At 73.0% G+C, this 56,027-nt stretch carries 53 protein-coding genes (1 of these 53 only partly in view); 21 read left to right on the forward strand and 32 right to left on the reverse strand.

Translation table 11 applies throughout. The features are described from left to right. Window positions 1-468: 468 nt before the first annotated feature. The 10 genes from ACYQ77_RS12730 to ACYQ77_RS12775 all read right to left on the reverse strand — a co-directional run bounded on the left by ACYQ77_RS12730 (window position 469) and on the right by ACYQ77_RS12775 (window position 10,616). Window positions 469-771 (reverse strand): DUF1540 domain-containing protein, encoded by a 303-nt coding sequence (locus ACYQ77_RS12730; protein WP_459710626.1) that lies wholly within the window; start codon window positions 769-771, stop codon window positions 469-471. 124 nt (window positions 772-895) lie between these two features. Next, entirely contained in the window at window positions 896-1,618 is a 723-nt protein-coding gene (locus ACYQ77_RS12735; protein ID WP_459710627.1) for an enoyl-CoA hydratase, read from the reverse strand. A 2-nt stretch (window positions 1,619-1,620) separates the two neighbouring features. Continuing rightward, window positions 1,621-3,579, reverse strand: a complete 1,959-nt coding sequence (locus ACYQ77_RS12740) for an acyl-CoA dehydrogenase family protein (protein WP_459710629.1) — start codon at window positions 3,577-3,579, stop codon at window positions 1,621-1,623. Further along, a complete protein-coding gene (locus ACYQ77_RS12745; protein WP_459710630.1) occupies window positions 3,572-4,279 on the reverse strand; it encodes a hypothetical protein in 708 nt (235 codons plus the stop codon). The genes ACYQ77_RS12740 and ACYQ77_RS12745 overlap by 8 nt, the downstream gene beginning before the upstream one ends. A 175-nt stretch (window positions 4,280-4,454) precedes the next feature. Beyond that, a complete protein-coding gene (locus ACYQ77_RS12750) occupies window positions 4,455-5,180 on the reverse strand; it encodes a CoA-transferase (RefSeq protein ID WP_459710632.1) in 726 nt (241 codons plus the stop codon). After that, window positions 5,177-6,613 carry a 3-hydroxyacyl-CoA dehydrogenase NAD-binding domain-containing protein gene (locus tag ACYQ77_RS12755; protein WP_459710634.1) on the reverse strand — a complete coding sequence of 479 codons (1,437 nt, stop codon included), beginning with the start codon at window positions 6,611-6,613 and terminating at the stop codon, window positions 5,177-5,179. Before ACYQ77_RS12755 ends, ACYQ77_RS12750 begins: the two co-directional genes overlap by 4 nt. Next, window positions 6,613-7,791: a thiolase family protein gene (locus ACYQ77_RS12760; protein WP_459710636.1), complete on the reverse strand. Its 1,179-nt coding sequence runs from the start codon at window positions 7,789-7,791 to the stop codon at window positions 6,613-6,615. Before ACYQ77_RS12760 ends, ACYQ77_RS12755 begins: the two co-directional genes overlap by 1 nt. Further along, window positions 7,781-9,115: a phenylacetate--CoA ligase family protein gene (locus ACYQ77_RS12765; RefSeq protein ID WP_459710638.1), complete on the reverse strand. Its 1,335-nt coding sequence runs from the start codon at window positions 9,113-9,115 to the stop codon at window positions 7,781-7,783. The genes ACYQ77_RS12760 and ACYQ77_RS12765 overlap by 11 nt, the downstream gene beginning before the upstream one ends. A 2-nt stretch (window positions 9,116-9,117) precedes the next feature. Then, window positions 9,118-9,462, reverse strand: coding sequence for a Rossmann fold domain-containing protein (locus tag ACYQ77_RS12770; protein WP_459710640.1), 345 nt, complete (start codon window positions 9,460-9,462; stop codon window positions 9,118-9,120). Next, on the reverse strand, window positions 9,459-10,616 hold the full coding sequence (locus ACYQ77_RS12775; RefSeq protein WP_459710642.1) for an acyl-CoA dehydrogenase family protein: 1,158 nt from the start codon (window positions 10,614-10,616) through the stop codon (window positions 9,459-9,461). The genes ACYQ77_RS12770 and ACYQ77_RS12775 overlap by 4 nt, the downstream gene beginning before the upstream one ends. Window positions 10,617-10,712: 96 nt before the next feature. Between ACYQ77_RS12775 and ACYQ77_RS12780 the strand changes: the two genes are divergently transcribed. From ACYQ77_RS12780 to ACYQ77_RS12790, 3 genes are read left to right on the forward strand one after another with little or no spacing between them, the layout of a single operon-like run. Further along, entirely contained in the window at window positions 10,713-11,480 is a 768-nt protein-coding gene (locus tag ACYQ77_RS12780; RefSeq protein WP_459710643.1) for an enoyl-CoA hydratase-related protein, read from the forward strand. An 8-nt stretch (window positions 11,481-11,488) separates the two neighbouring features. Beyond that, window positions 11,489-11,998 carry a hypothetical protein gene (locus ACYQ77_RS12785; RefSeq protein WP_459710645.1) on the forward strand — a complete coding sequence of 170 codons (510 nt, stop codon included), beginning with the start codon at window positions 11,489-11,491 and terminating at the stop codon, window positions 11,996-11,998. Continuing rightward, entirely contained in the window at window positions 11,995-12,867 is an 873-nt protein-coding gene (locus ACYQ77_RS12790) for an aldo/keto reductase (RefSeq protein ID WP_459710646.1), read from the forward strand. Before ACYQ77_RS12785 ends, ACYQ77_RS12790 begins: the two co-directional genes overlap by 4 nt. On the opposite strand, the gene ACYQ77_RS12795 is transcribed toward ACYQ77_RS12790, so the two are convergent. The 11 genes from ACYQ77_RS12795 to ribB are packed head-to-tail and all read right to left on the reverse strand — an operon-like array spanning window position 12,852 to window position 23,186. Next, window positions 12,852-13,631 (reverse strand): LLM class flavin-dependent oxidoreductase, encoded by a 780-nt coding sequence (locus ACYQ77_RS12795; protein WP_459710648.1) that lies wholly within the window; start codon window positions 13,629-13,631, stop codon window positions 12,852-12,854. The genes ACYQ77_RS12790 and ACYQ77_RS12795 overlap by 16 nt on opposite strands. Further along, window positions 13,628-14,518 (reverse strand): hydroxymethylglutaryl-CoA lyase, encoded by an 891-nt coding sequence (locus ACYQ77_RS12800; RefSeq protein WP_459710650.1) that lies wholly within the window; start codon window positions 14,516-14,518, stop codon window positions 13,628-13,630. Before ACYQ77_RS12800 ends, ACYQ77_RS12795 begins: the two co-directional genes overlap by 4 nt. Before the next feature lie 10 nt (window positions 14,519-14,528). Beyond that, window positions 14,529-15,302 carry an SDR family NAD(P)-dependent oxidoreductase gene (locus ACYQ77_RS12805; protein WP_459710652.1) on the reverse strand — a complete coding sequence of 258 codons (774 nt, stop codon included), beginning with the start codon at window positions 15,300-15,302 and terminating at the stop codon, window positions 14,529-14,531. Next, a complete protein-coding gene (locus ACYQ77_RS12810; protein WP_459710654.1) occupies window positions 15,299-16,027 on the reverse strand; it encodes an SDR family NAD(P)-dependent oxidoreductase in 729 nt (242 codons plus the stop codon). Before ACYQ77_RS12810 ends, ACYQ77_RS12805 begins: the two co-directional genes overlap by 4 nt. 49 nt (window positions 16,028-16,076) lie before the next feature. Next, a complete protein-coding gene (locus ACYQ77_RS12815) occupies window positions 16,077-16,754 on the reverse strand; it encodes a TetR/AcrR family transcriptional regulator (RefSeq protein WP_459710656.1) in 678 nt (225 codons plus the stop codon). A gap of 47 nt (window positions 16,755-16,801) precedes the next feature. Then, on the reverse strand, window positions 16,802-18,334 hold the full coding sequence (locus ACYQ77_RS12820; RefSeq protein ID WP_459710658.1) for a class I adenylate-forming enzyme family protein: 1,533 nt from the start codon (window positions 18,332-18,334) through the stop codon (window positions 16,802-16,804). 27 nt (window positions 18,335-18,361) lie between these two features. Further along, window positions 18,362-19,447 carry an LLM class flavin-dependent oxidoreductase gene (locus ACYQ77_RS12825; protein ID WP_459710660.1) on the reverse strand — a complete coding sequence of 362 codons (1,086 nt, stop codon included), beginning with the start codon at window positions 19,445-19,447 and terminating at the stop codon, window positions 18,362-18,364. After that, window positions 19,444-20,325: an SMP-30/gluconolactonase/LRE family protein gene (locus ACYQ77_RS12830; protein WP_459710662.1), complete on the reverse strand. Its 882-nt coding sequence runs from the start codon at window positions 20,323-20,325 to the stop codon at window positions 19,444-19,446. The genes ACYQ77_RS12825 and ACYQ77_RS12830 overlap by 4 nt, the downstream gene beginning before the upstream one ends. After that, complete coding sequence (locus tag ACYQ77_RS12835; RefSeq protein ID WP_459710664.1) at window positions 20,322-21,428, reverse strand: LLM class flavin-dependent oxidoreductase; 1,107 nt, start codon at window positions 21,426-21,428, stop codon at window positions 20,322-20,324. Before ACYQ77_RS12835 ends, ACYQ77_RS12830 begins: the two co-directional genes overlap by 4 nt. Before the next feature lie 7 nt (window positions 21,429-21,435). Next, entirely contained in the window at window positions 21,436-21,963 is a 528-nt protein-coding gene (locus tag ACYQ77_RS12840; protein WP_459710770.1) for a flavin reductase family protein, read from the reverse strand. Between the two features lie 5 nt (window positions 21,964-21,968). Further along, window positions 21,969-23,186 (reverse strand): 3,4-dihydroxy-2-butanone-4-phosphate synthase, encoded by a 1,218-nt coding sequence (gene ribB / locus ACYQ77_RS12845; protein WP_459710666.1) that lies wholly within the window; start codon window positions 23,184-23,186, stop codon window positions 21,969-21,971. A gap of 167 nt (window positions 23,187-23,353) precedes the next feature. On the opposite strand from ribB, the gene ACYQ77_RS12850 reads away from it, so the two are divergent. The 3 genes from ACYQ77_RS12850 to ACYQ77_RS12860 are packed head-to-tail and all read left to right on the forward strand — an operon-like array spanning window position 23,354 to window position 25,613. Then, window positions 23,354-24,367, forward strand: a complete 1,014-nt coding sequence (locus ACYQ77_RS12850; RefSeq protein WP_459710668.1) for a thiamine pyrophosphate-dependent dehydrogenase E1 component subunit alpha — start codon at window positions 23,354-23,356, stop codon at window positions 24,365-24,367. After that, on the forward strand, window positions 24,364-25,359 hold the full coding sequence (locus ACYQ77_RS12855; RefSeq protein WP_459710670.1) for an alpha-ketoacid dehydrogenase subunit beta: 996 nt from the start codon (window positions 24,364-24,366) through the stop codon (window positions 25,357-25,359). The genes ACYQ77_RS12850 and ACYQ77_RS12855 overlap by 4 nt, the downstream gene beginning before the upstream one ends. An 11-nt stretch (window positions 25,360-25,370) precedes the next feature. Beyond that, entirely contained in the window at window positions 25,371-25,613 is a 243-nt protein-coding gene (locus ACYQ77_RS12860; protein ID WP_459710672.1) for a lipoyl domain-containing protein, read from the forward strand. On the opposite strand, the gene ACYQ77_RS12865 is transcribed toward ACYQ77_RS12860, so the two are convergent. Then, window positions 25,597-26,400: a maleylpyruvate isomerase family mycothiol-dependent enzyme gene (locus tag ACYQ77_RS12865; RefSeq protein WP_459710674.1), complete on the reverse strand. Its 804-nt coding sequence runs from the start codon at window positions 26,398-26,400 to the stop codon at window positions 25,597-25,599. The genes ACYQ77_RS12860 and ACYQ77_RS12865 overlap by 17 nt on opposite strands. Before the next feature lie 362 nt (window positions 26,401-26,762). Here ACYQ77_RS12865 and ACYQ77_RS12870 point away from each other — a divergent pair, with 362 nt between their 5' ends. Further along, window positions 26,763-28,454 carry a TIGR03767 family metallophosphoesterase gene (locus ACYQ77_RS12870; RefSeq protein ID WP_459710676.1) on the forward strand — a complete coding sequence of 564 codons (1,692 nt, stop codon included), beginning with the start codon at window positions 26,763-26,765 and terminating at the stop codon, window positions 28,452-28,454. Here ACYQ77_RS12870 and ACYQ77_RS12875 read toward each other — a convergent pair. Genes ACYQ77_RS12875 through ACYQ77_RS12890 form a run of 4 tightly spaced genes read right to left on the reverse strand, consistent with a single transcriptional unit; the run spans window position 28,449 to window position 31,805 of the window. Continuing rightward, a complete protein-coding gene (locus ACYQ77_RS12875; protein ID WP_459710678.1) occupies window positions 28,449-29,375 on the reverse strand; it encodes a phosphotransferase family protein in 927 nt (308 codons plus the stop codon). The two genes, ACYQ77_RS12870 and ACYQ77_RS12875, sit on opposite strands and share 6 nt — an antisense overlap. 9 nt (window positions 29,376-29,384) lie before the next feature. Continuing rightward, the gene (locus tag ACYQ77_RS12880) at window positions 29,385-30,305 is read right to left on the reverse strand and encodes an SDR family NAD(P)-dependent oxidoreductase (RefSeq protein WP_459710680.1); all 921 of its coding nucleotides are present in this window, start codon (window positions 30,303-30,305) and stop codon (window positions 29,385-29,387) included. A gap of 10 nt (window positions 30,306-30,315) precedes the next feature. After that, complete coding sequence (locus tag ACYQ77_RS12885; RefSeq protein ID WP_459710682.1) at window positions 30,316-31,050, reverse strand: enoyl-CoA hydratase/isomerase family protein; 735 nt, start codon at window positions 31,048-31,050, stop codon at window positions 30,316-30,318. A 35-nt stretch (window positions 31,051-31,085) separates the two neighbouring features. After that, on the reverse strand, window positions 31,086-31,805 hold the full coding sequence (locus tag ACYQ77_RS12890) for a GntR family transcriptional regulator (protein WP_459710684.1): 720 nt from the start codon (window positions 31,803-31,805) through the stop codon (window positions 31,086-31,088). 204 nt (window positions 31,806-32,009) lie between these two features. Here ACYQ77_RS12890 and ACYQ77_RS12895 point away from each other — a divergent pair, with 204 nt between their 5' ends. Genes ACYQ77_RS12895 through ACYQ77_RS12925 form a run of 7 tightly spaced genes read left to right on the forward strand, consistent with a single transcriptional unit; the run spans window position 32,010 to window position 39,687 of the window. Beyond that, window positions 32,010-33,197 (forward strand): CaiB/BaiF CoA transferase family protein, encoded by a 1,188-nt coding sequence (locus ACYQ77_RS12895; protein ID WP_459710686.1) that lies wholly within the window; start codon window positions 32,010-32,012, stop codon window positions 33,195-33,197. Next, window positions 33,194-33,991: an ABC transporter ATP-binding protein gene (locus tag ACYQ77_RS12900; protein WP_459710688.1), complete on the forward strand. Its 798-nt coding sequence runs from the start codon at window positions 33,194-33,196 to the stop codon at window positions 33,989-33,991. Before ACYQ77_RS12895 ends, ACYQ77_RS12900 begins: the two co-directional genes overlap by 4 nt. Further along, window positions 33,988-34,698, forward strand: coding sequence for an ABC transporter ATP-binding protein (locus ACYQ77_RS12905; RefSeq protein WP_459710690.1), 711 nt, complete (start codon window positions 33,988-33,990; stop codon window positions 34,696-34,698). The genes ACYQ77_RS12900 and ACYQ77_RS12905 overlap by 4 nt, the downstream gene beginning before the upstream one ends. A gap of 18 nt (window positions 34,699-34,716) precedes the next feature. Beyond that, window positions 34,717-35,772, forward strand: a complete 1,056-nt coding sequence (locus ACYQ77_RS12910; protein WP_459710691.1) for a branched-chain amino acid ABC transporter permease — start codon at window positions 34,717-34,719, stop codon at window positions 35,770-35,772. Beyond that, window positions 35,772-36,890: a branched-chain amino acid ABC transporter permease gene (locus ACYQ77_RS12915; protein WP_459710693.1), complete on the forward strand. Its 1,119-nt coding sequence runs from the start codon at window positions 35,772-35,774 to the stop codon at window positions 36,888-36,890. Before ACYQ77_RS12910 ends, ACYQ77_RS12915 begins: the two co-directional genes overlap by 1 nt. Before the next feature lie 3 nt (window positions 36,891-36,893). Continuing rightward, complete coding sequence (locus ACYQ77_RS12920; RefSeq protein WP_459710695.1) at window positions 36,894-38,375, forward strand: ABC transporter substrate-binding protein; 1,482 nt, start codon at window positions 36,894-36,896, stop codon at window positions 38,373-38,375. Then, window positions 38,365-39,687, forward strand: coding sequence for an amidase family protein (locus ACYQ77_RS12925; protein ID WP_459710697.1), 1,323 nt, complete (start codon window positions 38,365-38,367; stop codon window positions 39,685-39,687). Before ACYQ77_RS12920 ends, ACYQ77_RS12925 begins: the two co-directional genes overlap by 11 nt. Window positions 39,688-40,213: 526 nt before the next feature. Here ACYQ77_RS12925 and ACYQ77_RS12930 read toward each other — a convergent pair. From ACYQ77_RS12930 to ACYQ77_RS12940, 3 genes are read right to left on the reverse strand one after another with little or no spacing between them, the layout of a single operon-like run. Further along, on the reverse strand, window positions 40,214-40,831 hold the full coding sequence (locus ACYQ77_RS12930; RefSeq protein WP_459710699.1) for an acetoacetate decarboxylase family protein: 618 nt from the start codon (window positions 40,829-40,831) through the stop codon (window positions 40,214-40,216). Then, the gene (locus ACYQ77_RS12935; protein WP_459710701.1) at window positions 40,828-42,507 is read right to left on the reverse strand and encodes a GMC oxidoreductase; all 1,680 of its coding nucleotides are present in this window, start codon (window positions 42,505-42,507) and stop codon (window positions 40,828-40,830) included. The genes ACYQ77_RS12930 and ACYQ77_RS12935 overlap by 4 nt, the downstream gene beginning before the upstream one ends. Then, window positions 42,497-43,990, reverse strand: a complete 1,494-nt coding sequence (locus ACYQ77_RS12940; RefSeq protein WP_459710703.1) for a flavin-containing monooxygenase — start codon at window positions 43,988-43,990, stop codon at window positions 42,497-42,499. Before ACYQ77_RS12940 ends, ACYQ77_RS12935 begins: the two co-directional genes overlap by 11 nt. 70 nt (window positions 43,991-44,060) lie before the next feature. Here ACYQ77_RS12940 and ACYQ77_RS12945 point away from each other — a divergent pair, with 70 nt between their 5' ends. After that, window positions 44,061-45,092, forward strand: a complete 1,032-nt coding sequence (locus ACYQ77_RS12945) for an AraC family transcriptional regulator (RefSeq protein ID WP_459710705.1) — start codon at window positions 44,061-44,063, stop codon at window positions 45,090-45,092. Between the two features lies 1 nt (window position 45,093). Here the strand turns inward: ACYQ77_RS12945 and ACYQ77_RS12950 are convergent, their stop codons facing one another. Further along, entirely contained in the window at window positions 45,094-45,783 is a 690-nt protein-coding gene (locus tag ACYQ77_RS12950; protein WP_459710707.1) for a hypothetical protein, read from the reverse strand. 92 nt (window positions 45,784-45,875) lie between these two features. Here ACYQ77_RS12950 and ACYQ77_RS12955 point away from each other — a divergent pair, with 92 nt between their 5' ends. The 5 genes from ACYQ77_RS12955 to ACYQ77_RS12975 all read left to right on the forward strand — a co-directional run bounded on the left by ACYQ77_RS12955 (window position 45,876) and on the right by ACYQ77_RS12975 (window position 54,810). Then, window positions 45,876-48,041 carry a helix-turn-helix transcriptional regulator gene (locus ACYQ77_RS12955; protein WP_459710709.1) on the forward strand — a complete coding sequence of 722 codons (2,166 nt, stop codon included), beginning with the start codon at window positions 45,876-45,878 and terminating at the stop codon, window positions 48,039-48,041. Window positions 48,042-48,221: 180 nt separating this feature from the next. Continuing rightward, window positions 48,222-49,154, forward strand: coding sequence for a hypothetical protein (locus ACYQ77_RS12960; RefSeq protein ID WP_459710710.1), 933 nt, complete (start codon window positions 48,222-48,224; stop codon window positions 49,152-49,154). Between the two features lie 108 nt (window positions 49,155-49,262). Then, window positions 49,263-51,077 carry a dynamin family protein gene (locus ACYQ77_RS12965; protein WP_459710712.1) on the forward strand — a complete coding sequence of 605 codons (1,815 nt, stop codon included), beginning with the start codon at window positions 49,263-49,265 and terminating at the stop codon, window positions 51,075-51,077. Beyond that, on the forward strand, window positions 51,074-52,540 hold the full coding sequence (locus ACYQ77_RS12970; RefSeq protein WP_459710714.1) for a dynamin family protein: 1,467 nt from the start codon (window positions 51,074-51,076) through the stop codon (window positions 52,538-52,540). Before ACYQ77_RS12965 ends, ACYQ77_RS12970 begins: the two co-directional genes overlap by 4 nt. Window positions 52,541-52,551: 11 nt before the next feature. Beyond that, window positions 52,552-54,810, forward strand: coding sequence for an Hsp70 family protein (locus tag ACYQ77_RS12975; protein WP_459710716.1), 2,259 nt, complete (start codon window positions 52,552-52,554; stop codon window positions 54,808-54,810). A gap of 54 nt (window positions 54,811-54,864) precedes the next feature. Here ACYQ77_RS12975 and ACYQ77_RS12980 read toward each other — a convergent pair whose 3' ends face one another. After that, window positions 54,865-55,422, reverse strand: coding sequence for a hypothetical protein (locus ACYQ77_RS12980; RefSeq protein WP_459710718.1), 558 nt, complete (start codon window positions 55,420-55,422; stop codon window positions 54,865-54,867). A 114-nt stretch (window positions 55,423-55,536) separates the two neighbouring features. After that, complete coding sequence (locus tag ACYQ77_RS12985; RefSeq protein ID WP_459710720.1) at window positions 55,537-55,827, reverse strand: helix-turn-helix transcriptional regulator; 291 nt, start codon at window positions 55,825-55,827, stop codon at window positions 55,537-55,539. A gap of 199 nt (window positions 55,828-56,026) precedes the next feature. On the opposite strand from ACYQ77_RS12985, the gene ACYQ77_RS12990 reads away from it, so the two are divergent. Further along, window position 56,027, forward strand: a 1-nt sliver of a protein-coding gene (locus ACYQ77_RS12990; RefSeq protein ID WP_459710721.1) for a sensor histidine kinase. Its footprint extends 620 nt past the window's final position; only 1 of the gene's 621 nt is visible here; the start codon is cut by the window's right edge — 1 of its three bases falls inside, at window position 56,027; the stop codon falls past the right edge of the window.

The following is a 56,027-nucleotide window of genomic DNA, read 5'->3' on the forward strand; positions in this document are numbered from 1 at the left end:
AGCGAAGCGCAACCGACCCGGGTGACTCCGGGCAGACCGCGCGGAAGACCCACTCAACCACGCGGAACCCGAGGAACAGACCCTTACCGAACGAAGGGGTCCTTCACCACGCCCAACCTGAGGAAGGACCCCTCATCACAACGGCATCCGCCCCGCGGCCCGCGCAGCGGACCGAACAATCAGAAGCGAAGCGCAACCAACCCGGGTGGCCCCAGACAGGCGGCGCGGAAGGGCCCCGTCACCACCCCGAGCGGGACGAAGGGGCCCTTCATCGCAACAGCGTCCCCGCAGTGGGCCGAACAATCAGAAGCGAAGCGCAACCGACCCGAGTGGCCACCGACAGACCTCGCGGAAGACCCACTCAACCACCCGGAACCCGAGGAACCGGGCCCATACCGAACGAAGGGGTCCTTCCCCACGCCCAACCTGAGGAAGGACCCCTTCGTGGCAACGGCTTCGCCGGGCTTGTCAGTGGGTCGTGTAGGTGAGGCAGTTCGCCGCGTGGTCGCCCTCGCCCGGGCCTACGCGGACTGCGGACGCGGTGCACTCCAGGTTCTTGTTGTGGACGCAGTCGGCCCTCGTGCAGGCGCCTACCTGGGACACGATCTTCGGCAGGCCGCCCTTCGCGGACAGCGGGATGAAGGTGCCGCAGTCCGCCGCGCCGTTCGAGCCGCTCACCGTGATGGCGAACGCGTGGCAGCCCTGGTGGTCGTTGTACGAACACGCGGTGACGGTGCACTCGCTCACAGCGGGCATTTCCGTGGTGGTCATCTTCGCAACTCCTCCGGGAACAGTTCGGCGCATAAAACGTTGCCACCACTTTTATGCGTCCGCAACACGAAGGGTTAGGCCATCCTTACCTTATCTGCCTGCGGAAACGTGCCGAACAGAAAAGTCAGGAACGATTTCGGACCGAGGACGCCTGGGCCCACGACTCGAAATCGAGCACCGCGTCGAAAGTGCCGCCCGCGGCGATCGCCACCGTTCGTTTTATGTCCGCGACCAGGGCCGGGTCCAGCGCCGCGTAACGGGTCGCCGTCGCCACCGCCGTGGCCACCGGGTCGTCCACAACCTCCAGCACCAACCCGGCCGCGGCGGCCGTCGGCGCGTCCAGCGTGGCACCGTCCAGCAGCACCGCCATCGCGCGTTGCGGGCCCAGCGCACGCACGAGGAAGTGCGTGCACCCACCACCCGGGTGCAGCCCCAACCGGGTGAACGTGAACCCGAATCGCGCCCGCGGCCCCGCCACCCGCAGGTCACAGCACAGCGCCAGGTTGGCACCGGCGCCGACGGCCGCGCCCTGCACCGCCGCGATCGTCGGGATCGGCAGGCGGCGGACCCGCAGGAAGCTCTCGTACGTGGCACGCAACCGGTCCCGCACCGCGTGTACCGGCAGACCGGGCGGGCCGAACGTCGCGTCCAGGTCGGCGCCCGCGCAGAACGCCGTGCCGTTGCCCGTCACCACCAGCGCCCGGGCGTCCGCGTCGGCCGCCACCGTGTCGACGGCCGACACCAGCGCCTCCTGCAGCGCGGGCGAGATCGCGTTCCGCTTGCCGGGGTCGTCGAGCCGCAGCAGCCGCACGCCGGGAGCCGGTTCTTCCAGCAGCACAAGGGACATCGTCACGCTCCCGGTCGGGTGGTCACGGCCGTCCACAACGTCTCCTCGTCGGTGGCCACGAGGTCGTGCAGGCGGCTCGCCCACCGGTGACCGGTCTCGTCGCGGAGCGCCCACAGCAACGTCGTGTAGCGGTGCAACGAATGCTCGTGGGTGATGCCCATGGCGCCGTGCAGCTGGTGGGCCAGCCGCGCGACCGTCGTCGCCACCGGTTCCAGCAGCGTGGCCGCCGCGGCGACCCGCGACGGTGTGCGGTCGAGCGCGGCGGACGCGGCGACCTCCAGCAGCACCCGCGCGCACTCCATCTCCGCCATGCGGTGCGCGACGGCCTGCATGCGCGCGAGCGGCCGGCCGAACTGGACCCGGGCGGCGACGTGCTCACGCGTCAGCCGGCACACCGCCTCGACCGCGCCGAGCGCCGCGTGCACCCGGAGCACGGTGAGCCCGGCCGCCTCCGCCGCCACCTCCTCGGCCGGCACGTCGACGCAGGTCACGCGCATGCGTGGCCGCCCGGCGACGTCCCGCCACGGCCGGGCGGTCACGCCGTCGGCGGCCAGGTCGACCCGCGCGGCGGCCGAGTCGCCGAGCAGCAGCACCGCGTCCGACGGCATGTCCCCCGCGACGTCCGCGGTGGCCGTGACCCGGCCGTCCCGGACGACGAGGTCCGCCGCCACCGCCGCGCACCCGGTGGCGACCTCGGCCAGCGGGAGCGGCAGCGCGTGCCGGCCGGTCGCCCGGACGAGGGCGGCGAGGTCGGCGAACGTGCCGCCGGAGCCGCCGTCGGCCTCGTCGACGCCGACGGTCGTCCAGCCCAGGTCGACCATCGTCGGCCACGGGTCGGCGGCCGAACCCAGCACCTCGTCGGCCATGCGGCCCACGTCGTCGACGTCCGGTGGGGGCGCCTCGCGGGACACGATCGTCAGCAGCATCTCGTCGGTGCCGCCGCGGATCGAGAAGCCGGGCGCGGCGAGCTGGGCCTGCGCGAGCAGCCCGGCGAGCCCGTCCCCGCCCAGCTCCGGCACGACGCCGGTCGCGGTGCGGGCCACGTCGACGAGGTCGCGTTCGAACGTGGTGCCGAGGTACTTGAGCACGGCGGCGGCCGCGGCCGGGGCCTGCCCGGCGTCCATCCGCTCCGCCACCCGGCACGCCAGCTCCCGCAGCGTCATCAGCCGCGCCACGACCACGCCGACCGCGGCGGGGTCGTGCGGCCGGTCGAGCAGCGCCGCGAGCAGCGGGTACGTGGACAGCACGCGTTCCATGCCGCCGCGTTCGAACGACAGCTGCTCGGTCACCTGCCGCCAGCCCGCGCCCTCGGCACCGATCACGTGGTCGGCCCGGACGTGCTCAAACAGGACCTCGTTGAAGTGGTGCTCGCCGGACAGGTCGAGGATCGGGCGGACCGTCACGCCCGGCGCGCTCATGTCCACGACGAACTCGGTGAGGCCCTCGTGCTTGCCGCCGCTGTCGTCGGTGCGGGCCAGGACGTACGCGTGGGTGGCGCGGTGCGCGTAGGTGGTCCAGATCTTGCTGCCGCTGATGTGCCACCCGGAGCCGTCACGCACCGCCTTCGTGCGCACGGACGCGAGGTCCGACCCGGACTCGGTCTCGCTCATGCCGAGGCAGAACGTCACCTCACCGGCGGCGATGCCCGGCAGGACGGCCGCCCGCAGTTCGGGCGAGCCGTTGCGGAGGATGGCCGGGCCGATCTGGCGGTCGGCGATCCAGTGCGCGGCCACGGGTGCGCCTGCCCGCAGCAGTTCCTCGGTCACGACGAGCCGGGCCAGGTTGGACCGGCCGGCGCCGAAGGGCGCCGGCCAGGTGATCCCGATCAGCCCGCGCCGCGCCAGCTCACGGGTGAACGCGGCGTCGTGCCCGCGCATCCACCCGTCGCAGCGCGGCGGGACGTCGTGTTCCGCCACCAGTTCGCGGACGGTGCGGCGCAGCTCGTCCAGTTCGTCACCCATTCACGGCCTCCCGCGCCACCACGTAACCCCGCTTCGCCGCCTCGGTCAGCACCTCGGCGGCCACCGACATCTCCCGCTCCGACGGCGGCGCCTCCGGCACCGCGCCGGACGTGTCGACGCCCAGCTCCCGCAGCCGGTCCGCGAGCACGTCGCCCGTCGTCGTGAGCAGCCGCGGCTCGGCACCGAGCCGCACGGTCCCCCAGCGGGTGCGCAGCCGCACCGGCCCGCCGGGCGCGGCGGTGACGTGCTCGACCCGCGCGACGATCCGCCCGGGGTCCGCGCCGCCGTACAGCAGCAGCAGGTCACGGGCAGCCGCGGCGGCGTCCGGCGCGCCACCACCGCCGGGCATCCGCACCCGCGGCGCCCGGTAGTCGCCGACCGCGGTCGAGTTGACGCGGCCCGCCAGGTCGACGTTCGCCGCGTCCAGGACCACCAGGTCGGCGCGGCGCACGAGCGTGCCGAGCACGTCCCCGCGCCACACGACCGCGTCCCCGAACGCGGCGAAGTCCGTGGTGGAGGTCGGCAGCTCGGCGGCGGGGCCCTCGGTGGCGAACCCGGCCTCGAACAGCTGGCGGAACTTCCGGTCGTTCAGGCGCGCGGCCACCTCACCCGCCAGCACCGGCCAGTGGAACCCGGTGAACACCCAGCCCCGGAACTCCCTCGCCGCCAACGCAAGGAACGAGACGACCTCCCCGTTCACGCCATCCCCCCGGCGTAAGCCACGCAACCCTCCGTCGCCAACCAAGCCCCGAACAACCGCCGGAACGGCCGATCACCCAGGCACTCGGCCACCTCAACCACCCACACCAGCCAGCCGAACACCCAGCCCCGGAAATCCCTCGCCGCCAACGCCAAGAACGACACAACCTCCCCGTTCACGCCATCCCCCCGGTGTAGGCGGCGACGTCCCTCGGGTACCGGCCCGGTACGCCGTCGGGAGCGGCCGCGCCGGGTGACAGCACGACCGTGTCGACGAGCAGGCCCGGCAGGTCCGCGCGCACGCCGTCGGGCAGGCCGAGTTCCTCCGCGACCACCACCACCCGGCTCGCCGCCTGGGCCGCCGCCATCGCCTCGCCGGGTGGGGCGCTGAACACGCTGTTGCCGTCCGCGTCGGCGCGGTCGGCGTGGACGAACGCCACGTCGACCGGCAGCGCGCTGACCACGGTCGCCTCCCCGAACGGGCTGCTCACCCGCGCCAGCATGCCGCCGGACCAGTCGTCGGTCGCGTAGCCGGTGCCGGGGTGCACGTGGACCGGCGCGAACGGCAGGCCCTGGGCCGCGGCGCCGAGTGCCGCGGCGAGCACACCCATCGGCAGCTCGTGCCACCGGATGTCACTCCCGTCCTGCCAGGCGCGGCGGAAGTGCCAGGTGGGCGCGGGGCCGACCGCGTTCCAGCAGTGCGCGAACGTCGCCTCGGCCACCACCCCGGCGCCGATCAGCCGGTCCAGCAGCAACCCGCCCGACGCGAGGACGACGTGGAGCCCGCGGACCTCCTGCCGCACCAGCTCCTCCCCCACCGCGAACAGCTGGGTCCCGAAGTTGCCGAGCCACACGGTGTCGCCGGGGCGCACGGTGGCGACGGCGTCGGCGAGCGCGGTCACCGGCGGCTCCCGGCGGCCTGCCGCACCAGGAGCTGCGCGGGCCGGTACCGCGGATCGCCGAACCGGGCCAGCAATCCCCGCAATCCCGCCAGCACCTCGGCGGGGCCGGTCTGCGCCAGGTACTCCCACGGGCCGACCGGGTGGTTCATGCCGAGCCGCAGCGCGAGGTCCACGTCGGCGGCGTCGGCGGTGCCTTCCTCGACGAGCGTGACCGCCTCGTTGACCATCGTGTGCGCCAGCCGGTCGACCACGAGCCCCGGCAACGCGAGCACGGGCACCGACGCGGCGCCGAGCGCGTCCGCGACGTCGAACGCCGGCGCGATCCTCGCGACCTCGTCGGTCACCACCTCGGCGAAGAACCCGTCCTCGACCCGGTGCAGCCGCACCCAGCCGACGCCGTCCGGCAGCACGGACACCCAGCCACCGTGCGAGGAGTCCACGACGACCCGGCCGTGCCTCGCCAGCGACGTCACCACCGCCACGTCGGCGTCCGCGCACGTCGACGTCCGGTACACCACGATGTCACCGTCCCCGTCGGACGGCAGCGGGAGCTGCGGCGCGCCGGGCCCGGTGATCCGCACCCGCGAGGACGACGGCGACGGCTGCCGGGTGACCTCCGCCTGCGCCGCCTTCGGTTTACCCTCGGCGTAGTCGTAGTAGCCGCGGCCCGCCGCCCGGCCGGTCGTGCCCGCCCGCACCAGTTGCCGGGTCAGCGGGATCGGCCGGTACCGGGGGTCGCCGAACTCGCGCAACGCGGTCTCCGACGAGCCGAGGTGCGTGTGCAGTCCGGTGAAGTCCAGCAGTTCCAACGGACCCATGCGGTGCCCGAGCGCACCGCGCACGGCCGCGTCGACCACCGGCGCGGCCACGCCTTGGGTGACGAGGAGCTGCGACTCGTAGTACAGCGGGCGGCAGACCCGGTTCACGATGAAGTTCGGCGAGTCAGCGCACAGCACGGCCGTCTTCCCGAGCGCGGCGACCCACTCGCGCGCCCGCGCCACCACCTCCGGGTCGGTGCGGGCGCCGCGGATGATCTCGACGAGCCGCATCTTCACGGGCGGGTTGAAGAAGTGCATGCCGACGACCCGCGCCGGGTCGCCGTACGCCACCCCGAGCTCGCCGATCGACAGCGACGACGTGTTGGACGCGACGACGAGCTTCTCGTTGCCGGCCGACCGCACCTCGTCGAGCAGGGATCGCTTGGCGTCCATGCGTTCCACGATCGCCTCGACGAACAGGTCCGCGTCCCGCACGGCCTCGGCGACGCTCGCCGCCGTGGTCACCTCGACCGGGCCGTCCGCCAGCATCAGCGCGTGCCCGCGGGCGGTCGCCTCCGGGTCGGCGTCCACCACGGTCACGGTCGCGCCCGTCTCCGCGAACACCCGTGCGATCCCGCGTCCCATCGGGCCGAGCCCGGCCACCACGACCCGCATCACGCCACCCGCTCGATCACCGCGGCGACACCCTGGCCGCCGCCGACGCACAGGCTCGCGACACCCAGCGCGGCGTCGCGGCGGGCCAGTTCGTGCAGCAACGCGACGACGAGGCGGCAGCCGCTCTGCCCGGTCGGGTGCCCGAGCGCGATGCCGCCGCCGTTGACGTTGACGCGCTCCTCGTCGAGTTTCAGCTCGCGGACGTTCTGCACGACCTGCGCGGCGAACGCCTCGTTGATCTCGACCAGGTCGAGGTCCGATGTGGACACCCCGGCCCGGTCGAGCGCCCTCGGGATCGCGGCGGTCGGCCCGATGCCCATGACCGTCGGGTCGACGCCGACCGCGCTGAACGACCGCATCCTGCCCTGCGGGGTGAGGCCGTGCGCGGCGACCGCGTCCGCACTGGCCAGCACCACGGCCGCGGCGCCGTCGGCCATCTGGCTCGCGTTGCCCGCGGTCACGGTGCCGCCGTCGGCGAAGGACGGCGTGAGCCGGGCGAGGCGCTCGGCGGTGGTGTCGGTGCGGAAACCCTCGTCGCGGTCGAGCACGTCGCCGTCCGGCAGCGGCACGTCGACGACCTGGTCCGCGAAGTACCCGTGCGCCCACGCGGCGGCGACCCGCTGGTGGCAGCGCAGTGCCCACGCGTCCTGGTCCGCGCGCGACACCCCGTACCGGGCCGCGATGTTCTCCGCGGTCTGCCCCATGTTCAGCCCGCACACGGGGTCGGTGCCACCGTCGCGCCAGCCGTCGGCGAGCACGATGTCGCCGCGCTTCACCCCGCCCCACCGCAGCGCGCCCGGCGCGAGGTAGGGCATCGTGCTCATCGACTCGGCCGCCACCGCGACCGCGATGTCGGCTTCGCCGGACGCGATCGACCGCCACGCCAGCTGCACGGCCTTGAGCCCGGACGCGCAGGCCATGTTGATGGTCTGGGACGGTGCGGTCTCGGGGAACCCGGCCCGCAGCGCGACCTGGCGGCCGGGGTTGGGCCCGTTGCCCGCCTGCCTGCAGTTGGCGAGCACGACCTCCTCGACCAGCTCCGGCCCGATGCCCGCCCGCGCCACCGCCTCGCGGGCGGCGAGTGTCGCCAGCTCGACCACCGGGGTGTCACGCAGGGAACCGCCGTACCGCCCGTTGGGCGTGCGGACGGCGCCGAGCAACAGCACGTCACGGGACACGGTGCACCTCCGAGTGTTCCGCGCGGACCACCCGCCGCGCCTTGTGGGTCGTGCGGGGCAGCGCGCCCGGCGCGACGATGTCGATCACGGCCCGCACCTGCAGCTCCGTGCGGAGCGCGGCGGCGAGCCTGCCACGCAGCTCGCGGTCCTCGACGGCTTCGACCTGCACGCGCAGCGCCGTCGGGTAACCGGTGACGGGGTCGGCGAGCGCGGGGTCGAGGACGACGCGGAACTCCGCGAGGTCGCCGACGGTGTGGCGGACGACGTTCTCGACCGCCGACGGAAACACGTTCACGCCACGCACCACCAGCATGTCGTCGGCGCGCCCGCGGACACCGCCGACGAGCCGCGCGTGGGTGCGGCCGCAGTCGCACCGGGCGCTGTCGCGGACCACGACGTCCCCGGTCCACCACCGCACCAGCGGGCAGGCCTCCTTGTCGAGGTGCGTGAGCACGAGGACGCCCGGTTCGCCGTCGGGCACGGGCGCGCGGGTGACCGGGTCGACCACCTCGGCGTACGCGAAGTCCTCCGCCAGGTGCCCGCCGGCCTGCGCGGCGCACTCCCACGCGGTCGGCTGGAACTCGAGGCAGCCGTAGCCGTCGTGGCAGCGGGCACCCCACTCGCGTTCGATCAGCGCGCGGGTGGCGGGGACCTGGCCACCCGGTTCGCCGCCGACCATCACGTGCCGGACCGCGGACTCGGCGAGGGGCCTGCCGAGGCCGCGGGCGCGGTCGGCGAGGTGCAGCAGGAACGACGGCGTGCCGCCGACGGCCGTGGTGCCGTAGCGGAAGATCGTCTCGATCTGCCGTTCGGTGTCGCCGGAACCGCCGGGGATGACGGTCGCGCCGAGCCGCGTGTAGCCGAGGGTGCCGCCGAGCCCGCCGACGAACCACGCGAACGAGAACAGGCACTGGTACACGTCGCCGGGCCGCACGCCCTGGCTGTATGCGGCGCGGGCGTACAGGTCGGCCCAGCGGTCGAGGTCCCGGCGGGTCCAGCCGACCGGGGTGGGCACGCCGGTGGTGCCGGACGAGAAGTGCAGCCGCGCGAGGTCTTCCCGCCCTACCGCGAGGAAGTCGCCGTAGGGCGGGTGCTCGTCGATGGACCGCTGGTAGCCGGCCTTGTCGGTGAACGGGAGCGCGGCGAGGTCGTCGAGGCCGGTCAGGTCGGCGGGGTGCCAGCCGAGGTCGTCCCACTGGCGGCGGTAGTGGCGGCTGGTCTCGTGGAGGCGGGTGAGCTGGGCGCGCAGCCGCTCCAGTTGGTGGTCGCGGAGCCGTTCCCGCGGCCACGTCTCGCAGTCGTGCAGGGTGTGCCGCGTCGCCATGGTCAGACCGCCTCGAGCACGTTGCCGGTGCACATGGTGCCCGCGGGGCCGCCGAGGAACGCGACCAGCGCGGCGGTGTCCGCGTGCGGGGTCGCGATGATCGCGTTGACGCGGACGCCGCGGGGCGCGGCCTCGCGGGCGAGACTGCGGCACAGGGACGTCACCGCGCCGGTGAGCGCCGGACTGTCCACTGTGGTGCACCGGAGGAGCACGCCGTCGCCGGGCGCGGCGGCCACGACCGCGTCCCTGGCGGCGACGAACGCGTCGGCGAGCGCCGCGGCGACCGCGCCGGACGCGGTCTCCGCGAGCCCGAACTCGCCCGTGACCTCGACGACCCGCTGGCTCACGCCACGGCCTCCGCGGCGATCGCACGCGACAGCACCAGGCGCTGGATCTCCGACGAGCCCTCGTAGATCTCCAGCACGCGCTGGTCGCGGTAGAGCCGTTCGGCCGGGCACGGCTTGCAGAAACCGTCACCGCCGTACACCTGGACCGCGAGGTCGACGGCCCGGTGCGCGACCTCGCTCGTGTGCAGCTTCGCCATCGCCCCCGGCAGTGACACCGGCTGGCCGGTGTCGTACGCCTTCGCCGCCTCGTAGGTCAGCATGCGCGCGGCGGACAGGTCGACGGCGAGATCGGCGAGCCGGAACCCGATGCCCTGGTTCTCGATGACGGGCTTGCCGAACGTGTGCCTGCGCGCGGCTTCCCGCGCGGCGAGCCGGTACGCGGCGTACGCGATGCCGAGTCCTTGCGCCGCAACGCTCACACGGCCGAGGTCGAGCGTCCGCAACGCCAGTTTCAGGCCGCGGCCGACCTGACCGAGCACGTCGCCCGCCGTGACGCGCACGCCGTCCAGCTTGAGGTTGCTGGTGCGGGTGCCGCGGATGCCCATCTTGTCCTCGATGCGGTCGATCGTCACCCCGGGCGCGCCTGCGGGCACGACGAACGCGGTGATGCCGCGCGCACCCGCGCCGGGGTCGGTCTTCGCGAACACCACGTACCGGGTCGAGACGCCGCCGTTGCCGATGTAGATCTTCTCGCCGGTGAGCCGCCACCCGTCGCCGTCGGGTTCCGCGCGGGTGCGGATGGCGGCCGCGTCGCTGCCCGCGCCCTCCTCGGTGAGCGCGAAGCTGATCGCCTCGCCCGCACGCAGCGGGCCGAGCAGGTCACGCTTCTGGTCGTCGGTGCCCGCGAGGCGGACCGGCACCGCACCCAGCGCGTGCGCGGCGAGGATGGCGCCGGTCGACGCGCACGCGGCGGAGACTTCCTCGACCACGGCGGCGATCGCGGTCATCGACAGGCCCGCGCCGCCGTACTCGGCGGGCACGAGCATGCCCGACAGTCCGGTTTCGACGAACGTCTCGACGTGCTCGAACGGGTACCGCTGCGCGCGGTCGAGCTCCTCGGCCAGCGGCGCGAACCGTTCCGTCGCGACCTTGCGCGCCAGGTCCCGCCACCTCGTGGCGTCGGCGTCCAACGTCGGTTCCCAGAGCACCGTCACGGCCGCGCCTCCTTGCCAATCCTTGCCAAAATCAACGTCGACGTAGATGCTGACAACGGTACACAGGGGACCTATGAAGTCAAGGGGCTGCCGAGCATGGGCAAGGTCACCGTCAGCACGGACGATCCGGTCGCGGTCGTCACGCTGGACTCGCCGGAGAACCGCAACGCGCTGTCGACCGACCTGCTGGTCGAGCTGGCCGGCGCGCTCGACGACCTGGACGCCGATCCCGCTGTGCGCGCGATCGTCGTGACCGGCGGCGGCACGTTGTTCGCGTCGGGCGCGGACGTGCGGCTGTTGCGGGACGTCGCGCCGGTCGAGTACGCGGGGTCGGCGCGCGGCGCGTGCTGGCGGCGGATCGGCGCGGTGGAGACGGTGCTGGTCGCGGCGGTCGCCGGGGTCGCGCTGGGCGGCGGCTGCGAGCTGGCGCTGGCGGCGGACCTCGTGGTGGCGGCCGACACCGCGGTGTTCGGACAGCCGGAGGTGAAGCTGGGGCTGGTGCCCGGCGCCGGCGGCACGCAGCGGTGGGCGCGGGTGGCCGGGCGGTACGCCGCGGCCGGCGTTGTCCTCACAGGACGGACGGTGGACGCGTTCGAGGCACGGGACCTCGGCCTGGTGCACCGGATCGTGCCCGCGGAACGGCTGGTGCCCGCGGCGGTCGCGGTGGCGTCGGAGGTCGCGGCGAACGGACCGCTGGCCGTGACGGCGGCGAAGGCGGCCGTGCGGCGGGCGGAGGAGGTGCCGTTGTCGGCGGCGCTGGAGTACGAGCGGCAGCAGTTGCTGCTGATGCTGACGAGTGAGGACCACGTCGAGGGGATCACGGCGCTGCTGGAGGAGCGGGCGCCGCGGTTCACCGGGCAGTGAGGAGCGGCATGGACATCGCACGGATCTCCCCTTCCGAGGCGGAGTTGCGGGCCGCGGCGCGTGCCGGCACGCCAGTGCTGGTGACGGCGGCCGGGCTGCGCTGCTCACCGGAGGTCGTGGCGTTCCTGCGCCGGCTGGAATCGGCGGCGCTCCCGACCGCGGCGGTCGTGAGTGGACGGTGCGACGCGAGCGCGCTGGCCGTGCTCGCGACGGTGACGCTCGGGTTCGTGACCGACGACGTGGTGGTGGACGTGGACGCCGCGACCGTGCTCGCGCTCGGCCTCACGTCGTCCCTGCCGGCCGCGCTGGGCGGTGCACGGGCACGGGGCCTGTTGTTCGCGGAGTCGGTGAACGCCCACACGTTGCGCGCGTCCGGGTTGGCCCGGTTCGGCGACCCGTCGGCGGCGGTCAGGCGGCTGGCGGAGCCGTCGGCCGCGCTGCTGGCGCGGTCGTTGTGGTTCGCCGGGCGGTCCACACCCGCGCAGGCGCGGGACTACGACCGCGAGTTGCTCGCATGAGCGCGCTGGTGTTCGGGTGCGGGCCGATCGGCGCACGGGGCGACGCCGGGCGGGCCGAGTCGCTGGCCGCGCTCAGTGCGGCGTGGGCGGGCGGCGTCCGCGACTTCGACACGGCGCCCAGCTATGGGGACGGCGCGGGCGAACGCCTGCTCGGCGAGGCGCTGCGGAGGTGGCCGCGGGAGTCGGTGCGCGTGTCGACGAAGGTGGGCCGCGTGCGGATGGCTCTCGCGGATCCGTACGGCACGGCGTCGGTGCGACGGGAGCCCTTGTTCGACTTCACCGCGACGGCCGTGCGGCGGGGGGTGGCCGAGAGCCTCGACCGCCTGGGGCTGGACCGCCTCGACACGGTGTACGTCCACGACCCGGACGACCACCTGGAGGTGGCGCTGGCGGAGACGGTCCCCGCGCTGCGGGAACTGCCGGAGGTGGGCGCGGTGGGGGTGGGCACGACGTCGGTGGCGACGGCGCGGGCGCTGCTGGGGGTGGTGGACGTGGTGATGATCGCGAACCGGTGGAGCCTCACCCGCCGGGACGCGGCCGGGCTGCTGGACGCCTGCGGCGCGGCGGGCGTGACGGCGCTGGCGGCGGCCCCGTTCGACTCGGGCTTGCTGGCCGATCCGGGCGGGAGGTACCTCTACCGGGACGCACCCGCCGAGGTGCTGGCGCGGGTACGGGTGATGACGGCGATGTGCGAGGCACACGGGGTGCGGCTGCCACAGGCGGCGCTGGGGTTCCCCCTGCGGCATCCGGCGGTGAGCGGGGTGGTCGCGGGCATGCGCTCGGCGGCCGAGGTGCGGGAGAACCTCGCGTTGCTCCGGGAACCGGTCCCGGAGACACTGTGGACGGCGCTGGATCAGCTCGTCACATAGGCCTCGAAGACCCGGTCCGCCTTCTCGTCGTGCCACATCGGACCGGGCGGGTAGTAGAACGCGAACTCGTCGATGCCCGCCTCGCGGTAGCGGCCGGTGAAGTCCGCCACCGCGGCCACCGAACGCCAGATCGGCTGCTCGGTGACCGCCGGGCTCCCCGCCAGCAGCATCTTCCTGATCGGGCGGTCGCCCAGCGCTTCGGCGCGGCGCCTCGTCACCGCCAGGTGGTCGGCCTCGCTCAGGCCGAAACCCCCGTAGGAGACCCAGCGGTCCGCGTACTCCGCCGCCAGCCGCAGCGACCTCCGACCGTGTGCGGCGATCGTCAGCGGGATGCGGCTGACGGGTGCCAGTGCGGGGAAGGACGTCAGGACCGGGTCTCCGCGCAGTGCCGCCGACACCGTCGACACCACCTCCGCGAACGGCACCTCCCGGCCGGCCGCGCGGTCGGCCGCCGCGTACCCCGCGCCCAGGCCGAGTTCGAGGCGCCCACCCGAGATGTGGTCCACCGACAGCGCGTGCCGCGCCAGTACCGCGGGCGGCCGCAGAACCCCGTTGGCCACCAGCGAACCCAGCCGGACCCGGGACGTCGCCGCCGCGAGTGCGGGCAGCACGCTCCACGCGTCCAGCCACGGCTGCTCCGGGCGCGCGGGGTTGAGCAGGTGGTCGTCCACCCACACCGCGGCGACGCCCATGTCCTCCAGGCGCCGCGCGTGGACGAGCAGCTCCCGCCAGCTCACGCCGGGGATGAGCAGTGCGTGGATCATCGTGGGAAGCCACCCACCTTCGCGACCCGGCCCGGCACGGGCACACCCAGCTTCCCGGTCACCCAGCGGGCGTGCGCGATGGTCTCGTCGAGGTCCAGGCCGGTGTCGTAACCCATGCGGTGCAACGTGTAGACCACGTCCTCCGTGGCGACGTTGCCCGACGCGCCCGGCGCGAACGGGCACCCGCCGATGCCGCCGAGCGACGCGTCCAGCGCCCGCACCCCGCTGCGCACGGCCGCCACCGCGTTCGCCACGCCGGTGCCGCGGGTGTCGTGCAGGTGGATGCGCATCGGCACCGTCGGCGACAGCTCGCGCAGGATCCCGAACCGGGTCTCCACATCGGACGGCACCGCCACGCCGATGGTGTCGGCGAGGCACACCTCGTCGGCGTCGATGTCGGCGACCGCGGCGGCCACCGACGTGAACCGGTCCTCGGCGACCTCGCCCTCGAACGGGCACCCGAACGCGGCGCCGATCGTGACGGCCACCCGCACCCCGTCGACGCGGCCCCGGCCGCGGATCTCCCGCACCACGTCGAGGGCGTCGAGGGTGCCCATGCCCTGGTTCCTCCGGCTGAACGTGTCGCCGGCGAGCACGACCGTCGTCACCTCGCGGATGCCGCAGGCGACCGCGCGTTCGTAGCCGCGGACGTTGAGCACGAGCGCGCTGTAGGCGACACCGCCGGCCGGCAACGCCGTCGCGACCTCGGCGGCGTCGGCCAGCTGCGGCACCCGGTCGGGACGGACGAACGACGTCACCTCGATCCGCCGCACGCCGGTCCGCGCGGCCCGGTCGACCAGCTCCAGCTTGTCCGCTGTGGACAAGGTGGTGGCCTCGTTCTGCAGCCCGTCCCGCGGTGACACCTCGACGATCTCGACGCGCTCCACGCGGCGCCTCCTATCCGGTGAGGGACGCGGCCGAGACGAGCCCGGATCCCCCGTCCAGTTCGATCAGCGCGCCGCTCACGGCGTCGGCCACCCCGGACCCGAGCGCGGCCACCCACTCGGCGACCTCGGCGAGCGCCGTGTCCCGGCCGAGCGGCGTGGTCGCGACGATCCGCGCCAGGACGTCCGGTGGCAGTTCGTCGCCGACGCCGGCGGTGAGCACCGTGCCGGGCGCGAGGCAGAACAGGCGGACGTCCCGCCACTGCCGGGCGAGCGACCGGGTCAGCGCCGCGACCCCGGCGCGGGCGGCGGCGGAGTGCGCGAGGCCCGCGATACCGCGGTCCGGCGCGGACAGGGACAGGTTCACGACCCGGCCACCCGCGAGGCCGGGCCGCGCCGCCCGCAGCAGCGACGCGAGCGCGGTGAGGTTGAGGTCGGCGACGGCGGCGAACCCGCGCCGGGAGATGTCGGCGGCAGGGGCGACGAACTGGCCGCCCGCGTTGTTGACCAGCAGGTCCAGCGGTCCCAGCCCGGTGACGAACGCGGCGGCGGCGTCCCGGTCGCGGATGTCCAGCGGGGTGTACCGGAACCGCTCCCCCGCCAGCTCGGCGGTCCCGGCGAGCGCGCCGGCCCGCCGCCCGACCCCGGCGACCGACGCGCCCAGCTCGACGAGCCGCAGGGCGACCGCCCGCCCGATGCCGGACCCGGCGCCGGTGACGAGCGCGGTCTTCCCGGCCAGGGCGTTCCCGGGCAACACCCGGCAGTCGTCCGGCCGCGGGGCGGTCACGACAACCCCGGCACGGGTGCGAGCAACCCGCCGTCGACCGGCAGGACCACGCCGGTCACGAACGGGGCGCCGTCGAGCAGCCACCACACGGCCTCGGCCACCTCCTCGGGTTCGGCGGCCCGCCCGACGGGGTGGGCGGCGGCGAAGTCGTCGAGGCCGTCGACCAGCCCGGTGCGGACGAGACCCGGCGCGACGGCGTTCACGCGGACGCCCCTGGACGCGTACTCGACCGCGGCGGTCCTGGTCAGCCCCACGATGGCGTGCTTGCTGGCGACGTACGCGCTCGACCGCGCCACCCCGCGCACCCCGGCCCCGGACGCGGCGTTGACGATCGCGCCGCCGCCGGCGGCGAGCAGGTGCGGGAGCTGGGCGCGCATGCACGACAGGACCCCGCCGACGTTGACCCGCTGCACGCGCCAGAACACGTCGTCGGGGTAGTCGGCCAGGTCGGCCCACACGCCGGTGATCCCGGCGTTGTTGTACGCGAGGTGCAGCCCGCCACCCCAGGCGACGGCCTGCTCGACGGCCGCCGTGACCTCGTCAGGCCGGGCGACGTCCACGCGCACGGCGAGCCCGTCGAACTCGGACGCCACGGCCCGCGCGGCGTCGAGGTCCCGGTCCGCGACCACGACGGCGACACCCGCCCTGGCGATCCGCCGCGCGGTGGCGGCACCGATCCCCCGCCCACCACCGGTCACGAACGCGACCCGGCTCACCTCCGGCACCACCCCACCGCCCCCGCGCGACGCGCGGGGCGTGGCTGCGTCCGGGCGGTCAGTTCTTGGGGGCCAGTGAGGACAGTGCCATCTCGATGAACACCTCGCCGAAGTCGGCCAGGCTGCGTTCGCCCTCCGGGTTGTACCAGCGGTGGATCCAGTTGAACATGCCGATGATGCCCATGACGGCGATCGACGGGTCGATGTCCGAACGGAACTCGCCCGCGTCCGCGCCCGACTTGATCACCTGCGCGAGCACGCGGCCGTACCGGTCGGCGTTCTCGCGGATGTGGTCGGCCTCCGGGCCGGACATCACCTGGTGCACGTTCTCGCTGAGGAAGATGAACAGCTCCGGCAGCTCCGCCATCGTGCGCACGTACTCGCGCAGCGCCGCGGCGAGCCGTTCGGGCGCCGGGTCGGGCTGGGCCGCGACCTCCTCCAGCCGGGTGCGCATGGTCTCGATCGGGTCGTGCAGGAGGCCGACCAGCAGCTCCTCCTTGGTCCCGACGTAGTAGTACAGCGTCGCGCGCCGGATGCCCACCTCGGTGGCCACGTCCTCCAGCGTCGACTGGCCGTACCCGAGCCGGGTGAACACCCGGCCCGCGCCCGCGAGGATCTCCTCCCAGCGGGCGTCCGACCGGCGGCCGCTCGCCTGCCTGCGTTCCATCCGCCTGCGCGCGATGTCGCTCGCAGGCTCGGCCTTGGTCGCCGTACGGCGTTGACGTGGCGCGGCCACTACCGATCGAACCCCCTCGCGGTTCCGAGACCCTGTCGGCCCCCACCCTAGACCGCACGGAGCGCCCGTTTGAGGACCTTCCCGCTGGCGTTGCGGGGAAGTTCGGTGTCGACCTGGAACGTCGCGGGCACCTTGTACCCGGCCAGCCGGTCGCGGCAGTACGCGCGCACCGCCGCCTCGTCGAGCGAGGCGCCCGTCTCGAGCACCACGTGGGCGCGCACGACCTCGCCCCAGTGCTCGTCCGGCACGCCGACCACGGCCACCTCGCGGACCCCCGGGTAGCGGCCGAGCACGTCCTCGATCTCCACCGGGTAGATGTTCTCGCCGCCCCGGATGATCATGTCCTTCTTGCGCCCGGACAGGTACAGGTAGCCGTCGGCGTCCCGCCACGCCATGTCCCCGCCGCGGAACCAGCCGTCGACCAGCACCTTCGCGGTCTCCTCCGGTTGGTTCAGGTACCCGGACATGACCGCGTCGGAGCGGGTGACGATCTCGCCGACCTCGCCGTCCGGCACGTCGTTCATGTCGTCGTCGCACAGCCGCAGCACCACGCCCATACCGGCCTTGCCGATGGACCCGAGCAGGTGCTCCTGGCCGGCGAGGGCGAGCCGGTGGTCCTCCGGGGTGAGCACGGTCTGCAGCCCCGCCTCGGTGCCCGCGCCGAACATGTTCATGAAGTCGCAGTGGAACCGGTCCATGGCCCGCCGCAGCAGCGACGGCGACATGGGCGCCGCGCCGTACCCGATCGATCCGAGCTTGGCGAAGTCGCCCTCGATCACGGCAGGCTCGTGCAGCAGCGTGTCGATCATCGTGGGGACGAGGAACACGCCGTCCAGCTCGCGGTGCGCCATCCAGTGCGCGACGGTCTTCGCGTCGAACGCGGGCAGCACGAGCGACGTGTGTCCACGTGCGACGCCCGCGAGCGTGTAGAGCATGCCGCCGACGTGGAACAGCGGCGCCGCCGAGTAGTGGAACGAGATGTTCGTCATCCGCCGTTCGACGATGCACTGCATGACCATGTGCTTGGCCATGCGCTGGCTGTGCATGACGCCCTTCGGCAGCGCGGTGGTGCCGCTGGTGAACGCGAGGCACACCAGCTCGTCGTCGGCGACGGGCGTGTCGATCTCGACGTCGTCGCCGTGCTCGACCAGCGACTCGTACGACTCGTCCCCGGACGCCGAGTCGTAGCTGATCGTCGCCTTCAGACCCGGCACGTCGACCGCGCGCACCATGTCGGTGTAGCGGTCGGAGAAGAACAGCACCTTCGCCTCGGCGGTGCGCAGCAGCGTCTGCAGCTCCGGCTTCGCGAGGCGGAAGTTCAGCGGCACGTACACGGCGCCGAGCTTCATGCAGGCGAGCAGCGTCTCCACGTACCGCGGCGAGTCGGTGGCGAAGAGGGCGACCCGGTCGCCCTTCTCCACCCCCATCCGCCGCAGGGCCGAGGCGATGCGGTTGACCCTGCTGTTGACCTCGCGGAAGGTGTAGCTGTCGGTGTCGGTGACGAAGCAGGCACGGTGCGGCACCGTGCTCGCGTTGATGCGGATCCAGTCCGCGATGCGGGAGTTCTGCTGGACCACCATTGTCCACTCCGGAGTTGTCGCAAGAGGTCAGGACAGCTTCGGCATTACCTCGGTGCCGATCAGTTCGATGGAGCGCATCACCTTCTCGTGCGGGATGTTGTACGACTGCACGAGCAGGAGCAAGATGTCGACACCGACCGCTTCGTAGCGTCGGCACATGGACACGAAGTGGTCGGGGTCGCCACAGAGGACGGTCTCGTTGTTCACCAGGTAGTCGAAGTCCAGGTCCGTCAGGTCCATGCCGCCGAGCAGCTTGCGGGCGTACTCGTAGCTGCCGAGGTTCGTGCCCTCCTGCCACGCGCCCAGCTCGGCGATGGTCTTCAGCGACGTCTGGATGTACCACGGGAACGCCTCGCGGGAGTCGGCGTGCGCCTCCGCGGTGGTCTCCGCGCAGTGGGCCTGCGCGAACGTGGCGATCCGGTTGTTGACGAACTTCCCGACGGGTTTCACCTGTTCGAGGCCGTCGTGGTAGCGGGCGATGCGCTTGGTGAGCGCCTCCGGTGGCACCGCGACCGAGAAGGACAGCAGGCCGAGCCCCTTCTGCCCGATGATCTCGTGGCTGTCGGCGCTGGAGCTGGCGCCCCAGATCGGCGGGTGCGGCGCCTGCATCGGTTTGGGCACGACCCCGCGCGGCGGCAGCTTGAAGAACTCACCGTCCCAGCTGAACTCCTCCTCGGTCCAGCAGCCGACGATGACGTCGAGTGCCTCCTCCCACATGGGGCGGGTGTCCGGCGGGCTGATGCCGAAGCCCTCGATCTCCAGGCGGGTGCCGGACCGGCCGGTGCCGAACTCGAGGCGGCCCTTGGACAGGATGTCCACCGTGGCCGCCGCCTCCGCGGCCCGCACCGGGTGGTTGTACGGGAACGGCAGCAGCCGGACGCCGTGGCCGATGCGGATGTTCTCCGTGCGGGCGGCGATGGCGCCGTAGAACACGCCGGGCGCCGAGGAGAACGAGTACTCGTCGAGGAAGTGGTGCTCGACGGTCCACACGCTGTGGAACCCGAGCCGGTCGGCCAGCTCGATCTGCTGGAGGGTGTTCTCGAAGGCGTGGTAGGCGCTGTCCGGACCCCACGGGCGCGGGACGGGCAGCTCGTACATCAGGGCGAGCTTCATGCTGCGGCTCCCGCGATGGATCCGGTGTGGACGGTACCGGGCGTCAGCCCGAGGTCGTACGCGACGAGCAGGCCGCTCAGGCCGAACGTGACGTACAGGGCGCCGTCGGCGCCGACGCAGCAGTTGGTGGGCTGCGTGCCGTCGCCGGTCTCGATCGACTCCTTCAGCGCACCGTCCACGTAGACATGGATGACGTTCCCGACGCTGCCGCACACGTACAGGGTGCCGTCGCCGTCGAAGGCGAACCCGTCGGGCATGCCCGACGGCAGCTTCAACACCTGCCGCGGCTCGCCGAACTCACCGCCGGACACCTCGAACGCGAGCACCTTGCGGGTCAGCGACTGGCTCAGGTACAGCCGCCCGTCCGGGCCGAACGCGACGCCGTTGGGCATCGCGGGCACCTCGACGTGACCGAGCCGGGTACCGTCCGGTCCGATGGCGACGATCCGGCCGGGCCGGATGTTCCGCAGGTCCTCCCAGTTGGCGCTGTCGGTGACGTACAGCGTCCCGTCCGGGCCGAAACACAGGTCGTTGGGCCGGTGCGGCGCCTCGCCGGGCAGCGTGCCGCCGACCGCGGTGACCGTGCCGTCGGGGTCGACGCGCTGGACGCACCCGTCGAACTCGCGCGGCGCGTGCCAGTAGCCGGTGCCCTCGGCGGAGAGGCCGCCGTTGTTGGCGACGTACACCTCACCGGACGCGCCCAGCGCGCTGCCGTTCGGGCCGCCGCCGCAGTCGCCGAGGACCGTGACCGTGCCGTCGGCGGCGACCCGGCTGACCGACTCGCCCTTCATCTCCACGACCGCGACCGACCCGTCACCCAGCCAGGAAGGGCCTTCGGGGAAGCGGAGTCCACTCGCGACGACGCGGGGCGCGGTCATGCCCGCGCTCCCGCGGCTTCCAGCTCCGCGAAGTCCACCGGCGGCACCTCTTTCAGGCGCGGCATGACCTCGGACGCGAACAGGCGCATGTTGGCCTCGGCCATCTCGTGGGACATGCCGGAGAACGAGCAGACCGCGTTGAAGCCGTCGTTGCCGACCTTGGACCGGATGTCCATGATCCGCTCGTAGCACTGGTCTGGGGTGCCGTAGATCTGCAGCTCGATGAAGTTGTCGACGACCTTGGACGAGCCCTTGTTCTGGATGTAGGACGCGAGCTTGCGGTAGTACTCGTAGCCCTGCGTGTTCGCGAAGTGCCTGCCGCCCAGTTCGTAGTGCGACATCACCGACTCGTAGTAGGCGCCGATGTACTCCTGTGCCATGTCCTTGGCCTTGACCGGGTCGTGGTCGCAGCACACCCAGCCGGTGACCATCGGCGCGGGCGCCTCGGCGCCCTTCAGCTCGCGGAACTGCTCGCGATAGGTCCGCATGTCGGACGACACTTCTTCCCAGTCCTTCTGCGGGTTGATGAGGATGCCCGCGCCGACGTCGGCCATGATCCGCACCGACTCCGGCGACACCGCGGCCGCGTACAGGCGGTTGCGGAACGACTTCACGGGCTTGGGCCGCAGGTCCCGGCGCGGAATCCGGTAGTACTCGCCGTCCGCCTCCAGTACGCCGGTCTCCAGCGCGCGCAGCACGATCTCGGCCGACTCGACGAACCGCGCCCGCGACTCGTCCATCGGGATCCGCAGGCCCTCGAACTCGATCCGGCCGAGGCCGCGGCCCATGCCGAAGATGAACCGGCCGCCGGACATCAGGTCCAGCATCGTCACCTGCTCGGCGACCCGCACCGGGTCGTGCCACGGCAGGATCACCGCGCCGGAGCCCAGCAGGATGTTCTTCGTGCGACCGGCCATGTAGGACAGGAACTGCACCGGGTCCGGGCACATCGTGTACGAGGTGAAGTGGTGCTCGACGCCCCACAGCATCTCGAAACCGAGCGGCTCCGCGAGGTCGCACAACGCCAGCTCGTCGCGGTAGACGCGCTGGTCGTCGGCCGCGTCGCCGCCGCCCTGGAAGATCGTGGTGTATCCGACTCGCATCTGGTCCTCAGACCCTCTCTGTGTTCGATCGGTCGCTTCGCTGCTCCGCTCCCGCGACGTGCAGCCGCTGGTAGGTGCCGTGGCAGAAGACCAGCGGGCGCCCGGCGGAGCGCGCCGCCAGGTCGTGCACGTTCGCCAGCACGAACCGGTGGTCACCCGCGTCGCTGACCGACTCGGCGGAGCAGTCGAACCACGCGAGCGCGGTGTCCAGCACCGGGGACCCCATCGGTGACGGGTGCCAGCCGACACCCGCGAACTTGTCGCCGCCGCGCATCGCGAACGCGCGGCAGGTCGCCTCGTCGTCGTCGGCGAGGACGTTGACCGTGAACCGGCCGACCGGCTCGATCCGCGGCCACGTCGTCGAGTCGTGCGCCACGAAGAAACCGACGAGCGGCGGGTTCAGCGACACCGACACGAACGACCCGACGGCGAGCCCTGCCGGGCCGCTGTCCGTGGTCGCCGCCACGACGGCCACTCCCGTCGGCACGTGCCGCATGACGTGGCGGAACCGGTCGGGCGTGATCTCCTCGGCCATCGTCGTCACCACGACTCCCGTCCGTCGGTGGTCCCGGTCGAGGCCAGCCCGAGGTCGTGGCCCAGCCGGACCTGCTTGGTGTGGAGGTAGTGCACGTTCTGCGGCGCCGGGACCGTCCGGAGTGGACGCGCCGTGACCCGCAGCCCGGCGGCGCGCAGGGCACGCACCTTGTCCGGGTTGTTGGTCAGCAGCACCACGTCCGTGAGCCCGAGCCCGGTCAGCAGCGCGGCGGCGGGCGCGAAGTCGCGGGCGTCGGCCGGGTGCCCGAGCCGCAGGTTCGCGTCCACCGTGTCCGCGCCGCGGTCCTGCAGCGCGTAGGCGCGGAACTTGTCCGCGAGGCCGATGCCCCGCCCCTCGTGCCCGCGTTCGTAGACCAGCACACCGCGGCCCGCCTCGGCGATCGCCCGCAGGCCGGAGCGGAGCTGCTCGCCGCAGTCGCACCGCAGCGACCCGAACAGGTCACCGGTCGCGCACTCGGAGTGCACGCGGACCAGCACCGGGTCCGGTCCGGACAGGTCGCCCATCGACAGCACCAGGTGCTCGGTGCCGTCGGTGTCGGTCGTCAGTGCCGCCGTGAACTCGCCGTACGCGGTCGGCAGCGGGATGTCCGGTACCTCGCGCTCCCGGCGGCGGGCCGCGACGATGTCCGCGATCCCGACCACCGGCAGGTCGTAGCGGGTGGCGAACGCGGCGACGTCCTCGCCGCGGACCATGCCGCCGTCCGGACGGGTCAGCTCGCAGATCACCATCACCGGCTCGATCCCCGCCATGACACCGAGATCGACCGCGGCCTCCGTGTGCCCGGCGCGCCCGAGGACGCCGTCCGGGTGGGCGCGGAGCGGGAACATGTGGCCGGGGCGGGAGAAGTCGGCCGGGCGGGCGTTCGGGTCGGCGAGCTTGCGGGCCGTGATCGCACGGTCACTCGCGCACACGCCGGTGGTCGTCCGTTCGAGCGCGTCGACGCTGACCGTGAACGCGGTGCTGTGGCGCTCGGTGTTGTCGGTGACCATCAGCGGCAGGTCCAGTGCGCCGGCCCGCTCCGCCGTCATCGGCACGCAGACGATCCCCGAGCTGTGCCGCAGCAGGAACGCCATCTTCTCCGGCGTCATCGAGGCGGCGGGGAGCACGAGATCGGCCTCGTTCTCCCGGTCCGCCGCGTCCACCACGACGACGAACTCGCCGCGGGCCAGGGCCTCGAGCGCGTCGTGCAACTTGCCAACCATTGCGCGGCTCCTCGCGTCATCACTCGTGTTGACGATGACGGTAACCCGGCACCGCGTCTACGTCAACGTTTGTGTTGACTATTGCCAAAGGCGCTGGTCGGAACCTAGATTCATGGCGCGGCCACACACCGATGCCCGTTTCGACCAAGGACACAGGGGTCCCGCCCATGACCGTCAGCACCGCCCTCCCCGCCGAGTTCGCAGGCGACGACGGGCACGCGCTCGCCATCGAGATGATGCGCAGGATGCAGCGCGTCCGGCTGTTCGAGGAAGCCACCATCGCGCTGTTCCACGCGGGCGAGCTGCCCGCGATGGTCCACCTCTCGATCGGGCAGGAGGCCGCCGTCGTCGGCGCGTGCCTCGCCACCGAGACGTCGGACTACATGACCGGCAACCACCGGTCGCACGGCCACCCGATCGCGAAGGGCGCCCGGCTCGACGCGCTCATGGCCGAACTGCTCGGCAAGGCGACCGGTGTGTGCGGCGGCAAGGGCGGCAGCATGCACCTGGCCGACTTCTCCGTCGGCAGCCTCGGCGAGTCCGGCATCGTGGGCTCGGCCATCCCGGTGGCCACGGGCGCGGGCCTGGCGGCGCAGGTGAAGGGGTCCGGGCAGGTCGCGCTGTGCTTCTTCGGTGACGGCGCGGCCAGCGAGGGCGTGCTGCACGAGTCGATGAACATGGCGAGCATCTGGCGGCTGCCGGTCGTCTACTTCTGCGAGAACAACGGCTACGCGGTGAGCGTGACCGCCGAGGAGTCGCTGTCCGTGCCGGACGTGTCGATGCGGGCGGCGGGCTACTCGATGCCGGGTGTCACCGTGGACGGCCAGGACGTCCTGGCCGTGTACCGGGCGACGCTGTCCGCGGTGCGGCGGGCGCGTGCCGGGGCGGGGCCGTCGTTGGTGGAGGCCAAGACGTACCGCTTCCACGAGCACGCCTACGGGTTGACGGTGCCGTCGCCCTACCGCGACCAGTCCGTCGTGGACAGTTGGTTCACCACGGTGGACCCGGTGACCCTGTTCCACGACCGGCTGGTCGCCTGGGGCTTCGACGCCACCGAGCTGGCCGACGTGACGGCGGCCGTGCGGTCCGAAGTGGACGCCGCGGTCGAGTTCGCCAGGGTGTCCCCGTTCCCGCCGCCCGAGGCGGCCTACACCGACGTCTACTCGGAGGCTTCCGCATGACCACCGCGACGCGTGCCAAGCAGCTGGGGTTCCTGCAGGCCATCAACCGCGCGCAGACCGAGGAGATGGCCCGCGACGAGCGGGTGATCCTGATGGGCCAGGACCTGCGCGCCAACGTGTTCGGCGCGGCGGCCGGCGCGCTCGAGAAGTTCGGCCCGTCCCGGGTCCGGGACCTGCCGCTCGCCGAGGCCGGGTCCATCGGCATCGCCGCGGGCGCCGCGATGGCCGGGCTGCGGCCGATCATCGACCTGACGGTGGCGAGCTTCGTGTTCGGCGCCATGGACCAGTTCGTGTCGCAGCTCGCGAAGGCGCGGTACATGTTCGGCGGCCAGGCGACGCTGCCGGTGGTCGTGCGGGCCGCGCTGTACTACCACGGCGGCACCGCGGGCCACCACGCCGACCGGCCGTACCCGATGTTCATGAACGTGCCCGGCCTGAAGATCATCCTGCCGTCGACGGCGCCGGACCTGCTCGGGCTGCTGAAGTCCGCGATCCGCGACGACAACCCGGTGCTGTGCTTCGAGGACGCGAACCTGTGGGGCCGCAAGGGCCGCGGCCCGGTGCCCACCGCCGAGGACCACCTGGTGCCGCTGGGTTCCGCCGCCGTGCGCCGCCCGGGCACGGACGTCACGATCGTCGGCATCGGCCTCGGCGCGTTCCTCGCCGAACAGGCCGCGGCGGAACTGGCCGAGGACGGCATCAGCGCGGAGGTGATCGATCCCCGCACCCTCGTCCCGATGGACTGGCCGACGATCCTCGATTCGGTGTCGCGCACGGGCAGGCTCGTGGTCGTCGACCCGGCCAACCGGACGTGCAGCGCGGCCAGCGAGATCGCCGCGCACGTCACCGAGGAGTGCTTCAGCGCACTGCGCGGCCCGATCGTCCGCGTCACGACGGACGACACCCACGTGCCGTTCAGCCCGGCGCTCGAGAAGCAGATCTACCCCAGCAAGGACAAGGTCGTCGCGGCCGTGCGCCGCACGCTCGCGTGAAGGAGAACACGGTGGCACGACACGAGGTCAGGCTCCCCCAGCTGTCGATGGGCATGAGCGACGCGGAGATCATCGACTGGTACGTCGAGGACGGCGAGGAGGTCGCCGAGGGCGCGGACCTGGTCGAGATCGAGGCGGAGAAGGCACGGCAGGTGATCACCGCGCCGCAGGCCGGGGTCGTTCGAGAGCTGCGGGGCGACAGCGGGGACGTGCTCGAGGTGCGCGACCTGCTGTGCGTCATCGAGTCCGCGTGATCGCGCGCGCGTGCTGGGCGTTGGGGTCCCATTCCGCGAGCCGCTCCATCGGCTCGGTGTCGCCCGTGGTCTCCAGGCTGTCGAGCGGGACGCGGTCGTAGAGGTAGAGGACCAGCTCGCTCGCCGAGCCTCGCACCACCAGGTCGCCCGGCTCCGCGCCCGCGGCGAGGTCGTCGCACCGGACGCCGCCGGCGTCGAGGGTCAGGCGCCAGGAGCGGCCCTCGGTCGCGTGCAGGTCGATGGTCGCCGGCGTGAACGGCCAGGGGACGGTCGTCGCCGCGACGGTCGTCAGGAACTCGTCGACGCCCTCGACCGCGACGTCCGCCGGCAGTGGTTGGGCGGCCCCCTGGGTGAGCTGCGCGTCGTAGGTGTGGACGGCGAACTCCTGGATCTGGTGGCGGGCCACGGCTCCGCTCGTCTCCGGGGCCTGCGAGCGGCCCCACCAGGTCCAGCAGCCGCGGTCCGGGCCGGCCGCGCGCATCGCGTCGAGCATGAGCTCGGTCGACTCGGCGAGCCAGGCATCCAGGGCGGCGCGGTCGCGGGGCGCCGTCGGGGCGCCCTTCGGGTCCGTCCGCGCCGGTGGCTCGGCGCCCGGCCCCGCCGCGACGATGGCGGCCTGGCGACGACGGCCGTCGCCGAGGTGCTGCGCCAGCTCACGCAGCGTCCAGTCCGGACAGGTCGGGACCTGGACGTCGAGGTCGGGCGCGGCCGCGATCGCGGCGCGGAACGCGGCGGAGCGGTCGTCGATCAGCCGCAGGACCTCGGGGAACTCCAGAACGTGGTGCACCGCGGTGGTGTACCACGCCGCTCCGGCCGCCAGGTAGCGATTTAGTCTGCTCCGGCGCTACGAGGACGGCGTGGTCGCGCGGGGCGGCCGGTTCCGCCGCGGCCGGTCACCGGACGCTGGGCCTGCTGGCCGAACCCACGTCACCTCGCGACGTCGCGTTGCTCGCGTGCGGCGATCCGCTGCCGGGTCGCGGGCTGCCATGGCCTGTTCGAGGGCGGCACCAAGGTGTTCGCCACGGCGCAACCGGCGGAACTGGACGAGCTGTTCACGCCCATCGCGACCGGGCAGGCGCGGCCGCCCCGTTGACCGGCCCCGTCCCGTGGCGTTGAATCGCGGAGGATCACGGGCGGGTGGAGGCGGCGATGGAGCTGAACCGGCGGGACGCGTTACGTGCCGGAGTACTCGGTGCGGCGGCGGTCGCAGCGGCGGGAGCGACGAGCGGCACGGCGGCGGCCGAGCACCGCGACACCACCACGCTGGACCGGACGCTGCTGCTCGGCCCGCCCGGCGCGGGCGGTTACCGGCCGATCGTGCCAGGGCCGGGCGAACCCCACCTGGTGCGTGACGAACTGCTCCCGGCCCGGCGCGCGGGTGGGCGCGGGCGCCGCAGGCCGATCCTCGCGTTCGGCCAGCTCACCGACATCCACGTGACGGACACCCAGTCACCGGCGCGGGTCGAGTTCCTCGACCGCTACAACGATCCCGACGGCCCGTACGGGTACCTGCTGCCGTTCGAGTCGTCCTACCGTGCGCACGAGTTCCTGTCGGCGCACATCAGCGACGCGATGGTGCGGGCGATGAACCGGGTGCGGCGCGGGCCGGCGACCGGACGGCCGCTGTCGTTCACCATCGCCACCGGGGACAACGTCGACAACGTGCAGCACAACGAGCTGCGCTGGTACATCGACCTGCTCGACGGCGGGCGGGTGCGGCCGGACTCCGGCGACCTGTCCCGTTACGAGGGCGTCGCCGACCTCGTCGCGTACGACGTGCGGTACTGGCACCCGGACGGCACGCCTGCCGGGCAGCAGGACGACCTGCCGCGCGCGAAGTACGGCTACCCCACGGTGCCCGGTCTGCTGGACGCCGCGCGCAGGCCGTTCCGCGCCGAGGGCCTCGACACGCCGTGGCTCACCGCCTACGGCAACCACGACGGGCTGATCCAGGGCAACCTGCCGCCGATCCCCGCGCTGGCGCCGCTGGCCGTCGGCGACCGCAAGATCACCGGCCTGCCGCCGGGGACCGACGTCCTGCAGCTCGCGCAGTGGTTGCAGACGCTGGACCCGCGCGGCCTCGCGACGCTGCTGTCCGGTCCGGCGCGCACCGTCACCGCCGACCCGGGCCGCCGGTTCGTCAGCAGGACGGAGACCATCCGCGAGCACTTCGCCACCACGTCGTCGCCGCGCGGCCACGGTTTCGGCCGGTGGAACCTGGAGACCGGCAACGCCTACTACGCGTTCGACCGCGGTGTCGTGCGCGGGATCGTGCTGGACACGGTCAACCCCAACGGCGGGTCGGAGGGCTCGATCGACGCCGAGCAGTACGCGTGGCTGGAGCGGGAGCTGACCGCGGGGCGCGGCCGGATCTTCGTGCTGTTCAGCCACCACCCGATCGGGTCGATGGACAACACCGCGGGCGCGCCGCCGAGGATCGACGGCGAGGCGGTGCGGGACCTCCTGCTGCGCTTCCCGAACGTGGTGCTGTGGGTCAACGGGCACACCCACCGCAACACCGTGATCCCGCACCGCGCCCCGGCGGGCGGCGGTTTCTGGGAGATCAACACGGCCGCGCACATCGACTGGCCGCAGCAGGCCAGGGTGATCGAACTGGTCGACAACCGGGACGGCACGCTGTCGATCTTCGGCACCGTCATCGACTCCGCCGCGCCGGCCGCCCACCACGGCAGGACCGACTCGCCGATCATGCTGGCGTCGCTGGCCAGGGAGCTGTCCGGCAACGACTGGCAGTCCCGGGCACGCCCGAACCCCGCCGTGGACGGCAGACGAGGCGCGGTCGAGGACCGCAACGTGGAACTGCTCGTGCCCTTCTCATGACGTGAGCAGGGCCAGCTCCGCGTTCAGGAGTCCGGTCAGGTAGTCGTGGCGGCCGTCGGTGCGCTGGATGCCCCGGCTCGGTCCCTCGGCGATCATCAGGACGTAGAGGTGCAGCCGGTAGAGCGACAGCCGGATCCGGGCGGCCGCGTCGAACGGCGCCGGCCGGTAACCACGCAGGAACGGGTGCTCCGGCTCGTCCTCGATCCGCCGGAACAGCGCCGGTGACACCAGATCCAGCAGCGGATCCCCGTAGAGGTGGCGTTCACCGTCGACCACGCCGGCCAGCCGGCCGGACGGCGACACCAGCACGTTGCCGTCCCACAGGTCGAAGTGCAGCAGTGCCGGCCGGGTCACCGCGGCCAGCACGTCGTGGTGCCGCTCGATCACCCCGTCCAGCGGCGGCAGCGGCACGTGCCACGCCGCGGCGTCGGCACGCAGCGCGGCGACGACCGCGGCGAAGGCGGTCGGCCAGTCCGGTCCCGACGGCCGGTCACCGGTGTAGCCGAAACGCGGTCCGCTGATCTCGTGCACGGCGGCGATCGCGGCGCCCAGGTCGGCGCGGGCGCGCGGCGCGTCCCCGTCGGTGAGCGAGCGGCCGGGGAGCAGCGTCGTGATGATCCAGTCGTCGGAGACGGCCAGGACCGACGGCACCGGCACGCCGGGCGCCTGGTCGCGCACGAGACGGAAGTACTCCGCCTCGGCCGGGATCAGCCCCTTCTCGTACGCGAGCACGCGGGCCGTCGGCGGCGGCCCCACCTTGACCACGACCTCCCGGCCGTCGGCGAGCGCCACGCGCCAGACGGTGGCGAAGGTGCCGCCGCTCAGCTCGGCGGCATCCACCACCTCGACCGCACCGAGCCCGTCGGCCAGCACCGACTCGACACCGGCACGCGACAACGTGGGCTGGGTCGGACTACGCACCCACCGAGACTAGCGGGGCGCCATCCGGAAGTCGGCCAGGTCGGGGTGGCTCGCGCGGATCAGGTCGATCTCGTCCATGGCGCAGCCCGGGACCGCGGCCACGCGTTCGTCGGCCGCCACGGCCGACAGCACCGCCGCGGCTGACTCGTCGTCCAGTGCCGGGTCGAAGTGGCCCTCGGTCGCGGCAAGGAGCAGGCGAGAGATCCGCCCGCCGCCCGCCGAGATGACTTCGCCGGTCACCGTGGCCGACGGGTGGGCCAGGGCGAGCACGACCGCGGACACGAACGCCGGGTCGAGCTTGTCGTTCAACCGCCCGTACACGTCGGCCGCCATGCGGGACCGGGCGACCGGCGCGATCGCGTTCACGCGCACGCCGTGTGCCGCGCCCTCCAGCGCCAGCACCCTGGTCAGGCCGACGACGCCCATCTTGCCCGCCGCGTACACGCTCGACCGCTGCTGCCCGAACACCCCGACAGCCGACGTCGTGTTGACGACCGCGCCGCCGCCCTGCGCGACGAAGTGCCGCCACGCGGGCAGCAGCAGGTGGAACGCGCCCAGCAGGTGCACGGACAGCGACGCCCGCACATCGGGGTACCGGACGTCCGTGAAGTGGTTCGTCCTGGCGATGCCCGCGTTGTTGACCAGCACGTCCAGCCTGCCGAACGACGCCAGCGCATGCTCCACAACGGACTCGCCGCCCGCCGCGGTCGCCACGCTCGCCTCCGCGGCGACCGCCTCTCCCCCGGCGGCGCGGATCTCCTCGACGACCCGCAGGGCCGGGCTGTCGTCGTTGGCGGCACCGTCCACGCCGACACCGATGTCGTTCACCACGACCCGTGCGCCGCGGGCCGCGAGGTCGAGCGCGTACCGCCTGCCGAGGCCGTTGCCCGCGCCCGTCACGACCGCGACCTGACCGGTGAAGTCCAGCATTCCGTCTCCTCTACTGTGCGCGCCGAGCCGTGAACTCCGCGAGGGACTGTTCCTCCAGCGCCAGCCCGTACCCGAGGGCCTCCCGCGCCGCCGCCTTCAGGTGGCGGTTCAGCACGGACTTGGTGCTCCGCAGCGCGAACGGCGGCAACCCGGCCCAGCGCACGGCCAGTTCCCGCGCCGCCGCGAGCGGGTCCGCCGCCACCTCGTGCAGCAACCCCGCCGACACCGCCTGTTCCGCCGATACCAGTTCACCGTTCAGCACCAGGAACTTGGCGCGGTTCAGGCCGACCAGCACCGGCCACAGCGCGGCGCTGCCGTTGCCCGCGGTGACGCCGCCCGGCACGTGCCGGTCGCCGATGCGGGCCGCCGGCGCCACGAACGCGACGTCCGCGAGGCTCGCCAGGATCGCGCCGAGCCCGAACGCGTCCCCGTTCACCGCGGCGATCACCGGCTTGTCCAGGTCCAGCAACGTCTCCACGATCAGCCGGGCCTCCTCGACCGGCGTCAGGCCGGTGAGCGTCGTGAACGTCCGCGCCGGACTGCTGTCGCCGCCGCGGCAGAACGTCGTGCCCGCCCCGGTCAGCACCACCACGCGGACGTCCGGGTCGCGGCCCATGTCGGAGAAGACCCGCGTCAGCTCCGAGTGCATCGCGTCGTCGACGGCGTTGCCGTGCTCCGGGCGGTCGAGGGTGAGGGTGGCGATGTATGCATCCACAGTGGACCGGATCCGGGTGTAGTCCGCCATGGTCGGCGATTGTATGCAATCGTTTCCGCCGAAAGCTACTCCTCGCCGTCGAGGTTCCGCAGGATCCGGTCGCGGCCGAGCAGGATGTGCTCGTGCATGAGCTGCCCGGCACGCACCGGTTCACCCTTCGCGATCGTGTCGCGGATCAGCTGGTGGAACAGGTTCGACCGGGCCAGCTCCGTGGCGGAGAACTCCCGCAGCGCCTCGAACACCAGCGGCGCGTCCACCGCGCTGCTCAGCAGGTGCGCGAGCCTGCCGTGCCCGCTGGCCGCGATGATCGCGGCGTGCACCCTGCGGTTGGCCTCGCCGATCAGCCGGGTGCGCTCGAGGCGGTCGAGGTCCCGGCGCCGCATGGCCTTCGCGAAGTCGCGGATGCCGGCGTCGATCGCCGCGACGTCGTCCGGCGTCGCCCGCGCCGCGGCCAGCTCGGCCGCGTAGGACTCCAGCCGTGCCCGCAGTTCGTACAGGTCGAGCACGTCGCGGCGGTCCAGTGACCGCACCACCGCGCCGCGGTTCCGTTCGGTGATGACGAGCCCGTCCGCGGCGAGCATCCGCACCGCCTCGCGCACCGGCGTGCGGGACAGCTTCAGCTCGGCGGCGATCCTCGCCTCGATCAACCGCTCCCCCGGACGCAGTCTGCCCTCGACGATCCAGGCGCGGATGGAGCTGTAGGCGAGCACCGGGCCCGCCATGCCCTCGCCGGGCAGTGGCCCGCCGCCGTACGCCGCCGCCACACCGTTGTCGTTCGCAGCCATCGGAAACCCCTCACTGCCTGCGGTGGACGTAACGGGTACGCGGCCGGTGACACGGAGTGCCCGACGACGGGCGCACGCCATCGCAGGTGGTCGCCAGCATACAATCCGGGATCCGCGTCAACAAGAGTGCTGACAAACCCTTGTCTCGATCTCCGGATTGTGTGCAATATGTGGCCACTGTCGATTCAGGAGGGTGGCGCGGAGTTGGGTCCCCTGAGTGGAGTCAGAGTTCTCGAACTGGGCAGCTTCATCGCGGGCCCGTTCGCAGGCCAGTTGCTCGCCGACTACGGCGCGGAGGTCATCAAGATCGAACCGCCGCACACCGGCGATCCCATGCGGCGCTGGGGGATCACGAAGGACGGCGAGTCCCTGTGGTGGCCCGCGATCGCCCGCAACAAGAAGTCGGTGACCGTGGACCTGCGGGGCGAACGGGGACAGCGGCTCGTGCGCGATCTCGTCGCCAACTGCGACGTGGTGCTGGAGAACTTCCGGCCCGGCACGATGGCGCGGTGGGGTCTCGACTACGAGAACCTGCGCGCGGTCAACCCCGGCGTCGTGGTCGTGCACGTCTCCGGTTTCGGCCAGACGGGGCCGAACGCGGGTCACGCCGGCTTCGGCAGCGTGGCCGAGGCGGTCGGCGGCATCCGGTACACCACGGGTTCCCCGGACGACACCCCGGCACGCGCCGGCATCAGCCTCGGCGACTCGCTCGCCGCGTTGTTCGCCGTCATCGGCACGCTCGCCGCGCTGCGCGAACGGGACACCAGCGGCGAAGGCCAGGAGGTCGACGTCGCGATCTACGAGGCGGTGTTCGCGCTCATGGAGTCGATGCTCGCCGACTACCACGTCGGCGGCGTCATCCGCACGCGCAGCGGCAGCGTCCTCCCCGGCGTCGCACCGTCCAATGTGTACCCGACGGCGGACGGCGCCGAGGTCGTCATCGCCGCCAACGCCGACTCGGTGTTCGGCAGGCTCGCCGAGGCGATGGGCGACCCGGAGCTGGCGACCGACCCGCGGTACGCGACGCACCAGGCCCGCGGCGCGGCCATGGCGGAGCTCGACGCGCTCGTCGCCGCGTGGACGAAGTCGTACGAGAGCGGCGAGCTGGTCGAACTGCTGCAGCGGCACGGCGTGCCCGTCGGGATGATCAACACTGCTGCGACGATCCTCACGGACGACCACTTCGCCGCGCGCGACATGATCCTGTGGCGGCAGGCGGCGACCGGCACGGAGCTGCCCATGAACGGTGTCGTCCCCAAGTTCTCCCGCACCCCGGGCGAGATCGAGCGGACCGGTCCCGAACTCGGCGCGGACACCGACGCGGTGCTGACCGAGCTGGCGAAGGTCGACCGCGAGGAACTGGCCCTGTTGCGCGCGGATGGTGTCGTATGAGCGGAACTTCCGGAGCGAATCGACAGCACGGCACTGATCTGCTGACGCTCGACAACGTCACCGTCCGCTTCGGCGGGGTCGCCGCGCTCGACGGCGTCTCACTGACCGTCCGCACCGGACAGATCGCGGCGCTCATCGGCCCGAACGGCGCCGGCAAGACCACCGCGTTCAACGCGATCAGCCGCCTCGTACCGCTGGCGGGCGGCCGGATCCACTTCGACGGCAAGGACCTCCTGCGGCTCGACCCGGCCGCGCTGAGCGGTCTCGGCATCGCCCGCACGTTCCAGAACCTCGCGCTCTGGCCCGGGATGACCGTGCTGGAGAACGTGATGGTGGGCAGGCACGCCCGCGGCCGCGTCGGGTTCGTCTCGGCACTGCTCGGCGGCCCCGCCCGCAGGGAGGACCGCGAGGTGCGGGCCCGCGCCTACGCGATGCTGGACTACTTCGGCATCGCCGACGTCGCGCACCGCGAGTGCAAGGGCCTGCCGTTCGGCACGCTGAAGCGGGTCGAACTGGCCCGCGCGCTCATCGCGGAACCCCGGCTGCTGCTCCTCGACGAACCGGCGGGCGGCCTCGCGCACGGCGACGTCCGCGACCTGGGCGAGCTGCTGCAACGCCTGCGCGAGGAACGGGACATGACGCTGCTGCTGGTCGAACACCACATGCAGTTCGTCATGGGCATCTCCGACTACGTCGTCGCGCTCGACTTCGGCCGCAACCTCGTCTCCGGCACCCCCGCCGAGCTGCGGGACTCCCCCGAACTCGTCGAGGCCTACCTCGGGACACCGGTATGAGCGCACTACTCGAACTCCACGACGTCCGTGCCTTCTACGGCGACGTCGAGTGCCTGCACGGCGTCGACCTCACCGTCGACGACGGCGAGGTGGTGGTCGTGCTCGGCGCGAACGGCGCGGGCAAGACCACACTGCTCCGGTCGATCTGCCAGCTCGTGCGCACCGAGGGCGACATCTCCTTCGGCGGCAGGAAAATCGGCGGCAAGTCCACCTACGACGTGGTCCGCCGCGGCGTGTCGATGGTCCCGCAGGGCCGCGGCACGCTGGTCGACCTGTCCGTCGACGACAACATCCGCGCCGGCGGCTACATCCGCCGCGACACGGAGGTCGAGGCGGACGTCCGCTACTGGTACGACGTCTTCCCGCGGCTGGCGGACCGGAAGAACACCTCGGCGGGCAGCCTGTCCGGCGGCGAACAGCAGATGCTCGCGATCGCGCGGGCGCTGATGAGCAGGCCGACGCTGCTGCTGCTCGACGAGCCGTCGCTCGGGCTCGCGCCGATCGTCGTGCGGCAGCTGTTCGACGTGCTGGCCCGCGTCTGCGACGAACGGTCGGTCGCGATGGTCGTCGTCGAGCAGAACGCGGCGCTGGCGCTCGACATGGCCCGCCGCGGCTACGTACTGGAAGCGGGCACGGTCGCCGTCACCGGCCCCGCGGACCACCTGCGCGACGACGAGTCCGTCCGCCGCGCCTACCTCGGTTACTGACACCCAAGGGAGGGTGCCGTGACGATCACGACCACCGACAGGGCCGGGACACCGACCGGCCGGACACCCCGGGGCGGTGACGTCCTCGCCGCGCGCAGGCGGCGCTCCGCCACCCGCAGCCTCGGCGTGGTCGCCGCGCTGCTGGCCGCGTTCTCCGTGTACGCGATCATCGACGGCGGCCTCACCCTGTACCTGCAGCGCGTCATCGACGGCGCCACCAACGGCGTGCTGTACGGCATGGTCGCGCTCGCGCTGGTGCTGGTGTTCAAGGCGACCGGCGTCATCAACTTCGCGCAGGGCGCGATGGCGATGGTCGGCACGTTCCTCGCGTTCACCGCCGTGGACAAGTGGGGGCTGCCGCTGATCGTCGCGATCGTCGTCGGCATGGCGATCTCCGCGGTCGCCGCCGCGGGCATCGAGCGGACGCTGATCCGGCCGTTCGACCCGGGCAACCACCTGGCGATCACCATCGTCACGCTGGCCCTGTACCTGGCGTTCAACGCCCTCGCCGCGCTGCTGTGGGGCTTCGACCCGCGTGGTTTCCCGACGCTGTTCCCGCACGACCAGGGCGACTACCTGTCGATCGCGGGGGCCCGGCTGTACTACACGAACCTCGGCACGGCGCTCCTCATCGGCCTGGTCGTCCTGGTGCTGCACCTCGTGCTCTCCCGGGCCCGGCTCGGCCTCGCGTTCCGCTGCGTGGCGACCAACCTGGAGTCCTCCCGGCTGCTGGGCATCCACATCGGACGGACGGTGCAGAGCAGCTGGGCCATCGCGGCCGCGGTCGGCACCCTCGCGGGCTGCCTCGCCGCGCCGACCACCTACCTGGACCCGACGTTCATGGACAAGATCCTCGTCTACGCCTTCGCGGCGGCCACCCTCGGCGGGCTCGACAGCATCGCGGGCGCGCTCGTCGGCGGCGTCGTGGTCGGCCTGTCGATCGCGTTGCTCACCGGCTACATCCCCGCGCTCGGCGGCCAGTTCGGCCTCGGCTGCGCGTTCTTCGTGATCATCGCGGTGCTCCAGTTCAAACCGTCCGGCCTGCTCGGCCGCCGCACCCAGGACCGTGTCTGATGGCCAGGTTCACCATCGAGGAAGGCAGCACCGCGCACCGCAACCTGCGCTGGGGCGGCGGCCTCGCCGCCGCCGCGTTCCTGATCGTCCTTCCGCTGCTCATCCCGTCCGTCGCGCAGATCGAGACGCTCACGCAGATCGTGTGCTACAGCGTCGCGATCCTCGGGCTCGGCCTGCTGACCGGGCACTGTGGACAGATCTCGCTCGGGCACAGCGCGTTCGTCGGCATCGGCGGGTACACCACGATCATCCTGGTCGCCGACCACGGCTGGCCGTACCTGGCGACCATCCCCGTCAGCATCGTGCTGTGCCTCGTGGCGGGCGCGCTCGTCGGCATCCCGGCGCTGCGCATCCGCGGGCTCTACCTCGCGACGGTCACCCTCGCCGTCGCCGCGCTGTTCCCCGTGCTCATCAACAAGTTCCCGAGCTTCACGGGAGGTCCCAACGGCAAGTTCGCCGCCGAGGAGATGACGGCGCCGGACTGGTTCTTCGTCAACCCCTACACCCCGACCGGCCCGCCGACCGACCACTACTACGCGATCCTCGTCGTGGCCGCGCTGATGTTCCTGGTCGCGGGCAACATCGTGCGCAGCAGGATCGGCCGGGCCATGCACGCGGTGCGCGACGCACCGCTGTCGGCCGCGGCGGCCGGCGTCAAGGTGGCACCGGTGAAGATCTTCGCCTTCGCGGTCAGCGCCGCGTTCGCGGGTGTCGCGGGCTCCCTGCTCGTGATCCAGGTGCCCGCGGTCTCCGACGCCCGGTTCGACCTGTACCTGTCCATCTTCCTGCTCGTCGCGCTGATCGCCGGGGGCAGCGCGTCCATCTGGGGTGCGATCCCGGGCGCCATCGTGTTCGTGGTCCTGCGCACCTACATCGCCGACTGGGCCGAGTCGCTCGACCTGCTCAGCGGCCGACCCGACGGCGGGCAGATCGTCGGCATCATGTCCGGCGCGCTGCTGATCGCCTTCGTGTTCCTGTTGCCGGGTGGCGTGATCGACGGGCTGTCGCGGCTGCGCCGCCGGGTCCTCGAGATCGTCCCCCGGCCCCCACGCGACTGGGAGCGGTACCGCTTCGCCGCGCCGTCCCGGACCGAACAACCGGCTGTGAGAGAGAGCTGAACCATGACCCGACCCACCTGGCAACGGTGCCTGGCGATCCTGGCGGTCACCGCCGCCACGTCCTCGCTGGTCGCGTGCTCGCACGAGGAGGCGAAGCAGGCGGCGGAGGCGCAGAAGTGCGGCCCGTCGTCGTCGAAGCCCGCCGACGCGGGCGCCACCCCCGACGGGACGACCATCCCCGCACCGAACCCGGACGCGAAGAACTGGGGCCAGTCCGACGGCTGCGTCTACACCGGACCCGGCGACTTCACGCTCGACCTGACCGACTGCCCGTCGAGCTTCGACAACAACGCGGGCATCACCGACGACGAGATCAGGCTGTTCACCAGCATGCCGCACTCCGGTGCGCTGGCCGCGTACGGCGCGATCTCCGAAGGCATCAAGACGTACTTCGACTACGTCAACCGCAACGGCGGCGTGCAGGGCCGCAAGATCTCGATCGACGTCAAGGACGACCAGTACCAGCCGGACCAGACGCGCAAGAACGTCGAGGAGGCGGTCCAGTCCGGTGAGTACGCGGCGAGCTTCGCGGTGCTCGGCTCCCCCAACAACCTGAACCTGATCGACTACACGAACAAGAACTGCGTCGGCCACTACATGGTCGCCGCCTCGGACAACGAGTTCGGCGACCCGGTCAACCACCCGTGGACCACCGGGTTCGGCCTCGACTACTACAACGAGAGCGGCATCTGGGCGTCCTGGATCAAGGAGAAGTTCCCGAACGGCGCGAAGGTCGCGACGATCTCCATCGGCAACGCGCTCGGCCAGGCCTACATCAACGGCTTCAAGCGGGCCGTGGCGCAGACCGACGGCATCGAGATCGTCGACGAGCAGACCAACGACGTGACCGCGCCGAACGTGGACAACGAGGTCACGAGCGCGGCGGCGTCGAAGGCGGACGTCGTGGTGGTCGCCGAGGCTGGCACGTTCTGCACGCAGGCGATCGGCGCGATCGAGAAGTCGTCGTGGGACCCGGTCGTGGTGGCGGCCCAGCCGTGCGCGCAGATCCAGACGACGTACGCGCCGCTCGGCAAGCAGGGCCTGACCGGCAACGGCACCAACGTCGTCCGCTACTACTACGCGCCGACCGACCCGGACAACACGAACGCCGAGTTCGCGCAGCTGTACACCGACACGGTGACGGCGGCCGGGCTGGACGCGAAGAACGCGCAGATCGCGAACGGCTGGTTCTGGGCGTGGTACATCGTGCAGGCGCTGCAGGACGCGTCGGTGATGAAGGGCGGCCTGACCCGCGCCTCCATCAACATCGCGGCGCACTCGTACCAGTCGACCTACCCGCTGATGATCGACGGCGTCGAGGGCAAGGTCAGCGGCGTCGAGGACGCGTACCCGTTCGAGGCGGGCGGCATGTACACCTACACCGGTGCCACGCCGAGCACGACGGGACACTTCGAACCGGCCGGCCCGCTGATCGACAACGGCGGCAAGCTCGGCAACTGGGAGAAGGCCAAGGGTGGCAACTGATGCCGGCGGGCTGGCACGGGCCGTGGCGACGCGGTCCGTGTCCAGCCGCGAACTGGTCGCGGCGCACCTCGACCGGATCGCGGCGTCGGACCTGAACGCGGTGGTCACGGTCGACGCCGACCGTGCGCTGGCGGAGGCGGCGGCGCTGGACGCGCTGCCGTCGCCGCGCGGGCCGCTGCACGGGGTGCCGATCACGGTGAAGGACGCGATCGCGACCGCCGGCATGCGGACCACCGGCGGTTCGCGGGCCTTGGCGGACCACGTGCCGCAGGCGGACGCCCCGGCGGTGGCCCGGCTGCGGGCGGCGGGCGCGGTCGTCATCGGCAAGACGAACGTGCCGACGTGGTGCGGCGACATCCAGACCTACAACGACGTGTTCGGCACCACCCACAACCCGTGGGACGTGTCCCGGACGCCAGGCGGCTCGTCGGGCGGCAGCGCGGCGGCGGTGGCGGACGGGTTGTGCGGGTTCGACCTGGCGTCGGACATCGCGGGCTCGATCCGCGTCCCGGCGCACTTCTGCGGGGTGTACGGGCTGAAGCCGTCGGTGGGCGTCGTGCCCGGGGAGGGGTACGTGGACCACGTCGGCGCGGGCGCGGTGCCACCGGACGGGAACGTGCTGGGGCCGATCGCCCGCAGCGCGGACGACCTGGCACTGGTGATGTCGGTGCTCGGCGTGCCGGCGGGCCGGGTGCCGGAGGTGTTCCGGGTCGCGACGTGGCTGGACGACCCGGCGTGCCGCGTGGGCAGCGAGGTCGCCGAGGTCCTCGGCGCGGCCGTGGACGCCCTCGCGTCGGCGGGCGCCCGGGTGTCGGCGCCGCGCCCGCCGGCCACGTTCGACGAGCTGTGGACGCTGCACCTGGACATGGTCCTGGCGGCGGTGTCCTACAACCTGCCACCCGGCGGTGTCCCGCCCGCCACCGCCACACACCGCGGGTGGCTCGCACGGGCGGAGGACCGGGCGCGGGTGCGGGCGTCGTGGGCGCGGTGGTTCGCCGGGTACGACGTGCTCCTGATGCCCGTGACGGCGATGCCCGCGTTCCCGCACGACCAGGCCGGTGACATCGGGTCCCGCGCACTGGTGATCGACGGGGTGCGGCGGCCGCACATGTCGACGATCGGGTGGTGCGGGCTGATCAGCGTGCTCGGACTGCCGTCGGTGGTGATGCCGGTGGGGCTGACGGGCAGTGGGTTGCCGGTCGGGATGCAGGTGGTGGCACCGCACGGGCAGGACCACGTGGCGGTGGCATTCGCCCAAGCGGCGGCCACGGTCGTCGACGGTGGAGCACGCAGGCAGCCCCCGCCGCGATAGTCGTTGGAGTGGCCGGATGTGGTGAAGGGGGTCCAATCACATCGAACACTCCGCAAGGCGACGCGCCCGGCCCGCGAAGCGGGCCTTCCTCCGCAATGCAAGCACCTGAGAGCCACACCACCGAGCCCGGCGGGGCGTTGATGAGGAGATCCTTCCTCATGCCCAACCCAATAAAGGGGCTGTTCACCACATCGAACACCCCGCACCCGCAACACCCTTGACCGAACGCCGGGCGCGCAGCGCCCGGCCCGCGAAGCGGGCTTTCCTCCGCAACGCAAGCACCCTGAGAGCCAGGCCACCGAGCCCAGCCGGGCGTGCTGAAGCGCCCGACACCACACCGAACAACCCGCAAGGCGACACGCCCTGACCCGAAAACCCCCGGGCGCGCAACGCCCGTGCCCGCGAAGCGGGCCTCCGCCCGCACCCCTGAGAGCCAGGCGCGGCCGGAAGTGATAACCGGTCCTCCATCACACCGACGCCACAACGCGCACCGCCCCACCGCAAAGTCCCGCCCCGAAAGGGAACCTCAACGACGGCGGGGACCGAACCGCAACCCGAAGTCCACCGCCGCGATGGTGAGGAACGGCCGGTACGGGCTGAGCCACCCCAGTGGCCCGTCCACCCGCCAGTTCCCCCGCGCGAGGTGAACACGACCGGTGGCACGCAACGGTGTCCGGGCCGGCGCCGCGTTCAACGTCTGCCAGATCGTGCCGCGCAGCGGGATCGGCAGGCGCACTCCCGCACGCCCGGCCTTCACCCGTGCCTCGGCCACGAGCGCGCCGTCGACGCGGGCCGCGCCGTGGAACACCGGCTCGTGGGTCATCTCGAAGTCGGCCATTTCCTTCGGGATGCCCCACAGCTCGCGGCCGCCCGCCCTGGACGCTGCGCTGTCGACCCAGATGTCCGTGATGGACAGTCCGGGTGCGGCACCGCGGTGGACGAGTGGTGCGGCCAGGAACTCGTGGTACGGCAGCAGGCCACCCGGCTGGTAGTCGACGAACCCGGTCGCGACCACCGACTTGCCCAGCACCGACACCGGGCGCACCCCGGCCGGCAGCGGCGGCAGCGCCCTGGTCGGCACCAGCCACAGTGCCACGTACCCGAGGCCCTGCAGGTCCCACGGTTCCGGCGGGTACGACGTCATCGTGCTCCTCCCATCGGCAGGCGCAGCGCGGCCGGCGCCGTCGCGGGCACCACCGGGTTCCGCGGCGGCACCGGGGTCAGCCGTTCGTAGGCGGCGCCCAGCGGCGGCCTGGGATCCGCCTCGCCCTTGTTGGGCCACAGCGACATCGCGCGTTCGGCCTGTGCGGTGATGGTGAGCGCCGGGTTGACGCCCAGGTTCGCCGAGATGGTCGACCCGTCCACGACGTGCAGGCCCTCGTGGCCGAACAGGCGGTGGTACGGGTCGACGACCCCGGTCTCCGGCGACGTCCCGATCGGGCACCCCCCGATGAAGTGCCCGGTGAGCGGGATGTTCGCCAGGTCGGTCCACGCGCCGCCGGGGATGCCGTCGATCTTCTCCGCCATCCGGCGCGCGACGTCGTGGCCCGCGGGGATCCACACCGGGTTCGGCTCGCCGATCCCCTGCTTCGTGGTCATCTTCCTGCGGCCGAGCAGCCCGCGCCTGGTGTACGTGGTGAGCGAGTTGTCGAGGCTCTGCATGACGAGCAGCCCGATCGACCGTTCCGACCAGCGGCGCGGCAGGAGCAGCCTGCCGAGGTCGCGGCGGCGGCGCACCATCTCGCGCAGGCCCAGCACCCAGCGGCGCCTGCCGGTCTCCGGGTCGACGAGCACCGTCATGAGCAGGCCCATGATGTTGCTGCCCCGGCCGTAGCGCACGTTCTCGACGTGCGTGGCCGGGTCCGGGTACATCGACGACGTGATGGCGACGCCGACGGAGTGGTCGACCCCGTCGGTGCGGGTCTTGACACCCAGCACCGCCTCGGAGTTGGTGCGGGCGAGCGTGCCGAGCCTGCCGGAGATGCCGGGCAGGCTGCCGCGGTCCCGCAACCGGTGCAGGAGCCGTTGCGTGCCGAGGGAAGCGGCGGCGAACACGACCTGGTCGGCGGTGAACGTCCGCGTGCGGACCCCACCGGTCCGTCGCGTGTGGACGACATAACCACCGCCCGGCCGCGGCCGCACGTCCGTGGCGGTGGTCAGCGGGTGCACCTCCGCGCCCGCCCGCTCCGCCAGGTACAGGTAGTTCTTGACGAGCGTGTTCTTCGCGCCCTGCCGGCAGCCCGTCATGCACGAACCGCAGTGCGTGCAGCCGGTCCGCGACGGGCCCGCACCGCCGAAGAACGGGTCGGCCGCCGCCCTGCCCGGTCCGTCGCCGAAGAACACGCCGACGTCGGTGGGGCGGAACGTGCCGCCGACGCCGAGGTCCCCGGCGACCGCGCCGAGCACGCGGTCCGCCGGGGTGACCATGGGGTACCGGGTCACGCCCAGCATCCGCTTCGCCTGGTCGTAGCACGGCGCCAGCTCGGCACGCCAGTCGGTGATGTCCGCCCACTGCGGGTCGCGGTAGAACCGCTCGGGCGGCTCGTACAGGGTATTCGCGTACACGAGCGACCCGCCGCCGACCCCGGCGCCCGCGAGCACGAGAACGTTGCGCAGCAACGTGATCCGCTGGATGCCGTAGCACCCGAGCGCGGGCGCCCACAGGTAGTCGCGCACCCGCCAGCTGGTCTTCGCGAACTCCTCGTCCGCGAACCGCCTGCCGGCCTCCAGCACGCCGACGCGGTACCCCTTCTCGGTCAGCCGCAACGCGGTGACGCTGCCACCGAAGCCCGAACCGATCACCAGCACGTCATAGTGCATCCGCGCGCTCCCTGCCGCTCCCGGTCCCGACGACCGCGTACTCGGCGACGTCCAGGCGGGCCGTGCGCTTGCGGTACTCACGCACCAGGCCGGGCCAGTTCGTCGTGATCCGGCCGTTCTCCTCGCGGTACCAGCTGTCGCACCCGGCCCACACGCTGCGGCCGAGCCGGTCGCGCATCTCCGTGTCGAACCGGTCCGCCGCGGTCCGCTTCACGTCCACATAGGACCCGGGGTGCCGCGCGAGCAGCCGGACCAGGTCGCGGATGTAGCCGAACTGGCCCTCCATCATCGCGATGATCGAGTTGCCGCCCAGGTTGGTGTTGGGGCCGTAGACCAGGAACATGTTGGGGAAACCGGGCACGGTGATGCCGAGGTGCGCGCGGGCGCCGTCGGCCCACTCCTCGTTCAGGTCGCGGCCCGCCAGCCCGCGGATCGCCATCGGCGCCAGGAAGTCGGTCGCGGTGAACCCGGTGCCGTAGATCAGCACGTCGGCCTCGTGCAGCCGCCCGTCGGCGGTGCGCACCCCGTCCCGGGTGACCTCGGTGATCCGGTCGGTGACCACGTCGACGTTGGCCTGGTTGAGCGCCGGGTACCAGTCGTTGGAGAAGAGGACCCGCTTGCACCCGATGCGGTAGTCCGGCAGGAGCCGGGTCCGCAGGCCCGCGTCGGGGACCTGGACGCGCAGGTGCAAGCGGAAGATCAGGTCGAGCAGCCTGCCGAGCGGCAGCCACGCGGTGAGCGCGGTCGTCAGCAGTTCGCCGATGCCGAACGTGGCGCCCCGGCCCACCTGCTGGCTCGCGGGCAGCGCGGTGAACATCCGGTGGTGCCACGGCCGGTAGGCGCGGTCGGGCTTGGGCACGACGTAGGGCGCGGACCGCTGGAACACCGTGACGTGCGCGGCCGACGGCTGGATGCGGGGCACGAACTGGATCGCGCTGGCGCCGGTGCCGATCACGGCGACGCGCTTGCCGGTCAGGTCGACGTCGTGGTCCCAGCGCGCCGAGTGGAACGCGGGGCCGGTGAAGGTGCCCGCGCCGGGCAGGTCGGGCACGACCGGCCGCGACAGCTGGCCGACGGCCGGGATCAGCACGTCGGCGGTGACGGTCCCGCCGCCCGCGACGTCGACCCGCCACACGCCGCGGCTCTCGTCGAACGCCGCGCCGGTCACCTCGGCGCCGAACCGCACCCGGTCCAGCACGCCCTCCGCCGCGGCGGTCCTGCGCAGGTAGGCGAGGATGTCGGGCTGCTCGGAGTAGCGGCGCGGCCAGGTCCGGTTCGGTGCGAACGAGTAGGAGTACAGCGAGGACGGCACGTCGCAGGCCGCGCCGGGGTAGGTGTTGTCGCGCCACACCCCGCCCAGGTCGGCGGCCTTCTCGAGGATCGTGACGTCGGTGCACCCGGCTCGGCGCAGCACGCAGGCGACGCCGATGCCGCCGAAGCCCGCGCCGATGACGACGACGGACGGTGTCGAAGTGCTGACCACGGCGACGACGCTAGGGGGTCGGCGGGTGGCCGGCCAGACAAGAGCGGCCAGCCGATCCATAATTCCGGCCATGACGTCTTTGGCCGAGTCCGCGGTCCGGCACTGGGACTTCCCGCGCGGGGTCGCCGGGGTGAGCGTGCTGGTGCGGTTCGGCGTCCGCCACGGGCTGTCCGAGCAGGCGCTGCTCGCGGGCAGCGGCCTCACCACCGCCCAGCTCGGCGACCCGGGCGTCGAGGTCGAGGCACGGCAGGAGCTGGCGGTGGTCCGCAACCTGGCGACGGCGCTGCCCGACTCGGGGGTGGCGGCGGGCCGCGAGTACCACGCGACGACGTTCGGCATCCTCGGCTTCGCGTTCCTGTCCAGCCCGACGATGCGCGACGCGGTCGCGGTCGCGCTGCGGTACTACGACCTCAGCTTCGCGTTCAGCATCCCCGAGGTGACCGTGGCCGACGGCCGGGTCCGGCTCGCGCTCGACGACCGGCTGCTGCCCGCCGACGTGGCCCGCTTCCTCGTCGAACGGGACCTGGCCGCGATCCACACGGTCGTCGACGAGCTGCTGCCGGGCGAGGTGCCGATGACCGGGCTCGCGTTCCGCTTCGCCGAACCCGCCGAGACCGGCCAGTACGAGCAGACCTTCGGCCTGCGGCCCGCGTTCGGCGCGCCCGCCAACGCGGCCACGTTCGACGCCGCGTTCCTCGACGAGCCGCTGCCGCTCGCGAACGCGCACACGGTCGCGATGTGCGAGGCGCAGTGCCGGGACCTCGTCGCGCGGCGCCGGGCCAGGACCGGCACCGCGCACGAGGTCCGCGAGCTGCTGACCCGCATCGGCGCGCTCGGGTCGCCGATGACGGCGGTCGCGCGCGAGCTGAACCTGAGCACCCGCACCCTGCGGCGCAGGCTCGAGGAGGAGGGCACGAGCTTCCGCGCCCTGCTCGACGAGGTGCGGGAGGCGCTCGCGGAGGAGCTGCTCACGATGGGCGCGGTCCCGGTGGAGGACGTCGCGGTCCGGCTCGGCTACGCGGAGGCGTCCAGCTTCATCCACGCGTTCAAGCGCTGGAAGGGCGTGACCCCGACCGCGTACGTGCGGCAGCGCGCCCGGTAGGTCAGCAGGCGGACACGGGACCGTCGTGGTGGGTGCCTGCCAGGCCCACCACCGTCAGGTCGGTCAGCGCGGCCCCGGCGCCACGCCGGACGTAGCACGAGTAGCGGTGCCGGTTGATCACCTCGAGGTGGATGTGCGCGCCGGTGTCCCCGTTGACCTGGTAGCAGGACGAGTACCGGAACCGCCCGGTCTGGCCGAGCCTGGTCCACGGGCCGACGACCGCGCCCACGGTGATCGCGGCGGGTTTCGCGTCCACGTGCATGACGTCGGCGCGGGCCAGCACCTCGCCGGTCGTGCCGTCGACGGCCTCCAGCCCGATGCGATACCCGCCGTCCGCGAGGTTGCCGGTCGCGCAGCCGGGCCGCACGGTGACCACGCGCACGGTCACGGGGTGCCCCGCGCCGGTCTTCGTGCCGAACGGCGACACCACGGTGGCGCCGGGCAGCTGGTAGATGTCGACGGACCAGTCGTTGAGGTAGCCCCAGTTGGAGAAGACGCGGTGGTGGGTAGCGGGCGGGGACACCCCGAACCGGTCCCACACCGACGATCCCTGGATCGGCGGGTAGACGTTCACCGTGTCCGGGGTGGGATGGGCGGCTGCCTGCGGGGTGATCATGCCGAGCCCCGCCACCGCCACGACCGCTGTGACCGCCAGCCGGCGGACGCTCTTCGCGAAGTCCATGGGACTCATGCCAGCACCCCGGCTCGGCCCGCGCATCGGTCGAACGACCGATGGGGCGGAGATCGCGCGTCCGGACCCGGGCGGCGGGTAGCGTTCCGCGCGTGACCGTGGTGGTGGGCGTGGACGGCGCGGGGCGGACCCACCGCCTGCGCGCGCTCCTCGCCGCCGCGGGGACCGGCTGGTGGTTCACCGGCGTGGACGGGCTGGCCGCGGCACGCGGCGGGCTCGTCGTGGTCGACGACGCGCACCGGCTCGACGCGGCGGCACTGCGTGCGCTCACCGCCGCCGGCCGCGCCGGCACCCGGCTCGCGATCGCCCGCCGCCCCACCGTCACCAGCCAGGAGCTGGCCGAACTCGACGAGGTCGCGGCGGCCGACGGCGTCGAGGTGCTGGCGCCGCTGGACGTCGACGGGGTGGCCGCGCTGCTGGCGGCGGTGACGGGCAAGCCGGTGTCCCCGGACGTCGCCGCGCGCGTGCGCGAGGAGTCGGGCGGCATGCCGGTCGTGGTGGCGCTGTCACGCGACCGGGACGCGCTGCTCGCCAGGACGCAGCGCGTCTTCGCCCGGCTGCCGGAGCACGTGCGCGCGGTGGCGCGGCTGCTGGCGCTGCGCATCGACCTGCCGGACGAGGTGCTGGGCGACGCGATGCCCGCACTGCGCGAGGCGGGCCTCCTCGTGCCGGGCCGCGCGCGGATGATCCCCGCGCTGGCGGACCTGGCACTCGCCGAGCTGTCGCCGCCGGAACGGCGGTCCCTGCACGACACCGCGGCCCGGGCGATGCTCGCCGCGGGCGCCGACCCGGTGACGACCGCGACCCAGCTGCGGGCGGCCCGCATCCGGACGCCTGCCGCGGCGCGGGTGTACCTGCTGGCGGGTGAGCAGACCCGGTTCACCGACCCCGCTACCGCGCTGTCGTGGTTCGACGACGCCGCCGACGCGGGCGCGGACCAGGCGGCCGTGGCGCCCGGGAGGGCCGAGGCGGCGACGCTGCTCGGGCTGGCGGTGGACGTGGCACCGGGCACGGGACGGCTCGCGCTGGCCGCGGGGGCGGCGGCGGCACACGACGGCCGCGCGGCCCGGGGCGCGGCCGCCCTGGTGACCGCGCCCCCGCCGGGCCCGGTGCTGGCCGTCCCGCTGCTCGTGGCCACCGGCCGCCTCGACGAGGCCCGTGCCACCGCGGGCACGGCGGCCCCCGGGCCGCTGTCCCGGTTCGCGTCCGCCGCGGTGGTCGCCGCGGCGGACGTGACGGCGGCGGTCCCGCTGCTCATCGAGGCGGCCGAGGACGTCGAGCGCGCCGCGCCCGTCGCCGTCCTCCCCGACACCCCGCACGCGATCGGGGCGATCGTCGCCGTCGCCGCGGGTGACCTCGGCACCGCCGAACACCTGCTGACCCGCGCGCTCACCGCCGGCATCGGCGGCCCGGCAGGCGAGGAACGTCACCGGCTGCTGCTCGCGTGGGCCCGCATGCGCGCGGGCCGCTACGACACCGCGCTCGCCGAACTGCGCCGGGACACCGGGCTCCCCGGCCGGGAACGCCTGCTGCGGGCGGCGATCACCGCGGGCATCGCGCGCCGCCGGGGGGACATCGCCGGGCTGCACGCCGTCTGGGACACCGTCGAACCGGTGCTGGCCCGCCAGGCGGTCGACCTCTGGCAGCTGGAGGCCGTCGAGGAACTGCTGGTCGCGGCCGCCCGGTTGCGGCACCGCCGCCGCGTCGAGCCGGTGCTCGCCGCGCTCGACGAGGTCGTCCCGCCCGCGTGGCGGCCCGCGCTCGGCTGGCTGCGGGTGCAGGTGGCGATCGCCGACAACGACCACGAAGCCGTTGCCGCCCAACGGATCCCGGGCGTGCTGGGGGAAGCGGCGGCGATGTGGGCGACCGTGCTGGCCGGTGGTGCCGTCGCGCCGGACGCGGTCACCGACGTCACCGAACGGCTCGCGGACCGGCAGCTGCCGTGGGAGGCGTCGCGCCTCGCCGGCCAGGCCGCGATCACCTCCACCGACCCGGCCGCGGCGCGCAGGCTCCTCGAACGCGCCCGCGAGTTCGCCGAACCCGACAAGTCCGTGAGCGCCGAGGCGAGCGGCCTGTCCGAACGGGAACTCGACGTCGCCCGCATGGTCGTCGCCGGGAGCACGCACCGGGAGATCGGCGCGCAGCTCTACATCTCCCCCAAGACCGTGGAACACCACGTCGCGCGCATCAGGAGCAAGCTCGGCGCCACCTCGCGCGCCGAACTGCTGGCCATGCTGCGGGACGTCGTCGCCGAGTGACCGGGTGATCGCGGACCGAGACATTCGGTCACCCCCGACACGTCCGCCCCGATCCACCGATCTACCCCCTAGCGGCCCCCTCCAGTGACGGGGGTCTCCCCGATGTCCGCACGGGGCCTCCCGCCGCACTCTGGTGTCACGCCCGGAACGCAAGGGCCGCAGCCGATCCAGGAGGTAGCAATGACCGTCAACGTGAGCGAAGCCCTGCGGGACTTCATCCACAACCTGATGACCGACCGGCAGTTCGCCGGCAACTACGCGGAGGACCCGCAGGGCATGCTCGCGGCCCAGGGCGTGACCGACCACGACCTGTCCGGTGTGGACGTGAACGCCGCGGTGCGCGACGTGTGCGCCGACCCGTCGGTGCCCGCCGAGGCCCGCACCGCGGTGCAGAACAGCGGTCCGCCGCCGTCGAGCGGCGCGTCGCACTCGGTGGACAGCGTGGTCCAGCACCTGAACCACATCACCTACGCCACCTACGAGGGCGACGACTACATCACCAACCTCATCGACCAGTCCGTCGACAACAGCGTGGACGTCAGCGGCCCGGTGTTCGGCGACCTCGACGTCGTGACCGGCGAGAAGGGCCAGATCATCGACGGCCCGAACTTCGGCAACGCCAACACCGGCGACGGGGCGGTGCAGGCGGGACGGGACGCCGAAGGCGTCAACACCGGCATCAACACGGGCATCAACGCGGGCGGCGACGTCGAGGACGCGGTGGTGGGCGACGGCAACCAGACCGCGCAGGTCGACGGGAGCGCCGACGGGTCGGTGTTCAACTTCGGCGACGGCGACGTCACCAACCTCGGCAACGCCGACGTCGAGGACTCGGCCGTGTCCTTCGGGGAGGGCGACGCGACCAACCTGTCCGACGTCACCGTCGACGACGGGTCGGCGATCGCGGTGGGCGGCAGCGCCAGTGGCTCGAACGTCGAGGACAACGACACGACGGTCGTGACCACGGTGGAGGACAACGACACCACCGTCAACGACAACGACACGACGATCGAGGACAACGACACCACGGTCACCTCGGTGCAGGACAACGACACGGTCATCGCCGACAACGACGTGGCCGTCGCGGGCGACGACCAGCTCGCCGTCCAGTAGTTCCTGGGACACCCCCAGCACCCCGAGCCACACCCACCAGCGCGCAGGCCGGTCGGGCCGCAAGGCCCGCACCGGCCGCGCGCGTATGCCGATCCGGGAGAGTCCCCGATGACGAGAGCAGCGACCACGACAGCGCCCCCGGCGGGGCAGGCAGCGCGCGCGGGCGAGCTGGTCGACCTCGGCCTGCGGGCCTGCGAGGCGTTCGGCAGACCGGACCTCGCGGCCCGGCTGACCGCCGTCCGCGCGCGCCTGGCCGACCCGGTGTCGTACGTCGTGGTCGCGGGTGAGTTCAAGCAGGGCAAGTCGTCCCTGGTGAACGCGCTCGTCGGCGCGCCGGTGTGCCCGGTCGACGACGACGCGGCCACCGCCGTCCCCACGTTCGTGCGGCACGGCGACGAGGCGAGCGCCGAGCTGGTGTGGCAGGGCGAGGAGCGGCGGCACGAACCGATCGCGCTGCCCGACGTGCGGGCGCACGTGGTCGAGAGCGGCACGCGCGACGAGCGGGTGGCCGGGGTGGAGATCCGCATCCCCAGGGCGATCCTCGCGAGCGGGCTGGTCCTCGTGGACACCCCCGGGATCGGCGGGCTCGGGTCCGCGCACGCGGCGGCGAGCCTCGCCGCGATCTCCATGGCGGACGCGGTCCTGTTCGTCACGAGCGCCGCACAGGAGCTGACCCGCAGCGAGGTGGACTTCCTGCGCCGCGCGCGCAGGCTGTGCCCGACGGTGGCGTGCGTGCTCACCAAGACCGACTTCTACCCGGCGTGGCGCCGGATCCGCGAGCTGGACGACGCGCACCTGACCGCGGCCACCGGTCAGGAGATCCCGCTGGTCGCGGTGTCGTCGGCACTGCGGGCCCGCGCGGTGAAGAACAGCGACGCGGGCCTGAACGCCGAGTCCGGCTACCCCGGGCTGATCGAGTTCGTGCGCGACCTCGTCGGTGGCTCCGCCGAGCAGCGGCTCGCGACCGACGCGGCGGCGGAGGTGGCGGCCCTGTGCGACCAGCTCGAGACGTCGTTCGCCGCCGAACGGGCCGCGCTCGCCGACCCGGCCGCCGCGCAGCGGGTGGTCGACGAGCTGACCGCGGTGAAGGCACACGTCGAACAGCTCAAGACCACGGCGGCCCGGTGGCACCAGACGCTCAACGACGGCATCGCCGACCTCACCTCGGACATCGACCACGACCTGAAGTCCCGCATCCGGGCGGTGACCGCGGCGGCCGACGAGGCCATCGACGACAGCGACCCCGCCGACACGTGGGCGGAGATGGGGTCGTGGCTGCAGTCGAAGACCGCGGAGGAGCTGCTGTCGAACTACGAGCTGCTGCGCGACCGCGCGACCGAGCTGTCCGAGCGGGTCGGCGAGCACTTCCACGCGGCGTCCGGGGTGGCGCCACTCGGCCCCACCGTGCACGACCCGACGCCGCTCGCGGCCGGTGCGGTCGGCGAGGACCTGGACCTGAAGAAGATGCGCGTGGTCAAGCAGGCGATGGTCGCGTTGAAGAGCGCGTACGGCAGCGCCGTCATGTTCTCCCTTCTGGGCAGCATGGTCGGCATCGTCCTCGGTCCGATCGGCGTCGGGATCGGCCTCGTGCTCGGGCATCGTGGCCTCCGCGAGGAGAAGAAGCGACAGGTCCAGAAGAGACGGACGGAGGCCCGCAACGCCGTGCGCCGGTACTGCGACAAGGTCACGTTCGTCGCGGCCAAGGACTCCCGCGACACGCTCCGCCGGGTGCAACGCGAACTGCGCGACCACTACACGGCGCTGGCCGAGGAGCTGAACCGCTCGAACGCGGCCGCGCTCGCCGCGGCCACCGAGGCCGCGAACCGCACGCAGACCGACCGCGCCAAGCGCCTGAAGGACGTCGACGCCGAACTGGAGCGGATCCGCAAGCTCCGCACGCGTGCCGAGGCGGTCGCTCGATGAGACTCACCGACCGGACACGAACCGTGCTGGCGCACGGCATCGAGGTGTACCGCGGCACCCCGCACGCCGCCCGGTTCGCGGCCCTGCGTGACCGGCTCGACCAGCCGTTGCGGGTCGCCGTCGCGGGCCGGGTGAAGGCGGGCAAGTCGACGCTGCTCAACGCGCTCGTCGGCGAACGGCTCGCACCCACCGACGCGGGCGAGTGCACCAGGATCGTCACCTGGTACCGGGACGGGCACACCTACCAGGTGCGCGCCCAGGTCGGCCGCGAGCAGAAGCAGCTGCGGTTCGCCCGCGAAGACGACCGGCTCGACATCGACCTCGGCGGGCTGCGCGCCGAGGACGTCGACGAGCTGGTGGTGACGTGGCCCGCGCAGGCCCTGCGCGCGGTGACGCTCGTGGACACCCCGGGCATCGGCTCGCTGACCGAGTCGGCGGCACGCCGGACGTGGGACCTGCTGGTGCCCGACGAGGAGGAGACGCCCGCGGACGCGGTCGTCTACCTGATGCGCCACCTGCACGCGGGGGACGTCGAGTTCCTGCGGGCGTTCCACGACTCCGAGGTGTCCCGGCCGAGCCCCGTCAACGCGATCGGCGTGCTGTCGCGTGCCGACGAGATCGCGGTGGGGCGGCTGGACTCGATGGCGTCGGCGCGCCGGGTCGCGGCGCGGCTCGGCGCCGACCCGAACGTGCGGCGGCTGGTGCAGTCGGTGATCCCGGTGGCGGGGCTGCTCGCGGAGACCGCGGTGACGTTGACCGAGGAGGAGGTCGCGCGGCTGCGCCGGATCGCGGACCTGCCGGTGAAGGAGGCCGAGGAGCTGCTGCTGTCGGCCGACCGGTTCGTCTCGTCGAAGCCGGAGCTGGGTCTGACCGAGCTGGAACGCACGGCGCTGCTGACGCGGTTCGGCGTGTTCGGGGTGCGGCTCGCGAGCACCATGCTGCGCCGCGGCGTCGCGGAGAAGGCGAGCGAGCTGGCGACCGAACTGGCCGACCGCAGCGGTCTCGTGCAGTTGCAGGAGTTGTTGCGGTCGCTGTTCTTCGAGCGGCGTGACGTCCTCAAGTGCCGGTCGGCGCTGCTCGCGGTCGCCGACATCACCCGCGGCTGGGCGCGGCCGGGTTCGGAACGGCTCGCCGCCGAGGTCGAGGAGGTCGTCGCGTCCGCGCACCCGTTCAACGAGCTGCGTGTCCTGTCCGGCCTGCGTGCCGGCTGGGTGCCCGGCAAGGACGAGGTGCTCGACGACCTGGAACGCGTGATCGGCGGTGCGGGCGGCGCGGCACACCAACGGCTGCGGCTGCCCGCCGACGCGGACGGCGCCGAGCTGGGCGCCGCCGCCACCACCGCGCTCGAGCGCTGGCAGCGCCGCGCGGAAAGTCCCATGACCGGCTACGAGATGGCGGTCGCCGCTCGCGTGGCGGTCCGTTCGTGCGAGGGCATGCTCGCCGACCTCGCCCACCCCCGTTAGGAGTTTTCGCGATGTACGCACTGGGCATCGACCTGGGCACCACCTACACGGCGGCGGCGATCTGGCGCGACGGCCGCGCCGAGATCGTCTCGCTGGGCGACCGGACCGCCGCCATCCCGTCCGTGGTCCTGCTGCGGGAGGACGAGACGTTCCTGACCGGCGAGGCCGCGAACCGGCGGGGCCTGACCGAGCCGAACCGCGTCGCGCGGGAGTTCAAGCGGCGGGTCGGCGACACCACCCCGATCATGCTCGGCGGCACACCGCACTCGGCGGAGTCGCTCATGTCCCGGCTCCTGCGCGCGGCGGTCGAGGAGGTCGTGAAACGGGAAGGCGGCCCGCCTGCGCGCGTGTGCGTGTCGCACCCGGCGAACTGGGGCCCGTACAAGATCGACCTGCTGGGGCAGGCGGTGCGCATGGCGGACCTGCCGACGGCCGTGTTCACGACCGAGCCGGAGGCCGCCGCCACCCACTACGCGCAGGAACAGCGCCTCGGCGTCGGCGCGGTGGTCGCGGTCTACGACCTCGGCGGCGGCACGTTCGACGCGGCCGTCCTCCGCCGCACCCCGGCCGGGTTCACCATCCTCGGCAAGCCGGAGGGCATCGAACGCCTGGGCGGCATCGACTTCGACGCGGCGGTCTTCAACCACGTCCGCACCGCACTGGGCGGCAAGCTGGACGACCTGGACGAGGACGACCCGGCCGCCGTCGCCGCCGTGGCCCGGCTGCGCGAGGAATGCGTGCAGGCCAAGGAAGCGCTGTCGGCCGACACGGACACCACCATTCCGGTGCTGCTGCCGTCGGTGACCACGGACGTGCGGCTCACGCGGGGTGAGTTCGAGTCGATGGTGCGTCCCGCGTTGCACGGATCGATCGAGGCGCTGCGGCGGGCGGTGCGGTCGGCCGGGTGCACGCCGGAGCAGCTGCATTCGGTGCTGCTGGTCGGCGGCTCGTCGCGGATGCCCATCGTGGGGCAGCTGGTGAGCGCCGAACTGGGCAGGCCGGTCGCGGTGGACACACACCCGAAGCACGCGGTCGCCTTGGGGGCGGCGTGGCGCGCGGGGCTGGCGTGGCGGGGCGGGGCCGCGGGCCCGGCCGCCCGCGGCGGCGCGATGGCAGGCGGCCCCGCGATGGGCGCGGGCTCGGCCGCGGGAGGACCGCGGGAACCGGCAAACCCAGCAGCGCCCACCATGCGCACGGCAGCCGCGGCGGCCGCAGCCGGCGCTCCTGACCTTCCGGCGACCGGCGCGGGAACGAGCGCGCCGACGCCGGACGGGGCACGCTTCACGGCCGGCGCGGGCCACCCGGCGGGCGCCACCGGGGAGCCAGGCCCGGGCACGGGCCGGGCACCCGTGGCGGACCCGGCGACCACCCGGGCCGCGAACCCAGCGGCCGGTGCGCGACCGGCGGCGGCTCCGCGCGGCCCCGGACGTCCCGCCGATCAGGGCACCTGGTCCGGGCAACCCGCCGGCCGTGCGCCCGCCGCCGGTGTCCGGCCCGCGGAGCCGATCAGCCCGCCGTCCACCCCCGAACCGGACCGGCGCAAGCGGCTCATGGCGATCGGCGTCGCCGGTGCGGTGGTGGCGCTCCTGGCCGGTGGCGGCGCGGCACTCGCGATCGTCAACGGCAAGAGCGACGACAACGGCGCCCGGCCCGTGGCGAGTTCCTCGTCGACCACCGTGCCCACCACGGCGAACTCCCTGCTGCCGCCGGACGAGCAGTGCACCGACGCGATCATGAGCAACCCCAGCTGGGTGTGCCTCACGTCCGCGGTGGTCGCCGACGGCAGGCTCACGATCCAGTACGTCAGCGACGGTGGCGCCCTCAGCGTCGACGGCGGCAAGCACCTGCACATCTACGGCGGTGACGGCACCACCCCGTCCGACCGGATCATGGGGCACCAGGTGCCGGAGTCCGAGCAGGGCACGTGGTACGTCGAGGACCGGCGGCCGTCCGTCGTCGACGTCACCGACCAGCGGTACGTCACCGCGGTCGGGGACGCGCCCAAGGTGTGCGCCCGCATCGCCACCGCCGACCACGTGCTCGTCAAGGCCACCGACGGCAGCTACCGCACGGGCAACTGCGTCCCGGTCACCCGGTCCGCGGTCACCACGACCGAGGCCCCGGCCCCGCCGCCGCGCACGAACCGTCCACACCAGACACACCACGAGACGACGACCACCGAGACCACGACCACCACGTGGGACACGACCACGACGGAACCGACCCCGGACAGCGAACCCCCCGCCCCGACCTCGCAACCGGAGAACTGACCGGAAAACGCCCTGGGCGGCGCCTTCGGCCGAAGGCGCCGCCCGGGGGGCGGGTCAGTCCAGGTGGGGCTCGTCGTCCTCGTCGTCGTCCTCGTCGTCCTCGTCGACGTCGAGCGGGAGGCCGGGGACCGGGGGTTCCCGGGTGACCACGACGTCCGCGGGCCACTCCGGCGCCGGGTCGTCCACCGGTTCCGGCGCGTCGTCCGCGTCGGGTGCGTACGCCGGCACCTCCGGGCCCGGGTCCGCCGCGCCCGCGCCGAAGTCCAGCTCCGCCGGGTCGCTCCAGTCCTCGGCCGGCGCCGCCACGTCGAGGTGCTCGCCGAAGGCGTCCTCGCCCACCGGGTCCGCGCCCGTCAGCAGGTCGAACCAGTCCGCAGGCACCTCGGGGCCGGGCACCGGGCCGTGCGCGGCCACGTGCGGGGCCAGCGCCGACGCCACCTCGACCGGCGCGGTGTCGGCGTACGCCACCACCGCCTCGGAGACCAGTGCCGACGGCAGGTCCGGGTGCCCGTTCGCGGCGAGGTAACCCGACGGGTCGGCGCCGTACGCCTGCCGTGCCGCGGCGTCGCCGACGAGGTCGGCGAGCAGGTCACGGAGGGGGCGGGCGGCCATGCCCCCACTGTAGAAGAACCCGGCGTGCCCCGGCGTCGGGGAAACCCCCCACGAGACCCCCGGGGCACGTGGCGGGCGCGACGACGTCGGGTGTGGTCGCGCCCGCCACCGGGCTCAGCGCACGCCGGAGCCGACCTCCGGGGCCGCGCGCAGGAAACGGGCGACCGCCGCCGCCCGGTCCAGGCTGGTGGGCGGGACCTCCAGCACGTCGGAGATCCAGTTCCGCCAGTAGGGGCTCGGGATCCGCTTGCCGCGCTCCCACCGCGCCACCTGCCTGCGGTTCACACCGTCGTTGCCCGACACCTCGGCCAGTCGTTCCGCCAGCGCGACCTGGGTGAGACCGCGCCGGTGGCGCAGCTCGCGGATGACGTCGCCGACCGGCGCACCGAACGGGTTGTCGACCATGATCAATTCATCGCCTCACATACGATCTCGTGCACGGGTGCTCTCGTTACGCCCCGGTTATCGGCACGAGGCCGAGCGACAGTTACCCCAAGTGCTCATCTCATCGCGCAAAGTGCTACCTGATTGATCCGTTGGTAGTAGCCGACGTCCTCGTTGGGATGTTCCGCACCCACACCCGGTGGTGCCAGACTGGCCCGCCG

It is taken from the genome of Actinophytocola sp. KF-1, from assembly GCF_054661535.1.

What these genes read in the sequence shown, in the direction of transcription:
- ACYQ77_RS12730 (WP_459710626.1), bottom strand. Translation starts at nt 771, where the DNA reads ATGACCACCACGGAAATGCCCGCTGTGAGCGAGTGCACCGTCACCGCG.
- ACYQ77_RS12735 (WP_459710627.1), bottom strand. Translation starts at nt 1,618, where the DNA reads ATGTCCCTTGTGCTGCTGGAAGAACCGGCTCCCGGCGTGCGGCTGCTG.
- ACYQ77_RS12740 (WP_459710629.1), bottom strand. Translation starts at nt 3,579, where the DNA reads ATGGGTGACGAACTGGACGAGCTGCGCCGCACCGTCCGCGAACTGGTG.
- ACYQ77_RS12755 (WP_459710634.1), bottom strand. Translation starts at nt 6,613, where the DNA reads ATGCGGGTCGTGGTGGCCGGGCTCGGCCCGATGGGACGCGGGATCGCA.
- ACYQ77_RS12765 (WP_459710638.1), bottom strand. Translation starts at nt 9,115, where the DNA reads ATGGCGACGCGGCACACCCTGCACGACTGCGAGACGTGGCCGCGGGAA.
- ACYQ77_RS12780 (WP_459710643.1), top strand. Translation starts at nt 10,713, where the DNA reads ATGGGCAAGGTCACCGTCAGCACGGACGATCCGGTCGCGGTCGTCACG.
- ACYQ77_RS12785 (WP_459710645.1), top strand. Translation starts at nt 11,489, where the DNA reads ATGGACATCGCACGGATCTCCCCTTCCGAGGCGGAGTTGCGGGCCGCG.
- ACYQ77_RS12790 (WP_459710646.1), top strand. Translation starts at nt 11,995, where the DNA reads ATGAGCGCGCTGGTGTTCGGGTGCGGGCCGATCGGCGCACGGGGCGAC.
- ACYQ77_RS12795 (WP_459710648.1), bottom strand. Translation starts at nt 13,631, where the DNA reads ATGATCCACGCACTGCTCATCCCCGGCGTGAGCTGGCGGGAGCTGCTC.
- ACYQ77_RS12820 (WP_459710658.1), bottom strand. Translation starts at nt 18,334, where the DNA reads ATGGTGGTCCAGCAGAACTCCCGCATCGCGGACTGGATCCGCATCAAC.
- ACYQ77_RS12825 (WP_459710660.1), bottom strand. Translation starts at nt 19,447, where the DNA reads ATGAAGCTCGCCCTGATGTACGAGCTGCCCGTCCCGCGCCCGTGGGGT.
- ACYQ77_RS12830 (WP_459710662.1), bottom strand. Translation starts at nt 20,325, where the DNA reads ATGACCGCGCCCCGCGTCGTCGCGAGTGGACTCCGCTTCCCCGAAGGC.
- ACYQ77_RS12835 (WP_459710664.1), bottom strand. Translation starts at nt 21,428, where the DNA reads ATGCGAGTCGGATACACCACGATCTTCCAGGGCGGCGGCGACGCGGCC.
- ACYQ77_RS12840 (WP_459710770.1), bottom strand. Translation starts at nt 21,963, where the DNA reads ATGGCCGAGGAGATCACGCCCGACCGGTTCCGCCACGTCATGCGGCAC.
- ribB (WP_459710666.1), bottom strand. Translation starts at nt 23,186, where the DNA reads ATGGTTGGCAAGTTGCACGACGCGCTCGAGGCCCTGGCCCGCGGCGAG.
- ACYQ77_RS12850 (WP_459710668.1), top strand. Translation starts at nt 23,354, where the DNA reads ATGACCGTCAGCACCGCCCTCCCCGCCGAGTTCGCAGGCGACGACGGG.
- ACYQ77_RS12855 (WP_459710670.1), top strand. Translation starts at nt 24,364, where the DNA reads ATGACCACCGCGACGCGTGCCAAGCAGCTGGGGTTCCTGCAGGCCATC.
- ACYQ77_RS12870 (WP_459710676.1), top strand. Translation starts at nt 26,763, where the DNA reads ATGGAGCTGAACCGGCGGGACGCGTTACGTGCCGGAGTACTCGGTGCG.
- ACYQ77_RS12880 (WP_459710680.1), bottom strand. Translation starts at nt 30,305, where the DNA reads ATGCTGGACTTCACCGGTCAGGTCGCGGTCGTGACGGGCGCGGGCAAC.
- ACYQ77_RS12885 (WP_459710682.1), bottom strand. Translation starts at nt 31,050, where the DNA reads ATGGCGGACTACACCCGGATCCGGTCCACTGTGGATGCATACATCGCC.
- ACYQ77_RS12890 (WP_459710684.1), bottom strand. Translation starts at nt 31,805, where the DNA reads ATGGCTGCGAACGACAACGGTGTGGCGGCGGCGTACGGCGGCGGGCCA.
- ACYQ77_RS12900 (WP_459710688.1), top strand. Translation starts at nt 33,194, where the DNA reads ATGAGCGGAACTTCCGGAGCGAATCGACAGCACGGCACTGATCTGCTG.
- ACYQ77_RS12905 (WP_459710690.1), top strand. Translation starts at nt 33,988, where the DNA reads ATGAGCGCACTACTCGAACTCCACGACGTCCGTGCCTTCTACGGCGAC.
- ACYQ77_RS12915 (WP_459710693.1), top strand. Translation starts at nt 35,772, where the DNA reads ATGGCCAGGTTCACCATCGAGGAAGGCAGCACCGCGCACCGCAACCTG.
- ACYQ77_RS12920 (WP_459710695.1), top strand. Translation starts at nt 36,894, where the DNA reads ATGACCCGACCCACCTGGCAACGGTGCCTGGCGATCCTGGCGGTCACC.
- ACYQ77_RS12930 (WP_459710699.1), bottom strand. Translation starts at nt 40,831, where the DNA reads ATGACGTCGTACCCGCCGGAACCGTGGGACCTGCAGGGCCTCGGGTAC.
- ACYQ77_RS12935 (WP_459710701.1), bottom strand. Translation starts at nt 42,507, where the DNA reads ATGCACTATGACGTGCTGGTGATCGGTTCGGGCTTCGGTGGCAGCGTC.
- ACYQ77_RS12945 (WP_459710705.1), top strand. Translation starts at nt 44,061, where the DNA reads ATGACGTCTTTGGCCGAGTCCGCGGTCCGGCACTGGGACTTCCCGCGC.
- ACYQ77_RS12950 (WP_459710707.1), bottom strand. Translation starts at nt 45,783, where the DNA reads ATGAGTCCCATGGACTTCGCGAAGAGCGTCCGCCGGCTGGCGGTCACA.
- ACYQ77_RS12960 (WP_459710710.1), top strand. Translation starts at nt 48,222, where the DNA reads ATGACCGTCAACGTGAGCGAAGCCCTGCGGGACTTCATCCACAACCTG.
- ACYQ77_RS12965 (WP_459710712.1), top strand. Translation starts at nt 49,263, where the DNA reads ATGACGAGAGCAGCGACCACGACAGCGCCCCCGGCGGGGCAGGCAGCG.
- ACYQ77_RS12970 (WP_459710714.1), top strand. Translation starts at nt 51,074, where the DNA reads ATGAGACTCACCGACCGGACACGAACCGTGCTGGCGCACGGCATCGAG.
- ACYQ77_RS12975 (WP_459710716.1), top strand. Translation starts at nt 52,552, where the DNA reads ATGTACGCACTGGGCATCGACCTGGGCACCACCTACACGGCGGCGGCG.
- ACYQ77_RS12980 (WP_459710718.1), bottom strand. Translation starts at nt 55,422, where the DNA reads ATGGCCGCCCGCCCCCTCCGTGACCTGCTCGCCGACCTCGTCGGCGAC.
- ACYQ77_RS12985 (WP_459710720.1), bottom strand. Translation starts at nt 55,827, where the DNA reads ATGGTCGACAACCCGTTCGGTGCGCCGGTCGGCGACGTCATCCGCGAG.